Annotated in this window: 54 protein-coding genes and 2 pseudogenes (2 of these 56 running past the window's edge); 30 read left to right on the forward strand and 26 right to left on the reverse strand. The window is 62.8% G+C overall.

Annotated features, from left to right (window positions below; all coding sequences use genetic code 11):
- The 4 genes from ACFQO4_RS05015 to map all read left to right on the forward strand — a co-directional run.
- Nucleotides 1-213, forward strand: partial view of a DEAD/DEAH box helicase gene (locus ACFQO4_RS05015; RefSeq protein WP_500259863.1) — the end only. It extends 2,310 nt beyond the left edge of the window; 213 of the gene's 2,523 nt are visible here — the last part of the coding sequence; its start codon lies beyond the left edge, outside the window; the stop codon is at nt 211-213.
- A 172-nt stretch (nt 214-385) separates the two neighbouring features.
- Nucleotides 386-1,345, forward strand: coding sequence for a DUF368 domain-containing protein (locus ACFQO4_RS05020; protein WP_500259864.1), 960 nt, complete (start codon nt 386-388; stop codon nt 1,343-1,345).
- A gap of 61 nt (nt 1,346-1,406) precedes the next feature.
- Nucleotides 1,407-1,619 (forward strand): hypothetical protein, encoded by a 213-nt coding sequence (locus tag ACFQO4_RS05025; protein ID WP_500259865.1) that lies wholly within the window; start codon nt 1,407-1,409, stop codon nt 1,617-1,619.
- 118 nt (nt 1,620-1,737) lie between these two features.
- Nucleotides 1,738-2,640: a type II methionyl aminopeptidase gene (gene map / locus ACFQO4_RS05030; RefSeq protein WP_500259866.1), complete on the forward strand. Its 903-nt coding sequence runs from the start codon at nt 1,738-1,740 to the stop codon at nt 2,638-2,640.
- A 129-nt stretch (nt 2,641-2,769) separates the two neighbouring features.
- Here map and ACFQO4_RS05035 read toward each other — a convergent pair whose 3' ends face one another.
- Nucleotides 2,770-2,970, reverse strand: a complete 201-nt coding sequence (locus ACFQO4_RS05035) for a DUF7835 family putative zinc beta-ribbon protein (protein ID WP_254159655.1) — start codon at nt 2,968-2,970, stop codon at nt 2,770-2,772.
- 315 nt (nt 2,971-3,285) lie between these two features.
- Between ACFQO4_RS05035 and ACFQO4_RS05040 the strand changes: the two genes are divergently transcribed.
- On the forward strand, nt 3,286-3,831 hold the full coding sequence (locus ACFQO4_RS05040; RefSeq protein WP_500259867.1) for an HIT family protein: 546 nt from the start codon (nt 3,286-3,288) through the stop codon (nt 3,829-3,831).
- Nucleotides 3,832-3,867: 36 nt separating this feature from the next.
- On the opposite strand, the gene ACFQO4_RS05045 is transcribed toward ACFQO4_RS05040, so the two are convergent.
- The 3 genes from ACFQO4_RS05045 to ACFQO4_RS05055 all read right to left on the reverse strand — a co-directional run bounded on the left by ACFQO4_RS05045 (nt 3,868) and on the right by ACFQO4_RS05055 (nt 7,936).
- Nucleotides 3,868-5,463, reverse strand: a complete 1,596-nt coding sequence (locus tag ACFQO4_RS05045) for an acetolactate synthase large subunit (RefSeq protein WP_500259868.1) — start codon at nt 5,461-5,463, stop codon at nt 3,868-3,870.
- A gap of 6 nt (nt 5,464-5,469) precedes the next feature.
- A complete protein-coding gene (locus tag ACFQO4_RS05050) occupies nt 5,470-6,867 on the reverse strand; it encodes an NAD-dependent succinate-semialdehyde dehydrogenase (protein ID WP_500259869.1) in 1,398 nt (465 codons plus the stop codon).
- Nucleotides 6,868-6,964: 97 nt separating this feature from the next.
- On the reverse strand, nt 6,965-7,936 hold the full coding sequence (locus tag ACFQO4_RS05055; RefSeq protein ID WP_500259870.1) for a winged helix-turn-helix domain-containing protein: 972 nt from the start codon (nt 7,934-7,936) through the stop codon (nt 6,965-6,967).
- Nucleotides 7,937-8,172: 236 nt separating this feature from the next.
- On the opposite strand from ACFQO4_RS05055, the gene ACFQO4_RS05060 reads away from it, so the two are divergent.
- Nucleotides 8,173-8,346, forward strand: coding sequence for a DUF1059 domain-containing protein (locus ACFQO4_RS05060; RefSeq protein WP_500259871.1), 174 nt, complete (start codon nt 8,173-8,175; stop codon nt 8,344-8,346).
- Nucleotides 8,347-8,360: 14 nt separating this feature from the next.
- Nucleotides 8,361-9,443: a class I SAM-dependent methyltransferase gene (locus ACFQO4_RS05065; RefSeq protein WP_500259872.1), complete on the forward strand. Its 1,083-nt coding sequence runs from the start codon at nt 8,361-8,363 to the stop codon at nt 9,441-9,443.
- Nucleotides 9,444-9,474: 31 nt separating this feature from the next.
- On the opposite strand, the gene ACFQO4_RS05070 is transcribed toward ACFQO4_RS05065, so the two are convergent.
- On the reverse strand, nt 9,475-10,722 hold the full coding sequence (locus tag ACFQO4_RS05070; RefSeq protein ID WP_500259873.1) for a tRNA (N(6)-L-threonylcarbamoyladenosine(37)-C(2))-methylthiotransferase: 1,248 nt from the start codon (nt 10,720-10,722) through the stop codon (nt 9,475-9,477).
- Between the two features lie 139 nt (nt 10,723-10,861).
- Here ACFQO4_RS05070 and ACFQO4_RS05075 point away from each other — a divergent pair, with 139 nt between their 5' ends.
- A complete protein-coding gene (locus tag ACFQO4_RS05075) occupies nt 10,862-12,799 on the forward strand; it encodes a hypothetical protein (protein ID WP_500259874.1) in 1,938 nt (645 codons plus the stop codon).
- 295 nt (nt 12,800-13,094) lie between these two features.
- On the opposite strand, the gene ACFQO4_RS05080 is transcribed toward ACFQO4_RS05075, so the two are convergent.
- Together ACFQO4_RS05080 and ACFQO4_RS05085 are read right to left on the reverse strand one after the other, a co-directional pair.
- Nucleotides 13,095-13,706 carry a translation initiation factor IF-2 subunit beta gene (locus ACFQO4_RS05080; protein ID WP_312911860.1) on the reverse strand — a complete coding sequence of 204 codons (612 nt, stop codon included), beginning with the start codon at nt 13,704-13,706 and terminating at the stop codon, nt 13,095-13,097.
- 45 nt (nt 13,707-13,751) lie between these two features.
- Complete coding sequence (locus tag ACFQO4_RS05085) at nt 13,752-14,498, reverse strand: hypothetical protein (protein WP_500259875.1); 747 nt, start codon at nt 14,496-14,498, stop codon at nt 13,752-13,754.
- Nucleotides 14,499-14,796: 298 nt separating this feature from the next.
- Here ACFQO4_RS05085 and tnpA point away from each other — a divergent pair, with 298 nt between their 5' ends.
- From tnpA to ACFQO4_RS05100, 3 genes are all read left to right on the forward strand, one after another.
- On the forward strand, nt 14,797-15,192 hold the full coding sequence (tnpA, locus tag ACFQO4_RS05090) for an IS200/IS605 family transposase (RefSeq protein ID WP_254159641.1): 396 nt from the start codon (nt 14,797-14,799) through the stop codon (nt 15,190-15,192).
- Nucleotides 15,189-16,478 (forward strand): RNA-guided endonuclease InsQ/TnpB family protein, encoded by a 1,290-nt coding sequence (locus ACFQO4_RS05095; RefSeq protein WP_500259876.1) that lies wholly within the window; start codon nt 15,189-15,191, stop codon nt 16,476-16,478. The genes tnpA and ACFQO4_RS05095 overlap by 4 nt, the downstream gene beginning before the upstream one ends.
- Nucleotides 16,479-16,565: 87 nt before the next feature.
- Nucleotides 16,566-17,810, forward strand: coding sequence for an ornithine cyclodeaminase, nickel-pincer nucleotide-dependent (locus ACFQO4_RS05100; protein ID WP_500259877.1), 1,245 nt, complete (start codon nt 16,566-16,568; stop codon nt 17,808-17,810).
- A gap of 54 nt (nt 17,811-17,864) precedes the next feature.
- Here ACFQO4_RS05100 and ACFQO4_RS05105 read toward each other — a convergent pair whose 3' ends face one another.
- Nucleotides 17,865-18,860, reverse strand: a complete 996-nt coding sequence (locus ACFQO4_RS05105; protein ID WP_500259878.1) for a hypothetical protein — start codon at nt 18,858-18,860, stop codon at nt 17,865-17,867.
- A gap of 136 nt (nt 18,861-18,996) precedes the next feature.
- On the opposite strand from ACFQO4_RS05105, the gene ACFQO4_RS05110 reads away from it, so the two are divergent.
- Entirely contained in the window at nt 18,997-19,956 is a 960-nt protein-coding gene (locus tag ACFQO4_RS05110; RefSeq protein ID WP_500259879.1) for a phytoene/squalene synthase family protein, read from the forward strand.
- Between the two features lie 119 nt (nt 19,957-20,075).
- Here the strand turns inward: ACFQO4_RS05110 and ACFQO4_RS05115 are convergent, their stop codons facing one another.
- Nucleotides 20,076-20,333 (reverse strand): hypothetical protein, encoded by a 258-nt coding sequence (locus ACFQO4_RS05115; RefSeq protein WP_500259880.1) that lies wholly within the window; start codon nt 20,331-20,333, stop codon nt 20,076-20,078.
- A gap of 327 nt (nt 20,334-20,660) precedes the next feature.
- On the opposite strand from ACFQO4_RS05115, the gene ACFQO4_RS05120 reads away from it, so the two are divergent.
- Nucleotides 20,661-20,954: an acylphosphatase gene (locus ACFQO4_RS05120; RefSeq protein WP_500259881.1), complete on the forward strand. Its 294-nt coding sequence runs from the start codon at nt 20,661-20,663 to the stop codon at nt 20,952-20,954.
- Nucleotides 20,955-20,957: 3 nt separating this feature from the next.
- Here ACFQO4_RS05120 and ACFQO4_RS05125 read toward each other — a convergent pair whose 3' ends face one another.
- Nucleotides 20,958-21,458: a hypothetical protein gene (locus tag ACFQO4_RS05125; protein WP_500259882.1), complete on the reverse strand. Its 501-nt coding sequence runs from the start codon at nt 21,456-21,458 to the stop codon at nt 20,958-20,960.
- Nucleotides 21,459-21,658: 200 nt separating this feature from the next.
- Between ACFQO4_RS05125 and ACFQO4_RS05130 the strand changes: the two genes are divergently transcribed.
- The 4 genes from ACFQO4_RS05130 (at nt 21,659) to ACFQO4_RS05145 (ending at nt 26,106) form a co-directional block, all read left to right on the forward strand.
- Nucleotides 21,659-23,086 (forward strand): NAD(P)H-hydrate dehydratase, encoded by a 1,428-nt coding sequence (locus ACFQO4_RS05130; RefSeq protein WP_500259883.1) that lies wholly within the window; start codon nt 21,659-21,661, stop codon nt 23,084-23,086.
- Complete coding sequence (locus ACFQO4_RS05135; RefSeq protein ID WP_500259884.1) at nt 23,079-23,705, forward strand: cyclic pyranopterin monophosphate synthase MoaC; 627 nt, start codon at nt 23,079-23,081, stop codon at nt 23,703-23,705. Before ACFQO4_RS05130 ends, ACFQO4_RS05135 begins: the two co-directional genes overlap by 8 nt.
- A gap of 183 nt (nt 23,706-23,888) precedes the next feature.
- Entirely contained in the window at nt 23,889-25,175 is a 1,287-nt protein-coding gene (locus ACFQO4_RS05140) for a polysaccharide deacetylase family protein (protein ID WP_500259885.1), read from the forward strand.
- A gap of 226 nt (nt 25,176-25,401) precedes the next feature.
- Nucleotides 25,402-26,106: a DUF7847 domain-containing protein gene (locus ACFQO4_RS05145; protein WP_500259886.1), complete on the forward strand. Its 705-nt coding sequence runs from the start codon at nt 25,402-25,404 to the stop codon at nt 26,104-26,106.
- A 77-nt stretch (nt 26,107-26,183) separates the two neighbouring features.
- Here ACFQO4_RS05145 and ACFQO4_RS05150 read toward each other — a convergent pair whose 3' ends face one another.
- The 6 genes from ACFQO4_RS05150 to ACFQO4_RS05175 form a co-directional block, all read right to left on the reverse strand.
- Nucleotides 26,184-26,681, reverse strand: a complete 498-nt coding sequence (locus ACFQO4_RS05150) for a type II toxin-antitoxin system VapC family toxin (RefSeq protein WP_500259887.1) — start codon at nt 26,679-26,681, stop codon at nt 26,184-26,186.
- A gap of 6 nt (nt 26,682-26,687) precedes the next feature.
- Entirely contained in the window at nt 26,688-26,999 is a 312-nt protein-coding gene (locus ACFQO4_RS05155; RefSeq protein ID WP_497902716.1) for a hypothetical protein, read from the reverse strand.
- A gap of 380 nt (nt 27,000-27,379) precedes the next feature.
- Nucleotides 27,380-27,889 carry a PadR family transcriptional regulator gene (locus tag ACFQO4_RS05160; RefSeq protein ID WP_500259888.1) on the reverse strand — a complete coding sequence of 170 codons (510 nt, stop codon included), beginning with the start codon at nt 27,887-27,889 and terminating at the stop codon, nt 27,380-27,382.
- A gap of 382 nt (nt 27,890-28,271) precedes the next feature.
- Nucleotides 28,272-29,927, reverse strand: a complete 1,656-nt coding sequence (locus ACFQO4_RS05165; protein WP_500260461.1) for a bifunctional N(6)-L-threonylcarbamoyladenine synthase/serine/threonine protein kinase — start codon at nt 29,925-29,927, stop codon at nt 28,272-28,274.
- A 178-nt stretch (nt 29,928-30,105) separates the two neighbouring features.
- The gene (locus ACFQO4_RS05170; protein ID WP_253433020.1) at nt 30,106-30,240 is read right to left on the reverse strand and encodes a 30S ribosomal protein S27ae; all 135 of its coding nucleotides are present in this window, start codon (nt 30,238-30,240) and stop codon (nt 30,106-30,108) included.
- Between the two features lies 1 nt (nt 30,241).
- Complete coding sequence (locus tag ACFQO4_RS05175) at nt 30,242-30,553, reverse strand: 30S ribosomal protein S24e (protein ID WP_500259889.1); 312 nt, start codon at nt 30,551-30,553, stop codon at nt 30,242-30,244.
- 639 nt (nt 30,554-31,192) lie between these two features.
- Here ACFQO4_RS05175 and ACFQO4_RS05180 point away from each other — a divergent pair.
- Nucleotides 31,193-31,549, forward strand: coding sequence for an SHOCT domain-containing protein (locus tag ACFQO4_RS05180; protein ID WP_500259890.1), 357 nt, complete (start codon nt 31,193-31,195; stop codon nt 31,547-31,549).
- Between the two features lie 43 nt (nt 31,550-31,592).
- Here the strand turns inward: ACFQO4_RS05180 and ACFQO4_RS05185 are convergent, their stop codons facing one another.
- The gene (locus ACFQO4_RS05185) at nt 31,593-32,591 is read right to left on the reverse strand and encodes a WD40/YVTN/BNR-like repeat-containing protein (protein ID WP_500259891.1); all 999 of its coding nucleotides are present in this window, start codon (nt 32,589-32,591) and stop codon (nt 31,593-31,595) included.
- A 330-nt stretch (nt 32,592-32,921) separates the two neighbouring features.
- Here ACFQO4_RS05185 and ACFQO4_RS05190 point away from each other — a divergent pair, with 330 nt between their 5' ends.
- The 7 genes from ACFQO4_RS05190 to ACFQO4_RS05220 all read left to right on the forward strand — a co-directional run bounded on the left by ACFQO4_RS05190 (nt 32,922) and on the right by ACFQO4_RS05220 (nt 38,146).
- Nucleotides 32,922-33,266, forward strand: coding sequence for a hypothetical protein (locus ACFQO4_RS05190; protein ID WP_500259892.1), 345 nt, complete (start codon nt 32,922-32,924; stop codon nt 33,264-33,266).
- Nucleotides 33,253-34,011 carry a hypothetical protein gene (locus ACFQO4_RS05195; RefSeq protein WP_500259893.1) on the forward strand — a complete coding sequence of 253 codons (759 nt, stop codon included), beginning with the start codon at nt 33,253-33,255 and terminating at the stop codon, nt 34,009-34,011. Before ACFQO4_RS05190 ends, ACFQO4_RS05195 begins: the two co-directional genes overlap by 14 nt.
- A gap of 76 nt (nt 34,012-34,087) precedes the next feature.
- Complete coding sequence (locus ACFQO4_RS05200) at nt 34,088-34,942, forward strand: undecaprenyl-diphosphate phosphatase (RefSeq protein WP_500259894.1); 855 nt, start codon at nt 34,088-34,090, stop codon at nt 34,940-34,942.
- Nucleotides 34,943-35,041: 99 nt separating this feature from the next.
- Entirely contained in the window at nt 35,042-35,557 is a 516-nt protein-coding gene (locus ACFQO4_RS05205) for a winged helix-turn-helix domain-containing protein (protein WP_500259895.1), read from the forward strand.
- Nucleotides 35,554-36,000, forward strand: a complete 447-nt coding sequence (locus tag ACFQO4_RS05210) for a toxin-antitoxin system TumE family protein (RefSeq protein WP_500259896.1) — start codon at nt 35,554-35,556, stop codon at nt 35,998-36,000. Before ACFQO4_RS05205 ends, ACFQO4_RS05210 begins: the two co-directional genes overlap by 4 nt.
- 148 nt (nt 36,001-36,148) lie before the next feature.
- On the forward strand, nt 36,149-36,475 hold the full coding sequence (locus ACFQO4_RS05215; RefSeq protein WP_253432978.1) for a TRAM domain-containing protein: 327 nt from the start codon (nt 36,149-36,151) through the stop codon (nt 36,473-36,475).
- 144 nt (nt 36,476-36,619) lie between these two features.
- The gene (locus ACFQO4_RS05220) at nt 36,620-38,146 is read left to right on the forward strand and encodes a DUF7289 family protein (RefSeq protein ID WP_500259897.1); all 1,527 of its coding nucleotides are present in this window, start codon (nt 36,620-36,622) and stop codon (nt 38,144-38,146) included.
- A 34-nt stretch (nt 38,147-38,180) separates the two neighbouring features.
- Here the strand turns inward: ACFQO4_RS05220 and ACFQO4_RS05225 are convergent.
- Nucleotides 38,181-38,410: pseudogene (locus ACFQO4_RS05225) on the reverse strand (UTP--glucose-1-phosphate uridylyltransferase); the annotation flags it as partial.
- A 353-nt stretch (nt 38,411-38,763) separates the two neighbouring features.
- Here ACFQO4_RS05225 and ACFQO4_RS05230 point away from each other — a divergent pair.
- Nucleotides 38,764-41,286, forward strand: coding sequence for a lamin tail domain-containing protein (locus ACFQO4_RS05230; protein ID WP_500259898.1), 2,523 nt, complete (start codon nt 38,764-38,766; stop codon nt 41,284-41,286).
- A 47-nt stretch (nt 41,287-41,333) separates the two neighbouring features.
- Here ACFQO4_RS05230 and ACFQO4_RS05235 read toward each other — a convergent pair.
- Nucleotides 41,334-41,563: pseudogene (locus tag ACFQO4_RS05235) on the reverse strand (sugar phosphate nucleotidyltransferase); the annotation flags it as partial.
- Between the two features lie 449 nt (nt 41,564-42,012).
- Between ACFQO4_RS05235 and ACFQO4_RS05240 the strand changes: the two are divergent.
- Together ACFQO4_RS05240 and ACFQO4_RS05245 are read left to right on the forward strand one after the other, a co-directional pair.
- Nucleotides 42,013-45,957 carry a S8 family serine peptidase gene (locus tag ACFQO4_RS05240; RefSeq protein WP_500259899.1) on the forward strand — a complete coding sequence of 1,315 codons (3,945 nt, stop codon included), beginning with the start codon at nt 42,013-42,015 and terminating at the stop codon, nt 45,955-45,957.
- A complete protein-coding gene (locus ACFQO4_RS05245) occupies nt 45,950-47,530 on the forward strand; it encodes a CARDB domain-containing protein (protein WP_500259900.1) in 1,581 nt (526 codons plus the stop codon). The genes ACFQO4_RS05240 and ACFQO4_RS05245 overlap by 8 nt, the downstream gene beginning before the upstream one ends.
- Nucleotides 47,531-47,749: 219 nt before the next feature.
- Here the strand turns inward: ACFQO4_RS05245 and ACFQO4_RS05250 are convergent, their stop codons facing one another.
- The 5 genes from ACFQO4_RS05250 to ACFQO4_RS05270 form a co-directional block, all read right to left on the reverse strand.
- A complete protein-coding gene (locus ACFQO4_RS05250; protein ID WP_500259901.1) occupies nt 47,750-48,592 on the reverse strand; it encodes a hypothetical protein in 843 nt (280 codons plus the stop codon).
- Between the two features lie 12 nt (nt 48,593-48,604).
- Nucleotides 48,605-49,735: a DUF4330 family protein gene (locus ACFQO4_RS05255; RefSeq protein WP_500259902.1), complete on the reverse strand. Its 1,131-nt coding sequence runs from the start codon at nt 49,733-49,735 to the stop codon at nt 48,605-48,607.
- Nucleotides 49,736-49,922: 187 nt separating this feature from the next.
- Nucleotides 49,923-50,660: a UTP--glucose-1-phosphate uridylyltransferase AglF gene (gene aglF / locus ACFQO4_RS05260; RefSeq protein WP_500259903.1), complete on the reverse strand. Its 738-nt coding sequence runs from the start codon at nt 50,658-50,660 to the stop codon at nt 49,923-49,925.
- A gap of 67 nt (nt 50,661-50,727) precedes the next feature.
- Nucleotides 50,728-51,225, reverse strand: coding sequence for a metal-dependent hydrolase (locus tag ACFQO4_RS05265; protein WP_500259904.1), 498 nt, complete (start codon nt 51,223-51,225; stop codon nt 50,728-50,730).
- A complete protein-coding gene (locus ACFQO4_RS05270; RefSeq protein ID WP_500259905.1) occupies nt 51,218-51,727 on the reverse strand; it encodes an OB-like fold-containing membrane protein in 510 nt (169 codons plus the stop codon). The genes ACFQO4_RS05265 and ACFQO4_RS05270 overlap by 8 nt, the downstream gene beginning before the upstream one ends.
- A gap of 448 nt (nt 51,728-52,175) precedes the next feature.
- Between ACFQO4_RS05270 and ACFQO4_RS05275 the strand changes: the two genes are divergently transcribed.
- Entirely contained in the window at nt 52,176-53,633 is a 1,458-nt protein-coding gene (locus ACFQO4_RS05275) for a sugar transferase (protein WP_500259906.1), read from the forward strand.
- A 24-nt stretch (nt 53,634-53,657) separates the two neighbouring features.
- On the opposite strand, the gene ACFQO4_RS05280 is transcribed toward ACFQO4_RS05275, so the two are convergent.
- A complete protein-coding gene (locus tag ACFQO4_RS05280) occupies nt 53,658-53,963 on the reverse strand; it encodes a DUF5615 family PIN-like protein (RefSeq protein ID WP_500260462.1) in 306 nt (101 codons plus the stop codon).
- A 530-nt stretch (nt 53,964-54,493) separates the two neighbouring features.
- Here ACFQO4_RS05280 and ACFQO4_RS05285 point away from each other — a divergent pair.
- Nucleotides 54,494-55,660, forward strand: a complete 1,167-nt coding sequence (locus tag ACFQO4_RS05285; protein WP_500259907.1) for a glycosyltransferase family 2 protein — start codon at nt 54,494-54,496, stop codon at nt 55,658-55,660.
- A gap of 84 nt (nt 55,661-55,744) precedes the next feature.
- Here the strand turns inward: ACFQO4_RS05285 and ACFQO4_RS05290 are convergent, their stop codons facing one another.
- A protein-coding gene (locus tag ACFQO4_RS05290; RefSeq protein ID WP_500259908.1) for a nucleotide sugar dehydrogenase crosses the window boundary here: on the reverse strand, nt 55,745-56,412 show its 3' portion. 721 nt of this gene lie beyond the right edge of the window; only the last 668 of its 1,389 coding nucleotides appear in the window; its start codon lies beyond the right edge, outside the window; the stop codon is at nt 55,745-55,747.

Consider the following 56,412-nt stretch of genomic DNA (forward strand, 5'->3'; position numbering starts at 1 on the left):
TACGTCGTCTCCTCGATCGCCGACGTCGGTCCGGTGACCGCTCGCTCGCTGCTCGAGACCTTCGGGACCGTCGAGGCGGTGATGATCGCGAGCGAGGACGAGTTGCGGGAGGCCGACGGGGTCGGCGAGGTGACCGCCGAGCGCTTACGCGAGGTCATCGGGAGCGAGTATACGGGGACCGGAAGCGCAGCGAGTTTGGGCGCCAACGAGTGACGGCCGTCGAAGCCCGAGTGGTGGCCGATCGCAGCCCGCAGGAACCGTGGCGAGTAGAACCGTTTTAGGGGCTCCCCGCGGTACGGACGTGTAATGGACGCCAATCGGCCCCGCGAATCGTCAGCCGCGACGAACGTCCGGCGAGCGCCACGCGCCCTCGAGGTGACGCGGCGTGGGCTATAGCGTCGACGAGCGCCTCGTCGAGCGTCTGTCGATGTTCCGAATCTACGCCTACGGGCTCTGCATGGGAACGGCGGACGCCCTCCCCGGCGTCTCCGGCGGAACGATCGCCCTCCTCCTCGGGTTCTACGGTCGGTTGATCGCGGCGATCACGTCGATCACCCCGAGTCGCATCTGGACCGTGCTCAACGGCGTTCGTCCGGGAAACCGCAACTCGGCCAGGGAGGCGCTCCTCGAGATGGACATCGGCTTCCTCCTCCCACTCGGAATCGGCGCGGTGACCGCCGTTGCGCTCATCGCCAGCGCGGTGTCGTCGCTCGCGGAATCACATCCCGTCGCCCTCTTTGGGTTTTTCACGGGGCTCATCGGGGCGTCCGCGATCGTCCTCTACCGTGAACTCCGGGTTCGGACGCGGAAGGACGTACTCGTGGCTATCGCGGGCGCATCGCTCGCGTTACTCATCGCGGCGAACGTCCTCGAGTTGCCGGGGAGCGGTGCGATCACGGTCGTCCTCGCCGGCGCCCTCGCGCTCAGCGCGATGATCCTGCCGGGCGTCTCCGGGTCGCTCATCCTGATCCTGCTCGGCCAGTACGTCTTCCTCTCGGGCGAGCTGAGTGCGTTCCTCTCGGCGATCGGCGACCTCCTCGGGAACGGCTCGCTCGAGGCCGTCTTCGACCCCGGGACCACGGTCGCTCTCTTCGTCGCCGGCGGGCTGATCGGGCTCTTGACCGTCGCTCGAGTGGTTCGGGCGGCGCTCGACCGACACCGAAATACGACGCTCCTCTTCCTCGTGAGCCTCATTGCCGGCTCGACGCCCGCCCCGCTGCACAACATCGGCGAGACGCACACCTGGACGACCGATACGATCGTCCTGGCCGCCGTCTGGACCCTCGTCGGTGCCGGCGTCCTCTTCGCGCTCGACCGACTCGTGGGCGGCTTCGACCCGGAGTGATCCCGCGATAGCTTGCACATCCTGGCACGCGAGGTAACCTCCTTCGAGGGCTATACCGAGTATGGTACTCAAACGACTCCTCGGCTCGAAAGCGGCTCGATCGCTGACGGTCCTCTCGGTCGCCGCGGAGGCGAAACGGGCGTTCAAGAACGGACGCCGACTCAGGGGAGCAGGGCTGCTCGTCCTCGCGGCGCTCGCCTGGAAGTGGACGATGCTCGGGATGATCGCCCAGGGCGTGCTCAAGCTGGTCCGGGGCGGGCGAACGCCGGCTTAGGGTTCCGTCGATAGGGACGTAACCGGCGCACGCCAAGATCGGAATCGAGTCCATCGGTGACGGACTCGCATCGAGTCGTGACGCAATCTCTTTTTATCGACCCGCACAAGCACACGGCATGAGCGACAGCGCGGTCGACCTCGAGGCCGAACAGTACGAGAAGCATCGCGAAGCCGGGGAAATCCTCGCCCAGGTCCGCCAAGAAGCCGCCGACCGCGTCGAAGTCGGCGTGAGCCACCTCGAGGTCGCCGAGTACGCCGAGGACCGCATCAGGGAACTCGGCGGTCAGCCGGCGTTTCCCGTCAACATCTCCATCGACGAGGAGGCGGCCCACCGCACGCCGACCATCGACGACGAGTCGACTTTCGGCGAGGAGATGATCAACCTCGACATCGGCGTCCACGTCGACGGCTGGCTCGCCGACACCGCCATCACGGTCGACCTCTCCGGGAACCCCGAGCTCGCGGAAGCCTCGGAGCAGGCCCTCGAGGCCGCCCTCGACCTCGTCGAACCTGGCGTGAACACCGGCGACATCGGCGCCGAAATCGAGGAGGTCATCGACGGCTACGGCTACAACCCCGTGGTCAACCTCACCGGCCACGGCCTGGGCCACTGGGAACAACACACCAGCCCCAACATCCCCAACCGGGCCGTCTCCCAGGGGACGACGCTCGAGGTGGGCGACGTCGTCGCCATCGAACCGTTCGCGACCGACGGCGGCGGGAAGGTGACCGAGGGCTCGAGCGAGGAGATTTACTCGCTCGAGCGGGAGGCGTCGGTTCGCAACCGGCAGGCGCGAGACGCGCTCGCACAGATCACCGAGGAGTTCCGCACCCTGCCGTTTGCGACCCGTTGGCTCGAGACCGACCGCCCCGAGATGGCGCTTCGCCGGCTCAAACGCCGGAACGTGATTCACGGTTACCCCGTGCTCAAGGAGGACGAGGGCTGTCTGGTCAGTCAGAAAGAACACACCGTCATCGTCACCGAAGGCGGGTGTGAGGTCACGACGGCTGATCAGTGAACCGCCTCGGGGTCAAGCCCCGAGACACTCGCCTCGAACCGCCTGTTGACCGACCGGTAAGCGGTCGTACGCAGAACACAACGAGAGGGAAAAGGAAATGGGGACCAGGGGGTCACCGGACGCCAATGTTTAGGCGTTGTTCATCCGTTGGCTCGAGCGCGTTCCACAGCGCTGGCACTCGGTGACGCGGTAGGGTTCGCGGGAGAACTGCGCGTTCTCTTTCTTCAGGCTCTCGGTGCGGATCTGCACGTTGACTTCGTGTAGCGTGTCCAGGTCGCACTCCTTGCAGTATTCGGTCAATCCGTTAAATGAGCTGTCAGTCGTTGCCATTGAGAAATTCTTCCGTTAGAGTAGTATTAAAACCCTGTTTCATTTCGAATCCTGAGTTGAGAAAATCGCAAGCAGGGGGTTATACAGCCCATAAGCGGCCCCGAGATCGTTTTATACCGTTCAAACTCATAGCTTATCGATTATTTCACGAATTCTTGAATTTCGTGGCAGAAAAGTAAGTTTGGATTACCGATAAAAGGGCGTGAGAACGGCCAACACGCCACAGTAGCGGAATCGAGCCCGTTTGACCTCGTAGCGCTGACCGTTCGCACCGCCTCTCGACACCTCTTTCAGTTCGTCCCGAGTGGAACCCGTATGGACCGGATCTTTGCGCCGTGGCGAATCGAGTGGATCAGGCGCGAGGAGAAAAATCCGAACGTCGAGGAGTGCGTCTTCTGTGAACTTCCCGAGTGGGAAGACGAACGAGAGAACCGTCTCGTCGCCCGGAGCGACCACACATTCGTGTTGCTGAACAACGCCCCGTACAACCCCGGACACGTCATGGTGATCCCTCACCGCCACACCGGCGACTATACCGAACTCACGGACGAGGAACTGCTCGACCACGCCCGCCTGAAACAGCGCACGTTCGACGCCCTCGAGACCGCCCTCGAGCCGGATGGATTCAACGCCGGGCTGAACCTGGGAGAGGGCGCAGGCGGCTCGATCGGCGACCACCTGCACACCCACGTCGTCCCGCGGTGGCAGGGCGACACGAACTTCATGCCCGTCCTGAGCGACACCACCGTCATCGTCGAGGCACTCGAGGAGACGTACGCCCTCGTCCACGAGGCCTTCGCCGCCCAGGAGGGCGCGCAGGATCCGGACGACTCGAGTGCGGTTCGATTTGCGGTCGAGTAGCCGCCTCGGGCGGTTTCGCAGGCGACGATTACTTGCTCAGTCCGGACGTGACGCGTCCAGACGCACCTCGATCAGGGTCAGGTCGTCAGAGGGGACCGCTTCCGCGAACGCCAGTTCGATCTCGTCCCACGTCTCGGGGCGACGGGCGTCGATCCCGAAGCTCTCGGCAAAGGTGACAAAGTCGGGGTTGGAGAGCGTCGTACCGGTCGACTCCCCCCGATGGTCGACCTGTTGTGCGGAGATGAGTCCGTAATCGTCGTCGGTGAACACGACGATGGTGAACCCACAGCCGAGACGCGTCGCGGTCTCGATCTCTGCCGCGTTCATCAGGAAGCCGCCGTCGCCAGTCGCGGCGACCACGTTCGCGTCCACGGCGAGATCGGCCGCGAGCGCGCCCGGTACGGCGATACCCATGCTCGCCAAGCCGTTGGAGATGACGCAGGTATTGGGTTCGTAGGTCGGGTAATTCTGTGCAATCGCGAGCTTGTGGTTCCCCACGTCCGAGACCAGTACGTCTTCGTCGGCCATCGCCTCGCGAAGCAGGGGGAGTGCATTCCTGACGGTAACGGGGTCGTCCGCCTCCGGCGCCGCGGAAACGTGCTCGATGATCCGGTCGTGTCGGTCGGCACACCACAGCGAGCAGGCGTTCGCAGAAAGGTGCTCGCCGATTGCCTCGAGGGACGCGCCGACGTCGGCGACGATCTCCACCTCGGGGTTGTAGTGACGGTACACCTCCGCGGGTTCGTGATCGACGTGGACGACAGCCGTCTCGAGGTCGGGGTTCCACGCCGCCGGGTCGTGTTCGGCGATGTCGTACCCGACGGCGACGACGCAGTCGGCCAGTTCGATGGCACGGGCGGCCTCCTCGTCCGGGCCGGAGTCGAGCGTCAGGAGCGACGCTGGGTCGCGGTCGGAGATCGCTCCCTTCCCCATGTACGTCGCGACGACTGGAATGTCGAGGCGATCGACGAACGCACGCAGTCGGTCGGATGCACGGGTCCGCACCGCACCGTTACCGGCGAGGAGGATCGGCCGTTCGGCCGCCTCGATCGTCCGGGCCGCTCGTGCCGCCGATTCGGTATCCGGGTCGGGTCGACGCACCTGATCGTGCTGGGGGATCGGACTGGCGTCGATGGGTTCACCGGCGACGTCCTCGGGGAACTCGAGGTGGGTCGCCCCCGGCTTCTCGTACTCGGCGAGTTTGAACGCCTTGCGGATAGATTCGGGGACGATCTCCGGGGCAGTCAGCTGAGCGTTCCACTTGACGATCGGCTCGAAGATGTCGACCACCTCGAGCGCCTGATGGCTCTCCTTGTGGAGCCGTTCCAGGCCGCCCTGGCCAGTGATCGCGACGACCGGGCTCTTGTCGAGGTGAGCGTCCGCGACCCCGGTGACGAGGTTGGTCGCACCGGGCCCGAGCGTCGACAGGCAGACGCCCGCCTCGCCGGTCAATCGACCGTGTACGTCGGCCATAAACGCCGCGCCCTGTTCGTGGCGGGTCGGGACGAACGTGATCGACGACTCCCGGAGCGAGAACAGGAGGTCCTCGATTTCTTCACCGGGAAGGCCGAAGACGTGCTCGACACCCTCTTCCTCGAGGCAGGCGACGAGCAGATTTGATGCAGTAGACACGGGGACTCACTCCGTGGGAACCACATCGTCTTCGTCACCAGGCGACTGGACCCACACGGTCTTTCGATTGACGAACTCGTGGATTCCTTCCTTCCCGAGTTCCCGGCCGTATCCCGACGCCTTCACGCCGCCGAAGGGCACCCGCGGATCGGATTTGACGAGTTCGTTGACGAACACGCAGCCGGCGTCGATCTCGCGGGCGAGTCCCTCGCCGCGCTCGAGGTCGGCCGTCCATATCGAGGCGCCGAGTCCGTAGTGGATGTCGTTGGCCATCTCGATCGCGTCGGCCTCGTCCTCAGCGTGGAAGACCGCCGCGACCGGTCCGAACACCTCCTCGGTCGCTGCGGGACTGTCCGCGGGCGGTTCCGCGAGCACCGTCGGCGGGTAGTACCAGCCCTCACGGTCCATCGGGTCGCCGCCACAGGCGAGGTCGGCGCCGGCGTCGACGCTCGCTTCGACCTGCTCTTGGAGGTCCTCCACGAGGTCCTCACGGGCCTGCGGGCCAACCTGGGTGTCCGAGTCCGTCGGGTCACCCACCTCGAGAGCCTCCATCTCCTGGACGAACCGGTCGAGGAAGTCCTCGAAGACGGCGTCGACGACGATGAACCGCTTTGCCGCGATACAGGACTGGCCAGAGTTGATCGTCCGCGCGGCGACACCGGTTTCGGCCGCCGCGTCGAGGTCGGCGTCTTCGCACACGACGAACGGATCGCTCCCGCCGAGTTCGAGGACGTGCTTTTTCAACTCGTTTCCCGCCTGCTCGGCGACGGTCCGCCCCGCGCCCTCGCTCCCCGTGAGCGTCACTGCGTCGAGACGGTCGTCCCGGATCACGTCCTCCATCTTCTCGGAGTCGACCAGCAGCGTCGAGAAGACGCCCTCCGGGTAGCCCGCCTCCCGGAAGACCTCCTCGATCGCCAGCGCGCAGCCCGGTACGTTCGAGGCGTGCTTGAGCAGGCCGACGTTGCCCGCCGTGAGGTGGGGCGCGGCGAACCGGAACACCTGCCAGAACGGGAAGTTCCAGGGCATCACCGCGAGCACAGCTCCGAGCGGTTCGTATGAGACGAACGTCCGCGCGTGGGGTTCGCTCCCGATAACCCGATCCGCGAGGAACTCGCCTGCCCGTTCGGCGTAGTACTCACAGACCCAGGCGCACTTCTCGACTTCCGCCCGGGACTCCGAGGTCGGTTTCCCCATCTCGCGGGTGATCAACTCGGCGTACTCGTCCTCGCGCTCGCGCAGGATCTCGGCCGCGCGCTCGAGCAACTGCTGTCGATCGGTGATGGGCGCCTCCGCCCAACCGTCCATAGCGTCCGCCGACTCCTCGAGGATGGAATCGACGTCGTCCACAGTGTGATCGTCGTACGTTTCAATCACCTCGCCCGTCGCCGGATTGATACTGTCCATTATCGTGACCCTCCTGCTGCACGGTCAGGCGTTCTAGCAGCGCAGGTACCATAGAGCCCCACCCAGCGAATGTACCGTCGAAAGGACAACCGTCGGTTCAGTGATTTCGGCCCCGCCGATTTACATCCACCACCTCCATCCGTTCATCGTACGTCACCTGCAGTGCTTCGTCCTCTAACGGAATCGAGATGCCGATACGAAGCGGATCCTTCGAGAGGAGTTCCTCCTCAAAATCGAGGAGGAGCGCGCGCTGTTCGTACGTGGCGAGGTCGAACTCGATGCCGTGCTCGTAATAGAACGCGATCACCGCCGGCTGTCTCGACGGGTAGAACAACGTCGGCATCCGCCACCGATATTTACACCCCTCGCAGACGTGCGAGACGAGCATCCAGAAGAGCGACCCGCAGCCCTCGCAGAACTGGTACTCGGTCCAATCGGGGTGATGATCGTCGCAAATATCGACCGCGGTGACGGACATATCGCTCGCACACTCCGGACAGACGCCGTCCATTACGGACGCTCGACGATGCGTGCCCCAGATCCGGTCGGCTTCGTTGATTTCGTTCGGCGTGCGATCCCGTAACCCCGACGGTGGGAACTCGTTTTTGCTGATGACGCCGGGCGGGAAGGTATCGACACACCGGGCGTCGCAGTCGGTACATTCCAGGTATCGCCACCCATCCCGGTAGCTCCACTGGGGTTGTCCACCGCAGTACCAACACGAGATATCCACCGCCACGGGTTCGATCTCCGGATCGTCGATCGCGGTGCCGGAAAGGAGCATTCTGACGATCCGCTTTCCCGAATCTCTGAGTTCGTATCCATCTTCGGTTCGCCGGACGAAGTAACCCGTGAGCTTGTTCAGGTGGTAGTTGAGACGGCCGGGATCCTCGACGCCGATGCGTTGGCGAAGTTCGGCGAACCGCAATGGCGTCTCGTCTGTAGGATCGTGTGCGTCCCAGAGGACCTGTAATACTGCCAGTCTGGTCTCGTCCGAGAGGAGGTGGAACGCCTCATCTCCGGTGGATTGAGCTGACCCCGCTGTTTCGCTCGGAATTGAGGAGTCCATACAGAAACCACGCGAACGACGGTAAAGACGTTTCCTCACGTTAGCACATAACACCGTCTCGGGGGTCGTCGAAGGGCGTCGAGAGTTTCCGAGGGGATCGTACCCGTGCTGCATCGAGTTCGGAGCAAAACATCGTTTTATTTATAGAATCGACGTTCGGTCGGTATTCCAATAGAAATATCGTTCTAATTACAGTTATTCCGATCGCAGTCGATGGTGTATCTGGGGGTACAGAAATGGCGCAAGCCCACAGGCTGGATTGTGAATCGGCAGCAGCCGATTGCCGGTTCATTATTCAATCGGAAAACGAGAAAGAAGCGATCGAATTGGCGAAAGCTCACATGCGCGACGTCCACGGGAAGGGCTACACGGATGAGGAGCTCCGAAGTAATCACCTGAAAATCGTGTAGTGACGGATGAGACAATGACAACGGAAACCCAAGCGGAAGCGGACCAAATCAACGAACAGCAACTGAACGAACTCGTGGAGACGTCGCTCGTCGATCTCGGCGCGACAGTCCACGCCGCGCTGGCCATTATCGGCGACGAACTCGGCCTCTATACGGTACTGGACGACCGTGGGCCGCTCACGTCCGCCGAGGTGGCAGCGGAGACGGATACGGCAGAACGCTACGTCCGCGAATGGCTACGCTCGCAAGCCGCCGGGGGGTACGTGACCTACGATCCCGAGACGGACCGCTATAGTCTCTCCCCCGAGCAGGCGTACGTGTTGGCCAACAGGGAGAGCCCGGTGTTCATGCCCGGCGCGTTCCAGTTAGTCGCCTCAGCGGCCAAGATCGAACCCGACCTCCGCGAGGCGTTTCAAACGGGCGAGGGCATCGGGTGGCACAAACACGACGACGACGTATTTCACGGCACCGAACGCTTCTTCGGCCCGTCCTACGGCGCCTACCTGCTCGACTGGATCGAGGCGCTCGACGGGGTAGATGCCGCGCTAAAAGCGGGCGGGCGGATCGCCGACGTGGGTTGTGGCCACGGCGCACCGACGATCCGCATGGCCGAAGCGTATCCCGACTCGACGGTCGTCGGCATCGACTACCACGAAGCCTCGATAGCGGTCGCACGCGAGCGGGCGGAAGCCGCGGGCGTCGCCGATCGCGTCGGTTTCGAGGTGGCGACCGCGCGAGAGTACAACGGAACGGACTACGACCTCGTAACGATGTTCAACTGCTTCCACGACATGGGCGATCCCGTCGGCGTGGCGGCCCACGTCCGGGAGACGCTCACCGACGACGGTGCGTGGATGATCGTCGAGCCCTACGCCGAGGACCGCGTCGAAGATAACCTCACGCCGTTCGGCCGCCTCGCGTACGCGATCTCGACGGTGGCCTGTACGCCGAACTCGCTCAGTCAGGACGTCGGCTACGGTCTCGGCGCCCAGGCGGGTGAGGAGCAGACTCGCGACGTCGTCACCGAGGGTGGATTAACGCGCTTTCGCCGCGCGGCGGAGACGCCGACCAGTCTGGTCTTCGAAGCGAAGCCCTAGGATTGCCGAAAAGTGAGCCTACGCGTACGACTCAGACCGGCTCGGCGAACGCGTACACCGTGTTCGCGCTCGTCACCTCGAGGTCGACGAACTGCCCGGGTTCGAGGCCGTGCTCGTTGGCGTTGCGGACGATGAGCTGTCGGTACGCGGAATCGCGACACTTCACCGAGTCGCCCGTCCCCTCCTCGACGACCAGGACGTCCTCGCGAGTGTCGCCGACCATCTCCTCGTAGGCGGCGCCGACGATCTCGAGTTTGAGTTCGGACATCGCCTTCGAGCGTTCCTTCTTGATCGTGCCGCCGAGGCCCTTCATGTCGGCGGCGTCGGTGCCGGGTCGCTTCGAGAACCGGGTGACGTTGATCTTCTCGGGCCGAGTCTCCCGCAGGAGGGCCATCGACTGCTCGTGATCGTGGTCGGTCTCGGTCGGGAAGCCGACGATGAAGTCCGTCGAGAGCGTCCAGTAGCCGAGCGCCTCCTCGAACGTCTCGACGACCTCGAGGTACTCGCTGACCTGGTGTTGGCGGCGCATGTCCCCGAGGACGTCGTCGCTGCCCGACTGCACGGGCGCGTGCAGGAAGTCGTAGAGTTCGTCGTTCGCCGCGAAGACGTCGGCGAGTTCCTCGCGAATGCCGTGGACGCCTTTCGGATTGGCCATCCCGACGCGCACGCGAAAGTCTCCGTCGATGGCGCAGATTCGCTCGAGGAGTTCGTGCAGTTTGCGTTCGCCGGTGTCCCAGCCGTAGACGCCGGTGTCCTGGCCGGTGATCCGGATCTCTTTCGCCCCCGCGTGGACGAGCGCGCGCGCCTTCTCGACGTTCTCCTCGATCGGTGGCGACTCGATTTTGCCCGTCGCCTGCTTCGTGATGCAGTACGAGCAGTCGGACATACAGCCGCGCGCGATGGGGAGGATGCCGATAACGCCGTCGAGGATCGGCTCGGCGTCGGGCGTCGTCGTCGGGCACTCGCCGTTGGTGACCGCGGTCGGAACCTCGTCCCAGTGGAGGACCTGGGCGTCGAGGCCGGCGAACTCCTCGCCCTGGGCGAGGGCCATACAGCCGGTGACGAACAGGTCGGCGGTCTCCTCGCTCAGTTCCGTGGCTCGCTCGAGCATGTTTCGCTCGGTCTTCTCGACGACGGTACAGGTGTTGAGGATGGCGACGTCGGCCGTCTCGGGGCCGTCGACGCGATAGTGGCCCGCATCACGGAGACGCCGCTCGATCTCGCGGCTCTCGCCGCGATTGGACGTACAGCCGTAGGTCTCGATGTGATAGCGGGCCACGGGTGGTACTCGCGAATGGGGCGTCAGCGGCCAAAAGCCCGACGAATCATCGTCGGTCTTCGCTGGCAAATATTGTTATCTGCTAACAAGCAGACACAGAAACTATTATGCGTATGAAGTGTCCACCTTACCAGTAGGTATGATGCGCAAGAAACAAATTGGTGCACTGGTGCTGTCGCTCTTTCTCGTCGCGAGTCTGGGAGCGACGGCGATCGCGGCGACGCAGACCTCGGGTGCGTCGACGCAAGAAGAATTCGACGCAAACCCCGACGAAGCAGACGAGGTTTACGTCTCCGAGAACGGCGACGCCGTGCTCGTCTACGAGGAGGCCTCCGACGATCCCGACGCGGAGGCCGTCTCCGGCACGTTCGGTATCGAGACCCAGACGGGACTCATGCACGCCCTCTACGGCGCCGACTTCACCGAGATGGACGAGAACGTCAGCGAGGAACTCGGCGTGGTCGGGGACGCCTCGTTCGGGATGTCCCCCGAGTCGGTCACGAGTGCGGCCGACCTCACGTTCCGAGACGTCGACGCCTATGAGGAGTTCAGTGCCGACGTCAACCTCGAGCAGTCCCGAACGACCTACTCGGCGAACGCCAACCTCGCGATGGTGATCAACGAGAGTAACTACGTCGAAACGGAGGAATCGGTCGACATCTCCGCACAGACCAGAACCACCGCGACGACGTTCGAGTCCTCGGGGACGATGACCGTCGACAGTGGGACCCCCGCTGGAGAGGGTGACTTCACCATCGACATGGCGCTTACCCAGAGCGACGACCAGTACGACCTCTCAGTGAGCGAAACGCGAGCGCTCAGCGACTACGAGCAGGACAACTGGGCCACCGAGGAGGACGCACGCGCCGCCCTCGACCGCCAGTTCCAGTCCGTCGCGATGAACTTCGGCGGGCAGTACGACCTCACGCTCGAGTCTTACAGCTACGACGACAGCGGCGAGTCGGCGACGGTCGACCTCGAGTATTCGGTTACTTTCACCGGCATCAGCGACCAGGTTGCCGACATGATCGCGATGGAACTCCAGAACGATCCCGAACTCGACCTCGACGAAACCGAGGCACGAGCGATCGCCGACCGCCTCGCCGAGTTGCACATCGAAGAAATCCAGTTCTCCGCCGAGGAGGACGGCTCGACGGTCGTCATCGACTGGAATACCGAGATCCACAACTACGACCAGGTCGTCCTGGGTGTCATCGAAATCGCCGAGTCCCTCGACGACGTCGACGACGAGCTCGCCGACCAGTTCGACGAGGCCCGGCAGATGATCGAGGCTCAGAAGGAAGCGGACCTCGTACAGACGACCGAGTACGACCTCTTCGTGAGCGAGGCGCCTAACGAGACGACTCTGGAGTTCAGTTCCTCGGCTGACGCCGAGAACTGGGGCGACTACGTCGACGAACTCGAGGAACGCGATGTCGAGCAGTTCATCGCGGAGACCTCGCTTTCCTTCGAGGCCGAGACGGTCGACGGCGACATCAACATCGTCTACGACTACGCTGCCAAAGACGACGCTCTGCTCGAGCGCATCCTCGACGAGTACGAGCAAATGGCAGAACAGGATCCGATGATCGGCGAGGAAGTCACCGCCGCCATCGAGAACTTCCGCGCTGCCGAGTTCGAGACGGCGAAGGCGACGATGTCGATCACCGAGGAGGAAGCCGAGTTCGAGACGGCCGCGGCGTTCGGCAACATGACCGAACTCGAGGGCGTCCCCTTCGAGACCGAAGACGGCCTCACGGTCACGGCGGTCCACGGCGAGACCGAGAACGCGACGACGACGATGTACGTCACCGTCGAGGGATTCGTCGGCGAGGACGCCGACGAGGCCGAAGTTCGCGAACAGCGCCAGGTCGGCGAGGACACCGACGTCCACCTGCCCGGCGAGTGGGACCGCGAGTTCCCCTCGATCGACGAAGACCAGGTCCGCTCGTTCCTCGAGGAGGGTGAGGACGACGACTCGCTGCTCCCAATTTCGACGACCGCCGCTGCCGCAGCAGGCGTTGCCGGCGTCGCTGTCGTCGGTGGGCTGTTCGTGGCCTACCGGCGGTTCTACTGAACAGGGAGTCGATTTTCGTTTTTGCTGGTGGTTCAACGTTCACGTCCGCCTCGCGCCTCTCGAACAGGAGCGAGCGGTACCGACTAGACGCGGCAGGAACGAGTCCCCGTCTTCGACGATGACGACGTTTCCGAGTGGACTGACGTCTCGGCTGCGCAGTTCCCCGTCGAACAAGCTAGTCGCCTGCCACACGTCGGTTAACGGGCTAACAAGCTCTCCCACCAGGTACTGTCGGCACAAGGCCCGAGTCCAATCACAAAGAGTAACATCTGACCGAACCGAGCGGACTCGAGGGTCAGTCGATGCGAGCGAACGCCAGGTTGCCCGAGATGTTCTTGATGTAGATGTCGACGACGTCGCCCTCGCTCGCGCCGGGAACGAAGATGGTGTACTCGCCTTTCTCCGCGACTCCGTCGCCTTTGCGACCCGTTCCCGTAATCTCGACCGTGTAGGTCTGGCCTTCCTCGACGGCCTCGCGCTGGGTCTGTTGCTGGGCGCTCGAGGAGCGCTTCGTGACCGGGCGGAACGCCCCGCAGGCGTCACACCGGAGCATCGGGGTGCGGTCCTCGCGGACGAGTCGGGTGTCGGGCAGGCCACACTCCGAACAGCGGACGTACTCTTCGACGTAGGCGTCGATCGCAGCGTCGAAGTCCTGGCCGGAGAACGAGCCGTTGTACCGGCCGCGACCGTCGGCCAGTTTCCCGTTCGTCCCGAGTTCGCGCTGGACGAACCGGTGCAAGTGGTCGGTCTCCCGCGAGAGGACGTCCGCGATCTCGCCGAGGTTGGTAAACCGGGTGAAGGCGCCGTCCTTCTGGGTCTGGGCGTCGGGAATCTGCAGTCGGTCGTCGTCCCCGCCGATGTCGGGGACGTTCTCCATCGCGCGCTCGAGGCTCGCTTCGTAATCCATACTCGAGCCAAGTGGCCCGCGACGTAAATCCGTTCTGCTCTCGCGTTAGGGCGCTAGCGCCGGGTTTTCGCCCTCGTTGTCGGCGCTCATCGCCTCGAGTTCGAGCGTGCCGGTCGTCGTCTCGCCGTCGAGTCGCGCCCTGGGGATGGCGACGAGTTCGATTTCCTCACCGATCGAGAAGGCGTCGACGAGATCGTGTTCGAGTTCCACGGCGAGCGTCCGATCGTCGTCGCTGATGGCGATAGTCTGGGCGTCGACGCAGGTTGCCCGATCCGGCTCGAGCGTGAACGGCCCGTTGGCGTTGCAGTGACGACAGCGCCCCGGTCGACGCAGGAATCGTCCCGGCTGGCGAACCGAGACGAGTTCCTCGCAGTAGTCACAGCGGAAGCCGGCGACGGCGACCCGCGGACCGGGTGCGTCCACGTCGGCGACGGTCCCCTCGACGGTCACGAGTCGGTTGAGGTGCTCCGTGCCGAGTTCCGACAGCGAGTGGCGAACGCTCGTCGGCGCCCCGGTCACCCGCAGGTAGACCCGATCGTCCGGGTGAATCCGCCCCTCTCGCGCCCCGAGTTCCTCGGCGAACTCGCCGAGGGCCGCCCGTCCGGCCTCGAGGGTTCGGTCGGGTTGTTCGAGCAGCGGCGCCGAAAAGCGGTAGTCGGTCCCGCAGCGGTCGAACGGGACGGTAAGCGACCGGCGGTCGGGGAACCGCTCGAGGAGCGACCTGACCTCGTCTGCTGCGGGTCGAAACACGTGCGTTCGCCACTTGTCGACCAGTTCGCGGTCCGAGACCATGGCCAACCTTCGCTCTCCCGGGACTTTGGTAGTCGTCGGCTAACAGCCTTCAGCGCGGCGGGAAGGGGTCGCTCGAGTTCGAGTCGGTGACGGAAGGTCCCGGAATCGGGTCTGCGTGGACGGCGAGTGAATCATCCGGGTTAGCATGCACAGCAAGTGAATGACATGGTTTTCGAGTGCAAGCCTTGCCCTTCTGGGTGGGGTCAGCCGGACACTCCGGCCACACAGTCCACCAACGATGGCAGGGCTGGGGTTCGACCGGAGCACTTACCGCCCATGCTAACTATGGTATACATGCATGGTGAAGAGCACCCGTCACGCTGTCTATGACCTTTACTACCACGTAGTATTCATCCCGAAGTACCGGGAGCAGCGTCTCACGGGTGCCGCCGCCGACCGGCTTCACTCCATCTTCGAAGAAATCTGCGACGACAAAGACCTCGAACTGGTCGAAGCCGAAATCATGCCTGACCACGTCCACCTCTTCATCGGCAGTCCGCCGAAGAACGCCCCGTCACTCATCGTCAACTGGGTGAAGGGAATTTCCGCCCGGTGGTACAATGAGCGGTCCAACGACCGTATCAAGTGGACGCGCTCGTACTATGTCGGGACTGCCGGCAGCGTCTCGAAAGACGCCGTCAAGCAGTACATCCGCGAGCAGAAGGACAAGCAAGACGGGAGGTGGACTGCATGAGGCGCGTTAACTCCTTTACCGTCGTCCCGCGCTCCGACGCCGACGAAGAACTGCTTCACAGGCTGTTGGACGCCTCTGCCTCGCTGTGGAACCAAATCACCTACCAGCGCCGGCAGAACTTCACCGACCCCGACATCGACAAGTCGGTGTGGGATACCGAGGACTACCGCAAACAGTACGTCGGTGTCCTCGGAAGTGCCACCGCCCAACAGGTGATTCGCAAGAACACCGAAGCGTGGCGGTCGTTCTTTGCCCTGAAAGAGAAGGGGGAAGCCAACGGCCTGCCGGGGTACTGGGGCAACGAGGAAGAAGGGCGGGAGTTGCGGACGTATATTCGCAACGACCAGTACACGCTCCGGTGGGGCGACCGCTCGACCATCGAAATCACGGTCGGCAGCGACCTCAAGGATGAGTACGACATGGGCTACCGCGAACGCCTCACACTCGGCGTTCGTGGGAAGCCGAAGTGGTCGGACGACCAAGGCCGGCTGGAACTGTACTACGACGAGTTGAGCGGCCAATTCAGGGCCATTCAACCTGTCACCACGAATGTTTCTCGACAGGACTCACCATTAGCCGACGAGACGGCTGCTCTGGATATTGGCGCAAACAACATCGTCGCCTGTACAACCACGACCGGCCAGCAGTATCTTTACGAGGGGCGCAACCTGTTCGAGCGGTTCCGCGAGACGACCCGCCGAATCGCGGACCACCAATCGAAGGTGAAGCGCGAAGAGGGCCGGTACACGTCGAAGCGGATTCGACGGCTGTACCGCCGACGGACGCGACGACGCGACCACGCCATGGACGCACTTGCCCGCGACCTCTTCGATCGGTTGTACGGGGAAGGTGTTTCCACCGTGTACGTCGGCGACCTCACCGACGTACTGGAAACGCACTGGTCGGTGCGGGCGAACCAGAAGACGCACAACTTCTGGGCGTTCCGCGCGTTTATCGACCGGCTGGCGTGTACCGCCGAGGAGTACGGCATCGTCGTCGAAGTCCGCCCCGAAGCGTGGACCTCGCAGACGTGTCCCCAGTGCGGCTCAACGGAGGACACGACTCGACACAACGACACGCTCACCTGTCCGTGTGGCTTCGAGAGCCACGCGGACCTCACGGCGTCGGAGACGTTCCTCCGACGGCACGAAGGAAACGTACCACGGCCGATGGCACGGCCCGTATGCCTCAAGTGGGACGACCACCGATGGTCGGCGTCACCACGCGCTCACCGTCCCAACGAGGAGCATACACACCCGCAAGTTACCGCCGGGGAATCGGCGTAGCCGAACCCCCACGGTGGAATTCTTGCGCTTAAGCGCGGGGAGGATGTCAAACACAGATTCACGGTCCCCCGGAACCAAGACCGACCAATGACCGTCAGTCGTACCGTCGAACTCGAGGGGCACATCATCGACTCCGGGACGATGGCCCGGTGTTTCGGGGCCGTGATGGACCTCGGTGGCGAGTTCGACGTCGAGGCGTTCGAAGTGGGTCGACACAAACACGCGGAGTCCTATTGCCGGATGGCCGTCAGCGCCGAAAGCGAGGCCGACCTCCGGGCGATCCTCCACGAACTCAACCAGAACGGCGCGACCGTGGCCGATCCGCGCGACGCGACGCTCGAACCGGCGCCCGCCGACCAGGTGGTGCCGATCGACTTCTACTCGACGACGAACCACCCGACCGAGGTCCGCGTCGACGGTGAGTGGATCCCCGTCGAGAACGTCGAGATGGACTGTGCGCTGGTCGTCACCCGCGCCGAGGACGAGGCCGACGAGGTGCGAGTGCGGACGCGCGTCCTCAACGCCATCGAGGAGAGCGACCTCGTCGTCACGGGGGAAACCGGCATTCGCGTCGACCCCCCGGAACGCCCACGCGGGAAGGGGAGCGCGTTCGGCTTCATGCAGGGCGGCGTCTCGAGCGAGCGCCCCTCGAAGTCCCTGATCGAGGAGATCGCCGACGAGATGCGCGACGTGGCCAAGAGCGACGGCAACGTCCTGGTCGTCTGTGGCCCCGCCATCGTCCACGCAGGCGGGCGGGAGGCCCTCGCAGACCTCGTACGCGAGGGATACGTCGACGCGCTGAGCGCGGGCAACGGGTTCGCGGTTCACGACCTCGAGCGCGACCTGTACGGGACCTCCCTCGGCGTCGACACCGAGACGCTCGAGCACCCACGGAAGGGGCACAAGCATCACATCTACACGATCAGCGAGATCGGCCGCGCCGGGGGGATCGAGGCGGCCGTCGACGCGGGCATCGTCGACAGCGGCGTCATGTACGAGTGCGTGGCCAACGACGTCCCCTACGTGCTCGCGGGGTCGATCCGGGACGACGGGCCGCTCCCGGACACGATCACGGACTCGATCGAGGCCCAGGACGCGATCCGCGAGCAGGCCCAGCAGGCCGACCTCGTCCTGATGCTCTCGACGCTGCTCCACTCGGTGGCCGTCGGCAACTGTCTGCCGTCGACGACGAAGACCGTCTGCGTCGACATCAACCCCGCAACCGTGACCCAGTTGCTCGACCGCGGGAGCGCCCAGGCGATCGGGATGGTCACCGACATCGGGACGTTCCTGCCGATGCTGGCCGAGGAGTTGCTCGAGGACGAGGCGTAGACGCGCCACGCAAGCGTCAGTCGTCAGTGCTGTGCGATCGGCGCTCTGTTCGAGCTAGTCGTCAGTACTATTCTCAGAAGAATCGTCGCCGTCCCGTTCTGCCGATTCGCTTTCAGTGTCGACGGGGTCGGGCCCGTCATCCCGTTCGGGGGCCTTCTCCCGCGCCGTCTCGACCCAGTCGGGTTCCTCGAGGTCCGTCTTGTTGACGTCCGTCGTGGTAGCGACTTGCTGGACGGTGATCGTCCGACCGTCGCGTTCTCCCTCGTCGAACCGCTGGCCGATCGGCGAATCCTCGAGGGGCATCGTTCCCTCGAGACTGGCGTAGACGATGACGCCCTCGCTATTCACGTAGGCTTCGAATTCGAAGGGTTCGTCATCGAGGTAGTCGTTGTTCCGGGGCGTCTGCGAAGAGAGCCGGTAGTAGCGATCGCCGTCGGCCTCGAGTCGCTCCACTGAAACGTTCTCGACGGATTGAATCATGGATCGCTGGGTGGAGTAGTAGCCGACGAACCCGGCCACCGTCCGGGCGTATCGCGTCGACCCGTTCTCGTACTCGTACACGCCGACCTGTTCCGATTCGGAGTGGTTGATCCACTGTTCGGCCGCCGTCAACCCGTCGACCGGGACATTGGCGCGAGTTCTCGATGGTGGGTGCTGCGTCGGAAATCGGCCTTCGAAGCGCTCCGTGGCGTGGAAGGTACCCGCTTCGGGGTCGGCCGCCAGCGACGCGCGATTGTCGAGCAGCGTCGTCCCGTTATCGAGGGTAACGACGCTCCGGATGTGTTGTCGATACGTACTTTGCAGGGTCGCCTCCATGTGACCCCTGGCCAGGTCTCCCGTGTCGACCGACCCGGACTCGTCGGTCGGAATGCCGGGAGGGACGTCCTGGTCGGACTCGGTTTCGATTTCGTCGGGGTCCAGCGACTCGTCGACGCCGTAGGCCTCGCGATCGGGACTCGAGTCCTCGAACGGGGCGGCGGCGAAACCGTTACACCCTGCGAGGGCGATCAGGGCGACCACGAAGATGACCTGGAGGGCGCGTCGCGTCACAGTGTCGTCGTTACTGGCCAGCCCCCAAATACTTTCTCGAGCGAAACTTAACCTAGTGAGGGATTCCCTTTTTGTACGTTTCTGCCGGACAGGATAGTATCGGATCGGTGTCGAATCGGTCGACGAGGGGATTCACATGGATCGAGAACACGTACACGCCGGCAAGGAAATCCAGCGACGAACCGGGAAGACGTTCTACCTCGCGACGCGCTTCCTGCCGCAGCGCGTCCGGGAGCCGACGCACGTCCTCTACGGCTTCTTCCGGATCGCCGACGAAGTCGTCGACGACGCCTCGGGCGTCCCATCCGAGCGGCAAGCCGCCCGCCTCGAGACGCTTCGCGCGCAGGCGCTGGGCGAACAGCCCACCGACGATCCGGTCCTCATCGCTTTTAGCGACCTCCGGGAGCGATACGGGATCAGCGACGCCGAGGTCGACGCGTTCGTCGACGCGATGAAGTCCGACATCCACACCAGTCGATACGACACCTACGCCGACCTCGAGGCGTACATGCGCGGGTCGGCGGCCGCCGTCGGCGTGATGATGACGGCGATCATGGACCCCGACGATCCGGAGGCAGCCCTCCCCTACGCGATCAAACTCGGCGAGGCGTTCCAGATGACGAACTTCCTGCGGGACGTTCGCGAGGACGTCCTCGAGCGCGACCGCATCTACCTGCCCCTCGAAACGCTCGCGGTCCACGGGGTCACCGAAGAGCAGGTTGAGCGCCTCGAGATGACCGACGCGTTCGCGACGGCGATGGCCGAGGAACTTCGTCGGACGGAGTCGCTGTACCGGGAGGGCGTCGCGGGCATCCAGTATCTCCCCGAGGACTGTCAGCTTCCGGTCTTGCTCGCGGCCGTGCTGTACGCCGAACATCACGCGCTCATCCGCGCTCGAGGGTACGACGTGTTGAACGCCGAGCTGTCACTGTCGACGGCCCGCAAACTGTGGTGTGTCCTGAAGACGCGCTGGCACTGGCAGTGGAACCCCGACCCGGAAGCCGTCTTCCGGCGGGTGTCGGCCGTCCCCGGACGCGAGACGGGGACGGCAGGCGGGCCGGACCCGCGTCCCGAAGACGGGGTTCCGACCCGGTGACGTCGCCGAGGGTGGCGCTCAGCGGTCGTCGTTGAAGGCTGTGTTTGGCCTCGTTACCGAAGACGACGTTCGCAGTCGCCGCTGAGGGTGGCGTTCGGCGTCGTTGCCAGGTAGTGGCGTCAGCCGTCGTCCTCGCGATAATCCGACCGTCCGGTGAGTCCCCAGTAGGCCTGCGACAGAATCGTGATGGTGAAGATGATCCCGAGAATCACCGCGACGCCCAGTGCGGCCGCGTCGCCGACGAACGTGGAGACGAACAGCCAGGCGAGCGCGACGAAGACCACCGACCCGACCACGAGTTCGACGATGTCGCGCGCGGTCGCACGGCTACTCGAGACGTCGAGGTACTCGGTTTCGAAGCGGTCGATGATACCCATGGGTCGATTTCGACGGACGCGCAGATATAGGTTGGTCGAACCGTCCTGGACGGATCGGCGTGCACGCTGGCGAGGACGGCGACCGACTATCCGTGGTGAGTCGGAGACTCCAGACAGTGGCCCCTCGTCCCGTGTTCACGCGACCCAAACAATTTTGGAAGAACCCACATGTAGCTGTTCGTTGACCACTGTAGTACGCGGGTCACCCTACCCGGGCGTTGACGTTCGCCCGTCGGGTGTCCCGCGAGTCACCCCTCGCCCCCCCCCCCTTTCCAACAAGCCCCTTTCGGGAGTGCCTTTTTGCTCGTCGCGAGCCACTGCTCGCGTATGACGAACGAACGCACCGACGACGGCACGCGAGCCCACGTCTTCGTCTCCGGGACGGTGCAGGGCGTCTACTATCGAGCGACGACCCGAGAGACCGCTCGAGAGGCGGGCGTCGACGGCTGGGTCAAAAATCTCGACGATGGCCGCGTCGAGGCGGTCTTCGAAGGCCCCGAGGCGGCCGTCGAGTCGATGGTCGAGTGGTGTCACGAGGGGAGTCCGGCGGCCGACGTCAGCGACGTCGACGTCGAGTACGAGGAGCCACAGGGCGAGAACGGGTTCGATATTCGGTACTGACGATCACGCGTCCCCGTCGCCCGACTCGAGTTCGGCGAGCCAGGGCGGGCGCTCGGTGTGAGCCCAGGTGGCCCAGGGGGCCTTCTCGGCCGCGTAGTACGCCCGGTAGGCGGCGACGGGGTCGTCGCGTCTGTACGCCTCGGGCATCGCCTGTGGTCGCGGGGTCGGCTCCGCGCTCGGGAAGTCGATCAGGTCGGGATCGATTCGGTCGACGACGGTCCAGCTAGCGTGATCGTCGGCGTGCCCGTAGCGCTCGCGAAACTCCGTGTTGAGTGCTGCGGCGTGGTCGCGGAGGCGCAGCCAGTTGGCTTCCGACTCGGTCGCCCACCGCGTGACCGGGTGGTTCGCGTGCGTCGAGGCGTACAGAAAATCCGCCTCGTAGCCGTTCTCCCTGGCCGCCGTGCACAGTACCTGCGCGGCCTCGAGCAACAGCTTGTTGACGTGCTCGTCGCAGTGATAGCGAGCCGCCAGGCGCGGGTCCTCGTCGAGCCAGAAGACGTTCACGGGTGACGGTAGGGCTCGAGAGACCTAAGCGTCTCGCAGGCCGCGTCACGCCTCCTCCATCGACCCGATGACTCGCCGCTCGAAGCCCATTCCCTCCGGCGACCGGCGGTTCATCAGCCGAACCCCGCTTTCTCCGGCGACCGACGACTCCTCACCCGAACCCCGCAATCTTCAACGGGCAGGCCGGCGAAGGCTCGAGCATGATCACTGGCGAACGGATGGCCGCCGTCGACGAGAACGCCGCCGCGCTGGGCGTCCCACGCCGACAGCTCATGGAATCCAGTGGAAACGCCGTCGCTCGAGCCGTCGAGCGCGTCGCCGACCCCGGCGCACGGGTCGTCGTGGTCGCCGGCCGCGGGAACAACGGCGGGGACGCCCTCGTGGCCGTCCGCTTCCTCGAGGAGTACGACGTGACGACGCTGTTGCTCGGCCGCCCGGAGGCCATCGGCACCGACATCGCGCGAGCGAACTGGGAGGCGCTCGGGCGAGGCGAGTACGACGTGCGGGCAGTCACCGACTCCCGCTCGTTTTCCCTCCCCAAGTGCGACGTGATCGTCGACGCGATGCTCGGTACCGGGATCAGCGGCGACCTCCGCGAACCCGCGGCCTCGGCCGCCCGAGCGATCAACGCGGCCGACGCGACGGTGGTGAGCGTCGACGTCCCCTCCGGGTTCGACGCCGACGCGGGCAAGCACGCCGACAACGGCGTCGTGGCCGACCACGTCGTCACCTTCCACGACACCAAGCCGGGCCTCGAGGGCCTCGAGGCGACGGTCGAGGTCGCCGACATCGGCATTCCGGCGGCCGCGGAGCGATTCGCGGGCCCCGGCGACGTCGACCTCGCTCGGCCCGCCGAGCGAACGGGTCGGGCGTTCGTCATCGGTGGTGGCCCCTACACCGGCGCGCCGGCGCTCGCCGCCCAGGCCGCGCTCCGGGCGGGCATGGAACTCGCGTTCGTCGCCGCGCCCGACACGGTCGCCGGAGAGATTCAGGGGTACGCCGAGGACCTGATCGTCCAGCCCTACGAGGGCGAGGTGCTGACGCCCGACCAGGTCGAGGGACTCGTCGAGACGGCCGAGCGCCACGACGACGTGGTCGTCCTCGGGCCCGGTCTGGGCACCGCCGAGGAGACCCTCGAGGCCGCACGGCGATTCCTCGAGTCTTACACCGGCCCGGCCGTCGTCGACGCGGACGCCCTCGAGGTCGTCCCCGGCCTCGAGACCGAGGCAACGCTGGTCTGTACGCCCAACCGGCGCGAACTCGCGGGGATGGGCGGTCCCGAGGCCGACGCCCTCCGGGCGGTCACGGACGAGATCGAGACCTTCGCGGCGGAATTGGGCCACGTCGTCCTCGCGAAGGGGGCGGCGGACGTAATCTCCGACGGCGAGACGACCCGCATCAGCCGCGTGGGAACGCCGGCAATGGCCGTCGGTGGCACCGGCGACCTCCTGTCGGGGATTACGGCGGGATTACTCGAACACGCCGACCCCTTCGAGGCCGCGACGGCGGCGGCGTACGTCAACGGCCGCGCCGGCGAGCGTGTCGCGCGTCGTCACGACCTTGGACTGGTGGCATCGGACCTGCTCGAGGCGATTCCGGCGGCGATCTGGGGTGAGGACGATGAGTGAGGATCGACCGAATGCCGTGGACGCCGACCAGCACGAATCGACGGCGAGCGACCTCACCCACACGACCGATGACGGCGACGTCCAGATGGTTGACGTGGGGGCCAAACCCGACACCCGACGCCGGGCCGTCGCCGTCGGCGAGATCCGGCTTCGGGAATCGACGCTCGAGGCGATCCGCGAAGACGAGGTGAGCAAGGGCGACGTGCTCGCGACCGCGCGCGTCGGGGCGATCCAGGCGGTCAAACACACCTGGGAGACGATCCCGATGTGTCACCAGATCCCGATCACGAACGTCGAGACGGTGTTTCGGTTCCTCGAGGATGGGGCGGACGAGCAGGGCGGATCGAACGGGGAAGACGACGTGGACGGGAGAGACGAGAGGAACGGGCCAGCCGACGGCGAACCCGCATCGGCCGCACTCGAACTCGAGGTCACCGTCGAGACGACGGGAAAAACCGGCTGCGAGATGGAGGCCCTCGAGGGCGTTACGACGGGGCTGAACGTCGTCTGGGATATGGTCAAGGCCGTCGAGAAGGACGCCGACGGCCAGTACCCTGCCACGCGAATCGAGCACGTTCGCGTGCTCGAAAAGGAGAAGCGCTCGACGGACTCCGAGTAGGGAGTCAGAGCGCGACCGGCCACCGGTAACGCCCTCCTACCCTCGTTACCGGGTGATTTCTCCGGATAGAGGTTCGATTCGAGCGGTCGTCTTCGCCGTGAAACTGTTCGGAAGTGGTGACCTACGGGGGCGCCAACCGGTTCATAACAATCCCCATCTCCCGTCGTACCCCCTGTCGGCGCAATGAAGCGACGTACCTATCTCGCAACGGCAGGCGCACTGACCCTCGGCGGTTGTATGGGCTTTGGTGAGACCGATGAACCGCGAGGAAACGACAGCAACTCGAACGACCCGGACGGAAACGAAACCGGGAACGGCGATGGCAACGGCAACGGGAATGGCGACGGCAACGGCGACGGCAACGGAGAAGGCAACGGCGACGGCGACGTGCCGACGGAAGCCGAAACCTTCGACGACTTCGAAGACCTCTCCGACTGGCAGGTCGTCTCCGGGTCGGCAACCCCCTACACCGACTACTCGGTCGTCGGCTCCCAGTCCGTCCTCCTCGAGGCGAGCGAAGAAGAGTCCCAGGTTCGCATCGCGCGCGAACTCGACGAACCCCTCGACGTGACCGAGATTACGCCCGGACTGGCCGTGGCCTCCCACTCGACGGTCAACGTCGGCATCCAGCTCTACGACGAGACCCGCGACAAGGTGGTCTACCGCCAGCGGACCCACGGCATGTCCATCCGCCACGTGAACTTCGGCGTCGAGTACATCAACGGCGACCCCGACCTGAGCGCGATCTCGGAGATTCACATCTCGATCTGGGTCGGCGACGGCACGGCCGAGGCCTGGATCGACGACCTCCACTTCGTTCCCAAGCCCGACCCGACGGTTCTCCTCCAGTTCGACGGCGGCTACGAGTCTCACCTCACCGAAGCCATGCCTCTCCTCGAGGAGTACGGCTACTCGGCGACGGCGTTCGTCCCCCCATCCCGTCTCCGTGCCTCCGAGGACGACGAGGGCGACCGCCTCACCGCAGACCAGGTCGCCGAGCTCGCCGACGCCGGCTGGACCATCGGAAGCTACGGCGCCCACGGCAACGACCTGACGGCCCTCGAGGGCGATCGAACGCCCGCGAGCGAAATCGAGGAGGCCGCCACCTGGCTCGAAGACGAAGGCTACGACGCCGAGTACGTCGCCTACCCGGGCGGTGCGTACAACGACGAGGCAATCGAGGCCGTCGAGGCGAACCACGAACTCGGCTTCACGGGCGGCTACCCCGTCAACGGCTACCTCACGAACGCCGCGCTGTGCCCGCGTCTCGTCCACCCCGACGGCGACGAGGCCCGCGAGGCCCTCGAGACGACGGCCGAACTCGGCGGCATTACCGCCATCTCGTTCGTCCGATTCGACGGCGGCGTCGGCGAACTCGAGGCGACCCTGGGACACGTCCAGGAATTCGAAGAGGCCGGCGAGATTGAGGTCGTCACACCCCAGGACGTCGCCGGCGAGTACGTGCTCTAGGCCGGATTCGGTTGCGTTTCTTTTGTGAACGACTCGAGCGCCGAGTTCGATCGGTCGAACAACGCTCCGTTATTTTGACTGAATTCTCCCGAGCGGGAGCACCATCCAGTGTTCCGGAGGGGATCCGAACCACCGAGAATTGTCCGGCTTTCAGACACATGTCTGTGTACTAGTATTTGCTGCTGGGGCGCCTACTAGTGGTATGGGAATCCCTATTATTGACACGATGACTGATGGATTCGAGCGCACCACGACTCGAAACGGGCTGCGGTTCGTCGCCGTCTTCGCCATTCTCTCGATCGCGAGCGTCCTTCTATCGCCGATGCGACTCGACACTGGCGAGCCAGTAGCGCCGACCATCGGGATCGCCAGCGCGTTCGCCGGATTGCTCTCGATCGTCGTCGCTATCGCCACCGTCGTCGCCGCGATCGTCGCTCTGCGCACGTTCGCCGCGGGCGAAACGGAGACGATCCCCGACGCGTTCGTGCGTCGGAACGTCGGCTGGGCGACGCTCAACGTGATCCTCGGCGGGGTCGCGTTCGGACTGATCGTCGCCTTCGGCACCGTCCTGTTCGTCGTTCCGGGACTGTTCTTGCTCGTCAGCCTCTACTACTGGGCCGTCTTCGTCGCCGTCGAGGACCAGAACGCGCTCGAGGGCTTTCGCAGCAGCTGGCAGCTCACCCGCGGCAACCGACTTCGACTGTTCGGCCTCGGCATCGCCGTCTTCGTGACCGGTGCCGTCGTCACGGCGGCGTTCGCTCTGCCGGTCGCTTTGCTCGGTATCGTCGGGGGCGTGCTGGCCCAGGTCGTCAGCGCGGCCATCACGGTGTACGTGCTCGCGACGACCGTCAGCGCCTACGAGCAGCTTCGTGACGGAGAAACTGGCGAGCGTCCTGATACCCAGCCCACCGTCCCGGGAACACCGGCCTGAGCGATTCGTCGACGCCCTCCCTTCAGAAACACTGGCCGTGTTCAAAAGGTGTCGATGGATTGGCCGCGTAGTGCTACTCACTTCTGATTTCGATATGGGAGCGTCGTCACATCGAACGCATCGTAGTGCTGGTCGTACGTGAGAATGTGATCGACCTCCAGCGCGTCCATGTGTGCTGCAACGACGAAATCGGTGAATGACGCATCTAGATTCGTCCACTCGACGAACGTTGCTTTGGCGGCATCGAAGACGGCCTCGGAGACATCTTCGAACTGGTAGAGCGTACTCTCGTCAAGCGTCGTGAGGAACGAGACCGCGTTCCGCATCGATGACTGCTTTTTCAACCGCGTTGCCGCCTCGTCAACGATGTGGTCGTTGACGATGAGCCGACGATAGGGGAGGTCACCATCGCGAACGAACGCCATGAACGCCCGCGAGACCGGATGCATCCGATCGCGGGGGTTGAACAGTGCATAGAGGAACTTCGGGCCAACGACGACCTGGTGTCGAACGTGGCCAGGTCGAAAATGCTCGGCCGTGACCGTCCCAATCGGTGTGTCGACTGGCTCTGCCATGTGACGTCAGGATTGCGCGGATGGATCGTCGGCAAGCGTGAACGATTCCTCGCTACCGTCCCACTCCTCAAGGAGATCATTTTCGTCGCGAGCGTCAGTTTCCGCCGACGTTGGAAGTGAGTCTTCCTCGAGTTCGTCGAGGACGGTGAACGCTCGGTCGTTTGGATCCGCTCGCTGTTGTCGTTCGACCCACTCGATGAGCGCTTCGTGCCCGGCCTCTTTGAGCGACAGCCCGTGTTCTCGAGCGAACTCACGAAACTGTTCGTATTCGTCCCCGGTCAACTCCGTCTGGACGTGCTTAGTGTCGTTGCTGCTCATAGGGATCACAGTTGTTACTCATCTCTACTTGCCCATGGAATAAAAGATGTTCGCATGTCCGGTCTCATGAGACCGGCTACAGATGGAAGGCAAGATAGCGCACTATCCACTAGAAGTTGAAATACGAAGCCAGAACAGGCCACGAGTCGATCGATGAGTGCTCGATATCTGGACCTCGAGGTGCTGTGCATAACTGGGGAAACGTCACAGTTCCCAGACGAACGCCGCAGCGAGTGCAGTGACGGCAACACAACGGTAACGCATTGTAACGAGAACATGCGGCAACCAGATAAGCGATGGGAGCTCCCTAAAAACGTCGTCCCTGTGGCGTGTCGACGATAATCGGCAGATCGCTGTCGCAGTAGCAGCGGTTGTGGGAGTTACGTTGAGGTGAGTCGGGGGAGGAACGCAGAGAGCAGTAAACCGAACGCGAGGTGCTGGACCATCGTCGCCTCGAGCGTCGCACGTACGTGATCCTCGTTCGAAATCGAATATTCCTTCGTGCGGACCATCGGGTGCATCTCCAGGAAGGCCTCGTCCTCGAGGTCGTGAAGTGCTGGATACACGATGCCGGGACTCAACTGGACGTCGAAGTAAGTGGCTAACGTCGAGAGGAGTTCCTTGCCGTTAGCCCCGTCGTGGAGGGCGACGAGCATCAGGAGGACCTCGTCGAGATTTTCTTTGAGAAGCGCGTCCTCGAACCGAACATCGTCGGCAGGGAGGACGCTAACGACCTGCGCCATCATCTCCTCGAGGTCATGGTCAACCGCGGACTGGTAGTTTTCGTTCCGTTCGACAGAGAGGGTGTTCGGTTCTGCCGCGGTATTCATCGACCCTTCGTTCGCTAATTTGTTGAGAATCGCGCCCGTGTGCTTCGTGTTATTACTCATGGGTGATCGCTCCTCGAGACTCGTGACCAGAAATCCGGCAGTCGTTCGTTAATTGATTCATGAAATACAAGAATACATATGCGTGCTACGCCAAAAGACAGACTAGCTTGTCTTGAAGGTATGCGAAACGTACTCAATGGCTAGCATGTGAAAATCGACCTGGCACAGCCACTGTTGGTGACAGACGATTTAGGGCGTATTCGCTGTACGGTACGGTGATGGTCAGCAGTGCGGGGTACGGTTCTTCTCAGGTCGTTGGAAGACTGACTCATCTCGAGTACGGAAAAGGACAATCTCGCCGGTCGTGAACTACCCAGTCCGCCTCAGTCTCGACTTCGGACTTGCGGCCCTGCTGTGGCCAGGGACCCCAGAACAATCTGAATCACTCCTTTTCGACGTACCGACCCCGGCGCTCGATCTCGCCGAGACGCTCGAGAACTGCTCTGTCCCCGGCCTCGCGGTAGCCTGCCCGAAGCGCCTCCCTGAGCGGTTCGGGCTCGTCGGCAGTCCCGACGAGGCTCTGGTCGAAGACGTGGAGATCCATCGCGTAGTCCTCGAGGTGGTCGGAGTGATAGCCCAGCCCGAAGTCGATCAGGTAGGTTCGGTCGGCGTCGACGCGCACGTTTCGCGTCGTCGGGTCGCCGTGGACGAACCCCGCCTCGTGGATGGTTGCGAGCGACCGCCCAACGGATTCGACGCGGTCGATCGTCAGCGCTTTCTGTAAATCCTCGTCGCCGACGTACTCGAACTCGAGGGTCGCTTCCTGGCGGTCGACGTCGCGAACCACCGGCGTCGGGACGCCCGCTCGTCGAGCGTGGCTCGTCAGGCGTGCCTCGAGGGTGGTCCGCTCGCGTCGCAGGCGTGCATCGAGATCGGGGTGGCGGTAGCGTTTAGGGCGGCGACGCTTGCGGACGCGACCGGCCTCGGGCTCGAGGGTGACGACCGCTTCGGCGCCGCGAATCGTCTCGTTCTCTTTTTCGTCGTCACGTTCGCTTCCGGCTTCGCCTTCACACTCGCCGGCGTCGACTCCCTGGCCCCCGACGACGGCCCGATCCGGTTCGTCGCTTCGCCAGGTGACCGGCACCTGATCGGGCCGAAAGTCGGGGTCAACGCGGGAGTCCGGAATCTCGAGCGTGTCGCCGGCAGCGTACATCTTCGCACCGAGGACGGCGATCATCCCCGCGTTGTCGCCCAGGAATCGGGGCTCGGGGGCGTAGAACTCGGCACCTCGGTCGGCACACATCGTCTCGAGCATCTCGCGGAGGCGAGCATTGTGGCCGACGCCGCCCCCGAGGACGAGTTCGTCGCTGCCAGTGAGCGAGAGCGCGCGTTCGGCGACCTCGGTGAGCATCGCGAAGATGTGCTCCTGGAGGGAAAAGCAGACGTCCTCGACGGCGTGGCCCTCGTCGACGGCGGCCTTCGCCGCGGACATGATCCCCGAAAACGAGAAGTCCATCCCCTTGACGACGTACGGCAAATCGACGTACTCGCCGTCTTTGGCGGCCTGCTCGACCTTCGGGCCGCCGGGGTGAGACCAGCCGACGTGACGGGTGAACTTATCGATCGCGTTGCCGACGCCAGTGTCCATCGTCTCGCCCAGGACGCGATAGCGCCCGTTGCGATAGGCGAGCAGGTGGGCGTTGGCCCCGCTGGCGTTCAGACAGACGGGGTCGTTGAATTCGGCCGCGTGGCGCCCGATCTCGAGGTGGGCGACCATGTGGTTGACGCCGACCAGGGGCACCTCGAGGGTGCCCGCGAGCGCCCGTGCGGCGGTGCCGACGACGCGCAGGCAGGGGCCGAGTCCGGGGCCGCGGGAGAAGGCAACGGCGTCGGTCGGCGTCCGTTCGTCCGTCGATTGGGCTGCGTGCTCAAGCACCGTCTCGACGACTCGCGGGATCGCGTCGTGCATGTGCTCGGCCGCCTCTCGAGGGTGGATACCGCCGCTGTCGGGTTCGTAGGCGTCGGTCTCGATCACCACCTCGTCGCCGTCGTACAGGGCCGCACTCGCCGCCCACGCGGTGCCCTCGATGCCGAGGATACGCGGCGGCCGGTCGCCGTCGGAGGCAGAGGCAGGGTTCGCGTGTGTGCTCGAGTGGGCCTCGGGTTCATCGTCACTATGGGTGTTCCGGGTCACAGCCGACGCTCCTCACGTGTGAAAAATCGTACTCGTGGTCGAGTTCGGTTCGACACGGCAACGAAACGGGTCTCGAGCCGGCTTACGCCCACTCGGTGTAGCCGCACTTGCCGCAGTGCTGGCGGTCGCCGTGGTCGGCGAGGAACGAGTCCCCACATCGTGGGCACTGTTCGCGCTCGACTTCGCCCTCGTCGTTGTAGAGTTCGTAGTGTGCCATCTCAGGCCTCCTCCGCCTCGACGTCGCTCTCGTCGGTGACGATCTTGTTGCGCTCGAGCATGTGCTCCTGTTCGACATCGGTGGCGTGGGCGGAGGTCTCGTAGACCTTCGCGTGGCCGACGGTCTTGCGCATGCCGAACTTGGTGTCGAGTTTACGGATGACGACCTCGTCGGCGTCCTTGTTCATTTTCGCGGCGAGGCTGTCACGGACCTGCAGACGCGAGGGCGTCGCCTCGTCGTGGGTCAGTTCGAACGTGACGTTCGTGCGGTGCAACATGGGATTTTCCTCCTCGGAGATGATGTCGACGTCCATGATATCACTCAGTTACTCTACTATGCCCGGGTAGCGCCTAAAAGGATTTCGAACCCGGGGGCGTGTCGGGCGGGCACATACTCGGCTCGAGCGACCACCCTCGGCGAATCCATTCCCAGACCCCGAAGTATCCTGTCGACCAGTTCAACGAGGTCACTGGCTGCTTCGACGGTGATCGGATGAAGCCCCGCCAGCTGTCCTTAGGTGATCGCAAAGAATTCGAAAATAGCCAATTTCAGGATAGGCTATTCCAGAATCTACTCGAGCGACGTCAACCGAACGATCGGTAACCTACGTCGTGGAAGCTAGTGCTCGTGTGGATGAGGATGGCGTGGGCGTATTCGTCCTCAAGTAGTGCACCGATCGTCCGAACGTCGCTCTCCTCGCTCGTTCGTATCGAGGGCCGTCCGAGGCGGACCGACGGACACTCGAGACACCCGGTACAGTATGCGTGAGCGTGGGTAGCGAGAGTACTCAAAAGAACGAACACAGTCGCTGGACGAGCGACTGTCGGCTACCACCGACGGCATCGCCTGTCGATTCGATCAGGCCGACGGCGCGGCTGTATTCGAACGACGTTTCCTGTTTCGCGGAAATCTGGGTGGAGGAATAACGTACCTGGGCGCCGTATCCTGGAGTATGGCAACCGATGATTCGTTCACTCGAACGCTCCTGATCGTCATCGCTGCAATCGTGCTCGTGCCGGTCGTCATGATGGTCGTGATGATGCCGATGATGGGTCTGTGGGGATGGGGACATATGTGGGGTGGGGGTGTCTGGAACGGCACCGGAGGAACCTGGATGTGGGCGCTCATGTTTCTGGTGCCCGTGCTCGTGATCCTCGGTATCGGATACCTGCTGTACAGCGCGATTCGCCGATCAGGCACTCGACAAAGCGATGCGGCTTTCGAAGAGTTACGATTGGCCTACGCTCGTGGCGATCTCTCGGATGAAGAATTCGAGGAACGTCGCGAGCGCCTCCAGAGGGATAGATAGGCGCTATTGCTTTCGGTTCGACGGCAAAATCGGCTGCTGTTGGTTACGCGACGACCGCCAGCCCCCGCGGCGTTTTGGACTCCGGACCCTCCCAGTCCGCCTCGAGCACCGACCACGAGTCCCCGAAGTCCTGTGAGACGAAACAGCCCAGGTTGTTGACGGCGTACACCGTTCCTTCAGACTCGGCGAAGATCGTCCGGACGACGCCCTCGCCCATCGGGAGCCCCCGGTCGTCGAGGCGCTCCCAGTCGGCGTCCGGTCCCGGTTTGCGGTAGGCGTAGGCCGTCGCCCGCGAGGCCGTGTGTGCGCTCGAGGCGCCGCTGGCACTCGAGAGGAGAACTCTTTCTGGATCGTCAGGATGGGGGACGACCGACCAGCAGTAGCGGTGCTCGAGGCCCGCCTGCGGGTGACTCCAGGTCTCGCCGCCGTCGTCGCTCTGGGCGTAGCCGTCACCTGCCGCGGTGTACACTCGGCCCTCCATATCGGGGTGGGTCGCGAGGCTGTGGTTGTCGACTCTGGATCCCTCGGGGCGTTCCTGCCAGCTGTCCTGGGCTTCGTCACGGATGACGAACGCCCCCGCCTCGATCCCCACGTAGAGGCGGTCGGAATCGTGAGGGTCGACCTCGAGCCAGCGCACGTGGTGGGTGTGCGGTCGCGGCGGGAAGTACCACTCCTCCTCGGAGGGGAGGTCGACCAGCCCTTCGAGGTGCGTCCAGGTGTCGCCGGCGTCGTCGGAGCGATAGACGCGGCTGGGTTCGGTGCCGACGTAGACGACGTCGGGGTCGTGGGGGCTGACCGTCGCCGCCATGACGGCCTCGCTCACGAACGCCGTCTCGAGTGCATCGAAGGTCTCGCCGCCGTCGGTCGAGCGAAAGAGGCCGTCCTCGAACGTACCGACGAAGACCCGGTCGGGGTCGTCTGGTGAGACGGCGACGCACTCGAGGTCGTAGCCCTCGAGGCGAGTCGACTGTGACCACTCGCCGTCGCCGTCGTCTCGGGAGACCAGCAACCGATTCGGGAGCGCCGTGTAGACGGTCGTCATGGGGTGGGATACGCCCTCGAGGGACACAAGCGTTCCCCGTGCCACGCGGGGCGGACACGGACGGCGCAAACCACGAGTCGCCAGGCGCTCGAGCGGACGGGGTGGCCGTCACCGCTCTGACAGCGGTCCGGCGCCTCTTTCGCGGGGCCCACCCGCGTCTGGGCTCCTCGAGGCGCGTTCAAGCAGACACAATAGACGTTGTGAAGGCCTCGGTAGATTCGGGCAACAGTTCAAGAGAGGGGTAAATATGTATTATATAGGCGGTTGACCTTACTGATTCAGGGTAATGGGTATGGCCGCGGTGAAGATCATAGCCACCCTGGAGACAGTATGACCACGACGAAGGAAACGAAACACGTAGCCGTTGAATCGACGGTAGCTGACGAGCAGGTGTCTCACGTGAGTGCCATCGTGGCCGTGCTGGGTGTCGTCACTTTGCTCGTCGGGCAACCCTCGACGCGGAGTCCACCGATAAGCGACCCCGGAGAGACGCCGGAAGCTGCGGCGGACATGGATGCAACCGCTGTCGCATCTGCGGCCGCTCCGCTTCTCACAGGGTGGCTCTTCCTCGTGGTACAGCGCTTGTTTCAGAGTCGTCGCCAGTACCCCCTGCTGACGGCTCTGAGTATCGAAGGAAACGGAGCCCAGACGGTGGAGGCCCATGGCGCCGTCTGAACGGTACTTCTCGAAGGTTGGTGCCGTTGCGGCGATTGCGGGAATCGGCGTCTATGCCGTGTCAAAAGGCATCCACTCGTGGGTACCGCCGCACCACACCCGGGACGCGTTCGCAGACTACGCCACTGATCCAAACTGGGCGATCATACACCTCGGTGAGCTTCTGGGAATCCTGTTGATGTGTGCCGCAGTACTCGCTCTCACCTGGCGGCTCCGCAGAGACGTCGCGGGCGTGTGGGCTGCCCTCGGTGGGGCGGCAATGATCGTGTGTACAGGCGTCTATGCCATCTTCATCGCGGTTGACGGCGTCGCCCTCGGAATCATGGTCGATCGGTGGGCGGCGGCCGACCCCGACCAACAGGAACTGCTGTACGAGACGGCTTTCGTCGTTCGCCAAATCGAAGGCGGCCTCTTCAGCATCCAGTGGGTCATGTTCGGGCTCGCCGCCGGGCTCTTTGCGGGCGCGTTTTTCGCCAGCGCCGCGTCGCCCGTTCGGCTCGGCTGGTTCAGCGCCATGGGCTGGCTGAGCGTCGTCGCCAGTCTCGGCGCACTCGCGTTCGGGATCGTCCAGGCCCAGACCGGATACACCGATCTCTCGATGGCCTTCCAGACCGGATTGTTCCCGGGCGTGGTCTGGGTCATCGCCGTCGGAGTCTTCCTCTACCGGAACCCGATCCACGACGGTACACTCGATCGGGACGCCCAGCGAGCGGACGACCGGCCGCGTCACGAGCCCGCCGACTGAGTGGTCTCGAGCGACGGTGAACTTCGAGGGCCGAATGTAAACGGTCTTGTGCATCCACCCGAGAGTCAGCCACGACATGGGGGCGTTCGTCGTTGCCGTCGCGGAGTCGGACCTCGAGTTGCTCGTCGCGATCCTCGCCGGGATCGTCCAGGGGATCGTCGAGTGGCTGCCGGTCTCGAGCCAGGGCAACCTCTCGCTGTTTCTGACGCTCGTCGGTACCGACCCCGGCGTGGCGCTCCAGTTGGCGCTGTTCTTGCAAGTCGGGACGACCCTCTCGGCGGCGACGTACTATCGCGAGGAGATACGGGCGGCCCTCGAGTCCGTTCCCGAGTGGCGCCCGAGTCGGGCCTACGAGGGCGAGAACGCGATTACGTCCTACATCGTCCTCGCATCTGCGATGACCGGCCTGGTGGGAATTCCACTGTACATCTTCGCCGTCGACTTCGCTGGCCAGCTAACGGGCGGGGTGTTCATCGGCCTGATCGGCGTCCTCCTGATTCTCACTGGGGTAATTCAGTTGCGCCTCGAGTCCGTCTCGATGGGCACCCGCGAGAAGCCGACGCTGGTGGACTCGATCCTGGTCGGCGCGGTCCAGGGCCTCGCCATCCTGCCCGGCATCTCACGCTCGGGGATGACCACGAGCGCCCTCTTGTTCCGGAGCTACGAGCCACCCGCGGCGTTTCGCCTGTCGTTCCTACTGTCGATTCCGGCGAGTCTCGGCGCGGCGGCGCTGACGATGGCCGGCGCCGGCGGGCTGCCCGGGATTGCGCCCGTGCCAGCTGTGGTCGCGCTGCTGGTGAGTGGGGTCGTGGGGTACCTGACCATCGACGCCCTCATGCGGATCGTCGAGCGGGTGCCCTTCTGGGCGGTGTGTTTCGGTCTCGGTGGGCTGGCGATCGTCGGCGGGACGGTCGTTTCCGTGGTCGTCTAGATACGCTCCCGCGATCGCGTGAACGTAGCTGCTCGAGGCCACAGGAAAAGAATTATTTTCTGAGGAAACTATTTGTCCTCTCGAGTCGTACGTGAGACTATGACTGAGGAGACGTGGGACGACCTCAACGAGCACGTCAAAGCGGAGTGGAAGGCTGAGACGACGCCGTTCGAACGCGTCTACGAGGTCGTCGAACAGACCCACGATGGACAGTCAGCGGCCGACATCGCCGAGCGAGCGCTCGTCAGCGAGCCGACGGCGCGTCGCCACTGTAAGGCGCTCGTCAACACTGGCTTTGCCGAAGCCGAGCAGGAGGGGCGATCGACGATCTACAAACGGAACGCCGACCGCGTGCTCATGACCCGAATTCGCGAGCTTCGGCGCGAGACGACTCGCGAGGAGTTGCTCGACGGGATCAAACGAATGAAACGGGAGATTCGCCGGTACGAAGACCAGTACGACGTCGTTTCGCCCGAGGAACTCTCACGTGAACTCGACGCCGACGATGGACAGGGGTGGGAGGACCTGAGTACGTGGCGCACCACTCGGCAGAACCTCGCTATCGCGCAGGCGGCCCTTGCATACAGCGAGGCGAGCCAGCAGCTCACTGCATGACAGGGGCTGATCGTGCTGGCGAGTTCGGTCCGATTTACCTTCCCGCACTTCGACGAATTCGCGACCTCTGGCGCACGCTCGAGCCGCTCGTCGACGAGACGTCCTACGACGATCCCATCGCTCCGACCGAACTCCACATCGAACTTGGTGACGGGATCGGAGCAGCTGACGGCGCGCGTCTCGACGTCCAGTGGAGCGAGCGCGGAATGTATTCGTTCCACTACGTCGACACCGATGAAGTCAACTGGCGATTCGATCGCCATCCCAATACCCACTCTCCCGAGAAACACTTCCATCCACCTGTTCAGGCTGTGACCGCAGAGCCCTCGTGTATTACCGTCGAGGAGGTGTCACTCGTCACACGGGCAGTTCACGCGATGTGGCGAGCCGCCTACGATCATGGTGACGTAAGTCGATTGAACTCGTTCACCAATCCGCCGTGAGCGTAGCGGTGGGATCCGATGTGGTCTCGATTTGCTCGAGCACCTGGCCGAGAACAGCGATTGGCTGGAAGCACCGATCCACAGGCGGGCACAGCAACGCTTCGAGGAATGAACGACCTTTTTGCTCCTGGCTCTCGACAGTGGTGGCGTGGGACGTTATCTACCAGGCGAACACGAGACGTTTATCAAATGCGATACGCCGAGGTGCGGCGCCAACAACGCGCCTGAAGGCACGCCAGCGTACGATACGGAGTGCTGGCGATGCGGCGAGCCTCTCGGCGGGAAACCCGAACCGGGCGACGAACTGACTGTCGACATCGTCGACGAGAAGCCCGACGGGACGCTCGTGTGCAAGACCGACGGCGGATTCGTTCTCTTTCTCGAGGAAGAAGTGATGGGCATCCAGGCGACCGTCCGCGTGACCGAGGTCGAGGGGACCGCCGGGCAGGCCGAGCTCGTCGATCCGGACTCGTAGTTAGGCAAGTGTGTCGCTCGAGCGTCCTGGACACTCTATTCGGCCGCCTACCCGTGTTGCCCCCTCGGTTAGGCAACCCATTCGATTTGCAGAATGTTAAACTCGGCATAATGTGTATGTATACCACCGTTGGGCTGACACGCCATGGGGCGTGCACAGACGGAGGTTCTCGGGGTCGTCCTCCTCTTCGGGATGGTACTGGTGGGAGCCACAGCGATTGCGACGGTGGGAGTGAGTGGACTAGAGCTAGTGCAAGACGAAGCCGAGACGGAGCGGGATCGCCTCGAGATGCAGACGGTCGCCCACGAGATTGCCTCGCTGGGGGACGGCGATCGCCAGGCAGTCGGTGTCGAAGAGTCGTACGACCGGGTCGAGGGAGGTCGGCTCGTGATCAGCGTCGACGGTCAGGAGGTGTACAACGAGTCGATGGGGCGACTCGTGACCGACGGCCTAGTGTACGAAGGCGGCCTCGTGGTGCAGGACGGTCGGGCGATCCGCGATCCGGCCGTCGAGACGCGGGGGCGGGCGACACAGATTACGGTGCCGCGACTCGCCGGTGAGACGTTTTCTGGCGACCTCGAGCGGACAGGGACGACGGCGATCCGGGTCGAGGATCCGACCGCGAACGTGACCCTCACCGTTCACAGCGCGTACGCGCCAGCCTGGTACGAGGCGTTCGAAGCACACGGTGACGCGCGGCTGGTCGACGGCGAGACCGTCGAGGTGGTCTTCGAAGGGGGCACCGCGCCGCGGCCGCCGACCGGATCGTCGGCGATCACCTTCGGGGAGACAGGGGGCGTGACGGTCGGCGAGATCGATCGACTGTGGGTCGACAGCTACGCCTCCTCGGCGGGGGCCTATGGCGGGGACAATCGCGGGGCCAACGCGACGATTCGCTCGCCGAACGCACTGCACTTCGCGGCCGGTGGCGGGGGGACGGTCGACCTCCGCGTCGAGCGTGTCGTCTCCGGCGAATCGATCACCCCCGGCCCCTGGCTCGAAGACGACCAGATCGTCGAGTACGCCGACAACGTCTCCGTGCCGGTGCCCACGGGCGACGTCATCGCCGCACAAGACTCGACCCAGGGGGCCCAGATCGGCGCATCGAACCTGACCGCCGTCGAAACTGGTGGAGCATATCACACGAGCGGCGACCTTGAGGTCAAGAATGAGACCCTCCGCCTGGCCGACGACACCTCGTTGTTCGTGGATGGCGATCTCACGCTCGCGAACGCGACGATCATCGCCGATGACGACCTGCAGATCTACGTGACGGGCGACCTCGAGCTTGGCGATGACGTCCAGATCGAAACCGCCGGCAACCCTCATCGGGCGTCCGCCGTGCGGGTCTTCGTCGCCGGTGATATCCGGGCGGGCGAAGAACGACGCGGCGAACGCGCCGAGCCCGATACGATCTCACTGACGGGGTACGTCCACGCCTCCGAATCGACCCTGTACATGCACGGCGAACTCGAACTGTACGGCGCGCTGGCCATCGGCGACATCCAGAATATGGGGTCGGCCCAGACGGGCGATCTGATCGTACACTACGACGAGGAACTCGTCACGACGGAGATCTATACCCAGAAAAGCGCTCCGCCGATGGACGCCGCGTACACCCGCGAGGCGTACTACCTCCGGTTCGTGCTCCCCGAGATCGACATGGCGTGAACGAACCGGTAGTAATGGATGCGGATTCTTCAGCTCACGCCGGAGGTGCCTCGAGTTCCTCGTCCCCGGTTCGTTCCTCGGCGGCGTCGCGGTCCTCCGGGTAGCCGATGTCGGCTCGCCGGCCGTTGATACCGATCGCGTCGATGGTCCGCCTTGAATCAGCAGGTCGGTCGCCTCGCTGAGCTCGTACTCGCCGCGATTGGACTGTTGGACCAGATGGCAAGCGTGGAAAATCGCGGGCAAACCGTAAAAACCGGTCATTACTGGAACCCTGATCACTTTCCCCTCGGTCTGCAAACTCGCTCGTACATCCGTCGCGATCGCAATCGGATTCGGAATTCCAAGCGCTCGCTGGACACCGGTAAATCGAGTTCCTCACCGTCACAGCACACGAGTCCCTCGAGAGCCAAAAGGGGGGTGTCGAGGCGCACGAGAGACCGCTCACGCGACCGTCACCTCGATTGATCCGCCCGCAATGAGCCTGTTGAATCCATACGCTTATCTGGTGTCGATCTACCAACCGAACGAAAAGTGCCGTCTATAAATGAGTCAACTGAATAACACCATCATGCGTGTCGTGAATACGTTATATGTGGTAGTTAGTAACACACTCATATATGCGGCGCAGACAACTCATGGAAGCGGGGGCCAGTATGTTGGCTGCGACCGTCACGGCACGCCAGCACCGACCGCCCGCTTCCAGGGTCCAGACCGAAGTCGCTATCGAACAACTCGTTACGGCCACGTATGACGAACCGGGACTCGCAACCGGGCTCTCGGCATCGGGGGATGTCGTGGTGTATGGGTTCGACGACGGAAACGTGATGATCCACGATGAGGAGCGCGACGGCGACGTACTCCCGCTTGCTGTCGATCAAGCCGTCAGCCACGTGCTCGTGCGTGAATCCCGGACGGCAATCGTCGCCTGGATGGACGCCGACCTGTTCGGGCCTCTGGATCTCGAGGACGGGGACGGCGCGCTCGTCGAACACCGGGGGCTGTGGGATGTCGACGCGACGGCTGATGGCGAGCGAATCGCATCCGTCTCCCAGCCCGTCGATACCGTCGGCAGCGTCGGCGTCGCGGACAACCAGGGAACGGTGATGTGGTCGTCGACGCTCGAGGAGGCAACCGGGTACGCGGTCGCGATGGCGGAGAACGGTGAGTACGTCGCGGTCGGGGCCGCCCACTACGGGGAGAACGGAAGCGAGCCTACCGGTCGTCCAGGCATCCGACTGTACGACGATACCGGTGACGAACTGTGGCGCTACGACCACGATAACGACGTGCTCTCGGTCGGCATCTCCACGGCACACGAGGTGGTAACGGCCGGGACGGACGACGGCCGGACGACAGTCCTCGACCTCGAAGGGAACCTGATCTGGGAGAGCCACGAGTATGGCGGGTGGATCGCCCTATCTGGTGATGGAGAGACGATTCTTACGTCGGAACCTGACGGGACGCTTGTTGCGCTCGAGTCAACCACGGGTGAGGAACGCTGGCGCGCCGACGTCGACAGGTGGGCCGGGGAGGATCTCAGCGTTTCCGACGACGGGTCACGATGCCTGCTTGCCGATCGCGGCGAGGGCGAGTTTACCCTCGTCGACGAGGGGGAGACGATCTGGACGGAATCACACGACGTTGGCCCCGGCCGTGGCACACTCGCCAGCGATGGCAGCGCGTGGAGTACGATCGTGACCGATCTCGAGGCCGAGTCGAGTCTGCTGGAGGCCTATCGTGATCCGGAGGCGATATCGGAATATGAACCCACGACCGGAGACGAACCGGCAAGCGAGGAGGAAGACGAATCGCCTGGAGGTGAGGTGTCCGTCTCGCTCGAACTCGTCGATTACTACATCCTCGGCAGCGATCCCGACGAGGAATACATCACGCTACAGAACACTGGCGAGGAGACACTAGAGATGGAGGGGTGGATCCTTCGCGACCGCGAAGACGGCGGTCGGGTAAACGTGAATCTCTCACCGTTCGTGTTTCCGAGAGGGTTCACGCTCGAACCAAGCGCGGAGGTAACCATCGTAAGTGGACAGGGAGGGGATACAGACGAGATTCTCTACTGGGGCCAAGACCAGCAACAGGTCTGGAACGAAGACAGCGATATTGTCATTGTACAGAACGCCGTTGAGGAAGAAGTTTTCAGAGAGGAGATCGCCGCCAACCACGAGAATAATGAAGACGGAAATGATACGCCAGTCTCGCTCGAGCTCATCGAGTATTATATCGATGGCGATGATCCACAAGAGGAGGAAATAACGATACGGAACACTGGTAATGCAGCGCTTGATCTAACCGGCTGGCGGATTGAAGATGCCCACGGGATCCCGGCTGGGAATATCTCTCCGTTCGAATTCCCGGCTGGATTTACACTCGATGCTGGTGCGGACGTGACCCTCGTCACTGGCCAGGGTACCAATACAGCCGACACCCTTTACTGGGGATATCGGCGACACGTGTGGAACGAAGACGGTGATGTTGTCTTTGTGTTCGATGCAGAGGGGACTCTCCAGCTCAAAGAACAGATCGCTTCAGACGGAGCCAGTAACGGAGAGCCATCCGGCGGTGCGCTCACCGTCGTAATCGACCACACGAACGCACCGATCGAAGGCGGCGAGCACCTGCAGGTAGTGGCGAACGTAGAGAACACCGAGACCGCGGACAGAAGCGATACGGTCGAACTGGTCGTCGGCGGTGAGGTGGTCGACTCCCAGTCGGTGACGGTAGCCGGGGAGGCGACCCAACGCATCGATCTGGGATATACCACTTATCCAGTCGACCAAGATGTCTCGTTTGAGGTCACGGTACGAACGAGCGACGACAGCGCCTCGAGGACGGTTGACGTGGTCGCTGCCACCGATGTGACTGGCGAGAACGGTGACGACTCCGAGGCTGCAGCCGGTGAATCCGGCCAAGACGACTCTAGCGAGCCAGCCACGGAGTCCGACGACCAGGACGAATCGGGATCGGCGGATCCGGCCGACCCAGAGGACGAACCAGGAGGACCCGATGAGCCGGACGAACCTCCCGAGGAACCCGATCCAGACCCAGAAGGGGGCGATGAAACACCTGCGGAAGAATCGTCGGACGCTGGCGATAATGATACGAGCGGTGGCAATGATGAGTGAGACCTCCGCTGCCGACAGAGAGCGAGGGTGGCGCCCGAGCGTTAGTCGGTGATGGGAACGTCCTGGAAGTCGTCGCCGTAGTGTTCGATGATCTTTTCTTTCTCGTAGCCGACGACGATGATGAGTTCGTCGGCCCCGAGGTCGACGACCTGTTCGAGACAGTGGGTCAAGAGTGGTTTCCCGGCGGCCTCGACCAGTCCTTTCGGTTTGTCGCGGTCAGCGGCCGCAATCGCGTCCCCTTCCCCGCGGCGAGCACTACTGCTTGACTGTCATCTATGAGTGATTTCCATTCACAAATACATTCTTGCTTGGGTGCTCAACGGGGCTGGTCACCGCTCCGTTCCAGTAATTGTAATCGTAGGACGGTCAAATATCGCGGGTGTGAGCCCTATTCGAACTATTCAGGCGTCTGGTCGGGACAGATCACGAAGAAGGGAGGGAATCGGACTACAGTCGATCTCGGCTGGTTCCACCGGTTTGAGGCTTGCCCACTGACAGCAACTGCTTCTTCGACCTTACTGGGCCGATTGTCGTTCACGCCCGATAAAAACACTCTGGCTGTCCGCTTCCAGGATTGAAAATCGGCTCAAGGCACCGATCGGGCGTGGTGAACAGACCATCACTGAACGACGCTTCCTGTCATAGCCCTATAAATGATTGTTGGCCAATCTGTACCGCTGAATGACATGGTTTATATCCTGGTGGTTTTCAGTCTCTACACATCCAATGGTGGATGGACCACGCGATGGCTGGTCGGTGTTCGCTGTCTTGATGGCTGCGGTCATGGTGCTGGTGGTGTTCACGCCAGTGGGGGCGGCTGGCTCGCCCCAGACCCAGGTGACTGACGCAGCCACCGAGACGAACGACACTGTCCAACGAGCCACGTTCACGACGGGTGTTGCACCGATCGAAAACGACCTCGAGAGTGCGGAGGGGACGGTGGACGTCATTTTGCGACTCGAGGAACTCGAGACCAGGACGGTTGCCCAGAGCGGAAACGCTCAGACCGCGCTCAAGACGCATGCCAGGAATACCCAGGTGCCTGTCGAACGCACGCTCGATGCGACCGCTGGGGTCGAGGTTGAGGAGTCCTTCTGGATCACCAATGCGATGCTCGTTACGGTCGACACCGACGAGATGCCCATCGAACGCCTGGCTCGTCTCGAAGGTGTAACGCGGGTGCATGCGAACTACGAGGTTCATCAGCCAGAACCAGTACGCGAGCGATCGGTATCAGCCGACGAGTTGGGTACTGAGGCGACCACGGCAGAGATTCAGAGCACGTACGGTCTGGATCAGATTAATGCGACCGAAGTCTGGGCGGAGTATGGAACGCGAGGCGAGGGGGTGAAAGTCGCCGTTCTCGATACGGGTGTCGATCCCGACCACCCAGATATCGAGATCGCTCCCGAAAACTGGGCAGAATTCGATATCTACGGAAACCCGGTCGAAGGTAGCGAGCCCTACGATTCCGGTAGTCACGGTACGCACGTCTCAGGAACTATCGTTGGAGGTGACGCCTCCGGAGAGCACATCGGTGTCGCCCCGAATGCCACCCTAATGCACGGCCTCGTCCTTTCTGGGGGAAGTGGGTCACTTGCTCAAATCATCGGCGGAATGGAGTGGGCCGTTCAGGAGGATGCCGATATCATCAGTATGAGCTTGGGCTCACAAAGGTATGAATCCGAGTATATCGACCCTATTCGAAACGCCGAAGCAGCAGGGACGATCGTCATCTCGGCTGCTGGCAACGATGGACCCGGAACGAGCGGTTCGCCGGCGAACGTCTACGATGGAATGGCGATCGGTGCCTCAGACGCGAACGAGGATATTACTTACTTCTCGGGGGGCGAAACCATCGTCACCGCCGACGCCTGGGCCAATCCGCCGAGTGACTGGCCCGACGAGTACGTCGTCCCGGACGTCGCCGCGCCCGGGGCGAGTGTCACAAGCGCAGTCCCCGGCGGGGGCTATAGCTCCAAAAGTGGGACCAGCATGGCCACGCCGCACGTTTCGGGGGTTGTTGCCCTGATGCTCAGTTCCGGCGGCGATCTCGACCCGGCGACGATCTCCGAGACCCTCGAGACGACAGCCTGGAAGCCCGATGGCGAACCCGCAGGCCAGGATACCCGCTACGGGCACGGTATCGTCGATGCGAACGCCGCTACGGCCGCGGTTGCGCTCGAAAGCGGCGTCACCGGCACTGTTACCGACGCTGCTGGTGAGCCGGTTGCAGAGGCAACCGTGGCGATCGAGGGCGGCCTCGAGACGACAACCAATGCGATGGGCGAGTACGAACTACGGGCGAACCCCGGTGCACACACCCTCACCGTCGAGAAGTTCGGCTACCAGACGGTGGCTGACAGCGTCACCGTCGACGATGGCGCGTTCACCGAACGCTCTCTCACGCTCGACCCAGCGCTCGAGGCGACACTCCTCGACGGGCAACCCGACAAGCTCGAGGGTGGTGAATCCATCTCGACCGTGGTAACGGTCGCGAACGCTGAGGACGTTGTCGTTGATCTCGACGGTGGGTACGACGCCACAGCGGCCACGCTCGAAATCAACGGTGGTGAACACGACTTCGGACAGCCGGCCGAACTCGCTGACGACGGGGAGGTGACGGTCACCGTCAGCACCGCTGCTGGAACGGCTGGGGAGCTCTCCCTCGTCCAGACGTACAGTAACAGCACGGACGAGACCACGATTACGACCGGGCCCACAACCGTCTACGAGGAGCTGCAACGCGTTGCGGTGGTTGCTGAGGGGGTCTACGGCTCAGCTGTTGGGGACGTGCTCGAGACCCGTCTAACGAAACCGACGGCCGCGACCGTCGTGACCGTCGATGAGGTCGTCGATGAGGTCGAGACCTACGATGCGATCGTCGTCCAGAGCGTCGGTGATCAGAACCTCTGGGACTTTGCCACCGCGACCAACACCGCAGACGTCGGCGTCGTATATCTCGATCAGTGGGGGTCCGATGCCAATGGCATTCCGAAGTATGCTGCCCTGACGGGCGATCCAGGCCACACGGCCGAGTCGTACGACAACGGGGTCCCGGTGTACTACGATGTCCAGAACGACCACACCATCCTCGACGGATGGACTGTGGGCGACCAGATCGATGTGCATGCCAATCCGATCGGCGATTTCACCTGGTTCGACGAGACGTCCTTTACGATCCTAGCAGAGGTTCGCGCCCAGGATGGGACGGGCGGGCCGGCACTCGCCATCGACGAAGAGACCAACACCGTCTTCGCCTCCTCGCTCGGGCGTAACCAGTATATCGGGAACGACGACTATACTGCCGAGGCCGATGAGGTGCTCGCCAACGCGGTGAGCTACGCTGCTGCGGAGGCAGCATCGCCCAACGAGACGGCGTTTTACGGGAGCGCTACGATCGCTGGCGAACCCGCGCCCGAGGGCACACCAGTTACCGCCGCCGTTGACGGCAACGTCCTCGCCAGCACCGAGGTCGGCCCCAATGGCGTCTATGCCACTCACGCGAACCCACTCACCCTCGAAAGCAGCGACGCTGGCGACGGATCGGCGGTCACGTTCACCGTTGGCTACTGGGACGCCGAGGAAACGGCTGTCTGGCAGAATCAGGCGGTGCAAGAACAGTCGCTGGCCGTTCCCGGTGGCGAGCTGACGGGGACGATCACCGACGCCACTCACGAGGCGGTGGTTTCAGATGCGACCGTCGAACTCGTCCGCGATGGCACGGTGGTGGCATCGACGACGACGGCGACAGACGGGACCTACGCCTTCACCGAGGTAACCCCTCAGGCGTACACACTCTCGGTCTCGGCACCGGGCTTCGAGACCGCCACGACTGACGTCACCCTCGAGAGTGGGGGCGCTCAAACAGCGAACGTCTCGCTTGCCGGCGACGCCTCGCTTTCGGGAACGGTCATCGAGAACGGAACCGAGGCACCACTCGAAAGCGCCTCACTCACCCTCGAGGGGCCGTCCGGGACCTACGAGACCACGTCGAACGCCACGGGGTGGTACGCGTTCGAGGAAGTCCCGGGTACCGGTGAGTATACCCTCACCGCCGAGACCGCCAACCACACTCAGACGACGACGTCGGTCACCCTCGCAGAGGGCGACGACGGCACCGCAGACGTCGCCCTGACCCACGCGGACGCGCTGTTCTTGATCACCGACGTCGACGCGCCGACGTACGTCGAGACCGACTCGTCCCTCGAGGTAGCCACGACCATCGAGAACGTGGGGGCGACGGGCGCCACTGAATCCGTTACGCTCGTGATCAGCGACACGCTCGTTGAATCCACTGAACTGTCGCTCGAGGCGGGTTCGAACGCGACGACGACGCTGACGTGGGACACCACCGACGTCGACCCCGCGAGCTACGCTGGCTCCGTCGAGACCGACGACGACCAGCACACGTTCGAGTTCCGGGTGGTCGCGGCGGAGGCACCGCCACCGATCGTCGGTGATTCACCGCCACAGGATCTGACCGGCGATGGTCGCTACGAGGATCTGACGGGCGACGGGGCGCTGACGATCACTGACGTCCAGACGCTGTACCATCACCGCGACAGCGACGTCGTACAGGACCACGCTAACGCGTTCGACTTCACCGACAGTGGGGCCGTCGGGATCGCCGACGTTCAGGCACTGTACACCCTGGTGACCGATGAGTGAGCACGCTATGGGGCGATCGGATGAGAGCCTCGGTTCCGCCCGCCTGACGCGAGGCGCCCTGCTCGTGGCCATTGTCGTCGTGGCTCTGGTCGGCGGGATGGCTGGCACACCGCTCGCCACCGCAGACGCAGGCGTCAGCGCCGACCCAGGCGTCAACGTCACGGTGAACGCCGCAGACGACGTTTCAGCCGGCGACACCGGCCAGGCGACGGTCGTGGCAACGGGCGCCGACAACGGCGTCAGCGCGTACGAGATCACCCTCGCGGTGAACGACACCGACGTGGCGACCCTCGAGGAGGTAGCGGTCAACGCCGACGGCGACGACGGCCCGCTCGTCTCCGTCGAACGGTCGGCCGATGGCTCGACGGTGACGGTGACCGCCGCCTTGCTGGATGCAACCCACGAGCCAGCGGCGGAGATCGAACTGTTCGACGTCACCGTTGCGGGACACGCCGAAGGTACGGCCGCACTTGAGGTCGTGGCCGTCGAGGAGATATCCGATCTCGACATCACTGCCTACCCCGTCGATCAGCTGTCTGGGACGACGCTATCGGTCGTGGATCAGCCAGCGCCGGCCGCGACTATCGAACTCAGCACCCTCGAGGAACTCGAGACGGGGACGGCGAATACGACGACGGTCACGGTGACGAACGCAACCGCGGGTGTCAGTGCGTATGATATCACACTCGCGGTCGAGGATCCCGATGTCGTCTCCCTCGAAAACGCCACCGTCCATGCCACCGGGACGGAAGGGCCACTCGTCGACACCGAACGCGCTGCCAACGGATCGGAGCTCACGGTCACGGCGGCCCTACTCGATGCCGATCACGATCCGGCAGAGACCGTCGACCTGTTTGAGGTGACGCTAGAGGGCCAGACGGCGGGCTCGAGTAACCTCTCGGTCGCAGAGGTTACTGATTTGGCAACGGCTGACCTCGATCAGTACCGGATCGAAACGACCAATATGACGACCATTTCGGTCGCGGATCCAAATACGGGCGGCGGCGGTGCGCCACCGTTTCCAATGCCTACTGCTCCCGGTGATGACGAGCCTGAGCCAGCAGCCTTCGAACTGGGCACTGTTGACGTAGAGCCCGAGACGACCACCGAGGCAGAGCTGCCGATCACCGTCCCCGTCACGAACGTGGGCGAGGCGGTGGGCAACGCCACGGTGGCCGTCTCGCTCGCCGACCAGACGGTGAACGAGACAATCCCGGAACTCGACGGTGGCGAGAACGCGTCAGCGACGTTCAACCTGACGGCACCCGACGAGCCGGGAACGTACGAGCTGGTCGTCGAAACGACCGATGACAACCAGACGGTCGCCATCACGGTGGCCGAACCAGAGGCTCCGTCGGACGACCCCGCGACGGATGCCGAAGATGGGAGCGATGAGCCCGACGAGGATCGGGACAGTGAGCCCGACGACGATGGCAGCGATGATGATCAGGACGACGGTCAACCTAGTGAGGAAAGCGCTGGCTTACTTGATAGGATGCCCGGGTTTGGGATTGAGGTCGCTCTCGTCGCCCTCCTCATTGGAGTAGGGCTTCGGCGACGGGCTCCCCGATAACTGCACGGTCGGTCGCACGCTCATATCGGGGATCCGAACGAATCGAAGTCGCGGCTTGAGGAGATACCACCCGAGGCTGGTGGCGACGGCCGTGGCGTTGGTCAGGACATCCGCGGCCGTCATGTGTCGTGCGGGGACCATACCCTGGCCGAGTTCGATCAGGATGCCAAACCCAGTCGCGACGAGAAAGACGAGTTCGAGTTGCTCGAGTTGACACCCTCACCGTCGGTCGGACTCGGACAACGACTCATCATCTACTCGTTCGGGCGGTTCCGGTGGCTCTAGTATCGCGCTGAGAAGGGCAGCAGCCCGCGACGAGCGCAGATCCTCGAGGGTCGCGTTCGAACGCGTTCCGGCGGCCGCCACGAGGGCCAGCAGGCCGTGGACGACGGCGAGAGGCACAGTGATCGCATCGGTTACCGTCAACAGGAGGAAGCTCGAGATGAGCGCTGAAAGAAGACACACCCCCAGAACCCGGATCGGACGGGCGCTGACCCGATCGGCGATCGAACGCCCGGTCCTGGCGACACGCGAGGTCGTGAGGCTGGCGGTCACGAACGCGATTACTCGATCGAGGATGGCGAAGATGGGCCCGACAGTTCTCGTCTCACGCAGGTCGATGACGATCACCTCCGGTTCGGGTTCGGCCGTGAACCAGCGATAGACCGCCGACGACGTCACGTACCGAGCGAGAACGGTCGCGGCTCCCACGAGTCGAGAGGAGCGGCCAGCGCGAGTTACAGAGCGCTGGATCGCCCGGCCGTGCGAAGCCGCGACCGACGACTCAGTCTTTCGTGCGACGAACGATCGGGAGTTGTGATCCGTCGTGGAGTCGTCAGCTCCGAGAGCCCCGGCTCCGGCCGCCTCTGCAGGCGTAACGCGTTCGTCCTCGACGCCAGTGGATTCATCGGGCGAATCCCGATCATCTCGGCTCGAGGGACCGGGAACGATCGGCGAGGCGAGCCACGATCGTGCGAATGCCGTTGCAAGCCTCCGGCGAACCCGCTCAACGACGGTGACGACGGTCGAACGTTCGTAGGCCGCGCGGAGTGAATCGGTCATCAGTGTAGTAAGTTATCGATCGATATCTGTTACTTCGACGGTGACGATGACGGTCCCGAAGTCGAGGATGATCGTCTCACCCTCTCGAAGTGGTTCCCCGTGGAATCGGAGCCCAGATTCGGTCTCTCGACCCTCGAGTTCGAGTTCGAGCGTGAGGTCGAGGTTCCGTGGATGGTCGCGCTCGTAGATGTTGCCGTCCTCGCTTTCGAGGATGACCGACGCGGGTTCCGTTTCGACGGTGTCGATGGTCGCGACCGTCTCGCCGCGTTCGGTTTCGGTCATGCCAGCCTCGAGGCCGTCGGCGACGTCTGGTTTCACGTTATCGAGGGTCGCCGTGACGCTCACGGTGGTTTCCTCGCCGGACTCCTCGAGTGCTCCGCGTCGCGTGACGTTCCCTGTGAGTTCGTAGGCGTCGGTCCGAACGGGAATCGTCGACCCGAGCACGACTGGCTGATCGCCGATCGCCGGCCCGGAGCCGGTGTCGATCGTCCTGGCGGTGAGTCCGACGACGACGCGACGACGATTGTCGCCGGCGACGTGCGTCCGTACCGACTCGACAGTCGCGACGGTGTCACCGGCGATACGGTAGGTATCCCCTTCGGCGATCTCGTCGGCCGTCGCGGTCGGAACGGTCGTCTCTAGGACCAGTTCCGTCTCGTTTACCGGCAGCGTCGTCTCCTCGCCACCCACCGATCGGACTTCGCCCTCGGTCGTGTACTCGAGCGTATCGATCGTCACGGTCTGGCCCACGTGCAGGCGTTCGCCATCGAACTGGAAGACGCGGTCGTCCCGCTGGTCGTCCTCGACGAGTTGCCCGTTGAGCTCAGCCCGGATCACGACGGACGCGCCGCCGGCGCGGTCCTCATCGTCACCTGGCGCCGACCGGTAGACGTCGGTCACGGTGAGGTTGTCGCTACTCCCTTCGAGGTACATGACGTCACCTTCCGAGATCTGTTCGGCGACGTGTTCGGACTGGGTTCCCAGGTCGATCGTCGCATAGCGGGTTTCCGATTCGGCATCGCCCGTGAGTACGCCGACGACGGCGAGGCCGGCGACGACGACGGCCAGCAAGACCAGGACGACGAGTGCGTCGACGACGTTGACGCGGCCAAAGAGGTTGCCCTCGTCGTCGATCAACTCCATACGACAGCCACCACGATCATATCTCTGGCAAGGCCGACGCTGGACTATAGCTGTTGTCATGTATCGTTAGAGGCAGGACGTGGGGCCGCGTTCTCGACGCAGCGGTGGTCAGCGTCTCGAAACGGGGTCGAACAAATACAGATTTCAGGCGGCCAACGACTCGAAACGGGTTCGAGGAACGCCGAACTCAGGCCGCCGGTGTCTCGAGATTGTCCTCTTCACGAATCCGTTCTTCGGCGGCGTCCCGGTCTTCGGGGTAGCCGATGTCAGCCCGCCAGCCGTCTAGACGGATGGCGTCAATGGTCCGTCCGGACTGGATCAACAGGTCGATGGCCTCGCTGATCTCGTATTCGTCGCGGGCCGAGGGCTGAACCAGATGGCAGGCGTGGAAGATTGCCGGCGTAAATGTATAGAAGCCCGTCATCACGAGGTTCGACGGCGGTTCCTCTGGTTTTTCGATCACATCGGTGATCTCGCCGTACTTGTTGGTGTCACAGACCCCGTAGCGGGAGGCCTCCTCCCAGGGAACCTCCTCGACGAGGAACGCGGCATCGGCTCGCTGTTCGCGCTGTCGATTGACGACGTCGCTGAGGTTCGCCCGGAAGATGTTGTCCCCGAGAATTAGCATGAAGTCGCTGTCGACGTGTTCCTCGACAGTGAGGAGGGCGTGGGCCAGTCCCTTCTGTTCGCGCTGGTGGGTGTAGGTGATCGGAACACCCTGGAAGTCGTCGCCGTAGTGTTCGATGATCTTTTCTTTCTCGTAACCGACGACGACGATGAGCTCGTCGGCGCCGAGGTCGACGACCTGCTCGAGGCAGTGGGTGAGGATCGGCTTGCCGGCGACCTCGACCATGCCCTTCGGTTTGTCGTCGGTCAGTGGGCGCAACCGGGTGCCTTTCCCGGCCGCAAGGACGACTGCTTGCATGACATTAACGAATTAGGTCCGGTCACAAATACTTTCTTGCTCGAGTTTACGCTCGAGCGACTGGGAATTATTCCCGCGTGGACGGTTCGAGCGAGCGATCGACCCACCTAACAACTACGGCAACGATGAGCGCCGAGGCGAGCACGACGGGATCCGAGGAGACGTACAGGTTCGGCGACGGGTGACGGAACCAGGTGAGCGGGTACAGCCAGACCCCTGACTGTGCGTCGGCGTACACTTTCAGCGCATCGAGCGTGAGATGAGAGAGCGCCCCCACGAACAGCATACCGAACGCTCGCTGGCGGCAGGTTCGAAAGCAGAGCGCGCCGATAGCAGCGAGGACGGCGATGCCGCCGAGCGTGTGGATTGCGTCGAAGTCGAAGGGAACACCTGTCGTGGCTTCTACTGTGGTGTTGGAAATGACCAGTTCGATGCGGTTGAGGTCGGGCAGGAGTGAGCCAACGAGACCGACGGCGAGCCAGCGCGACGTGAGCCACTCGAGGCGCCAGCGCAGAATTGTAAAACAGGCGTAAGCCACGAGGACGTGTGTGAGGAGGTCAGCCATCGTCGGGCACCTCTCGCGTATCGCTTGTAGCCTGAGGTTCGAAGCCAATTCCAGTAACGTCGATTCGCCACTGCCGAAGGAAGTACGCGGCGGCGAGGAGCCCGCCAACGAGGGAAGCGAGGTGCTTGTACCTGGTAGCCGTCGGACTCTCGTTCACAACGACGAACTCGTCGGGTGTCATGGTTCGATCGGTCTCTAGGACTCCATAGACCTGGACCACACCGCCGGGTTCGACTGACTCGGTAGGACCGTAGACCGTCAGCTCGAGGACGACCTCGTCGGCGTCGTTGGTCACGTGGATCGTCAGTGCGTCGTTCTCGACCGCGTGGACCTCGCCGAAGAGGAGTACCCGCTCGCCGGTGTAGGCCTCGACGTTCCCCTCGAACTGGTCGCCCGTCGGGTGGGGCCAGTGTTCGTCGTAGGTCGCCCCATAGTGGACCGCGAGTCCGACGGCCCCGAGGAGACAGATGGCGAGCAGTCCGAGACGGACCGCGGTGTGCATCGTCTCTGCCGACTCACGGTCAGCACTTCGGCGTTTCGTTCTGCACTACTGGTGCTTCGACGGGATTTCTAGGTGTCTGTGGAGTATCCTGTTACACTGGGGAGTTATGCGCCACAATTCCCGGCTGGCGACCCGACCAGACCCTCCACTTCGAGAACGCCATACGTATTGGCGAGCGAGCGCTCTTTCGGGCGGTCTGTTTCGTCGATGAGGAGCCGATCGTTATCGCGCAGTCGCCTCCATAGTTGTGTGGCTGTGGACGACACTCCACGAGACTTCCTCACTTGCGTGAAAATATACAGGAGCAAACTAATGTGTGCCAACGTGATTCTCGCCTCACGTGATCGGAGTGAAACGACCGAACGGCCACAACCGTTATGTGGATTGGTGTAAGCAATCCTGTAATTTCCAAAGACATATATCTTCAGAACACGGGTGCCTTACGTAGATGCTGAAGGGGTGGCAGTACCGAATCGTCAGCGCTAGTGGGGTATGTGCGCTAGCGATTACTGCCGTCCTCGTCGCGAACCATCCGATCCCACAGCGCCTGTTCACGACGTACGTGCCGGTGTTCGACCGCCTCGAGCCGACGATCCTCTCGGGGGCGTCGTTGCGCTGGGCGGTGGCACTAAGTGCGATTACGGTGGTCGGGGCGCTGTTGCCCCTGTACAAGCCACAGCCTCGACGGGCCCTCGATACGATCTTCATCGCCGAGAAACGCGTGCTCGTAGCCGGATTGGCGATGGCGACGCTGGGGTACTTCAAGTGGTCCCACCGGTTGCCCCGCCAGACGCTCACGATGACCGTCGCGATTCTGGCCGTCGCGGTGCCGGTCTGGTTCTTCCAGGTGCGGCGACGGCCGGCCGGCGAGACGGGTCGAACGCTGATCGTCGGCGACGACCTCCACCAGATCGAACGGGTCGCGCCCGTCATCGATGCACCCGTGATCGGCTACCTATGCCCGACCCGGCCTACGGTAGCCGGGAAATCCGAGGCAGAAGTCGACGGCATTTTGACCGACGGTGGGACGGTCGAGGAGCACCAGCTCGCGGACCTCGAAGCGGCCATCGACGAGTACGGTCGCCTGGGCGCGATGACCAGACTCGGCGGGCTGTCTCGGCTGGAAGACGTCCTGGTCGAGTACGACGTCGACACCGTCGTCCTGGCCTTCTTCCGGGCCGACCGCGCGGAGTTCTTCGGCGCGCTGGATGCGTGCCACGAACATGGTGTTGAGGCGAAGGTCCACCGGGAGTACGCCTCGAGCGTGCTCGTGAACACCGGCGACGTCGGGGAGCTGGTGGACGTCGACCTCGAGCCGTGGGACCCGCTCGATCACGTGTTCAAGCGGCTGTTCGACGTGGTGTTCACTGCTGTAGGTCTGATGATCTTCGGGCCGTTAATGGTGGTGATTGCGGTGGCCGTCAAACTCGACAGCCCGGGACCAGTGCTGTACAAACAGCATCGAACCGCCGGCTTCGGCGAGACGTTCCCCGTCTACAAGTTCCGGTCGATGGTCCCCGAAGGGGACTCCGCTGAGCCCGTCGACGACGAGTCGAACGACCGGATCACACGTGTTGGGCGCGTGTTACGGAAGACGCACCTGGACGAACTCCCGCAGCTGTGGTCGATCCTCGTCGGGAAGATGAGCGTCGTCGGCCCACGGGCCGCCTGGACCGAAGAGGAGATCCTCCTTGAGGAAGACACCCCCGCTTGGCGCAAGCGCTGGTTCGTGAAACCCGGGCTGACGGGACTGGCACAAATTAACGACGCGAAGAGCACCAATCCCGGGATGAAGTTGCGCTACGACCTCGAGTACATTCGTCAGCAGTCGTTCTGGTTCGACGTGAAGATCGTTATTCGACAAGTGTGGAAGGTCGTTGAGGACACGTGGGAGACAGTACGGTGAAATCGATACCGGGAATCATCGCACTTACGCAAAGACGATTTCACCGGACAGATCACGATTACTGTGGTGGACGAGAGTCCGGTCGATTCGTTGCACGAGTTCACCAACGTCACGACCGTGTTGTGAAACGAAGATGAAACCCGCGTGTTCGACGTCCGAGAACCGTGCCTCGACCAGCGAAAGAAAATCGTCGTCGAACGTCAATAGACACCAGCCACGCTCGATGGCGTATCTGAGATGTTCCTCGTCGCTGCATCCGAACGTGTCTTCCTCGACCGGTGTCGTAACGTCCCATCCATGACGGCGGAGCCATTTGGGACGGGTTTCCAGACGTTTTCACCGGCGTAGATCATGCCGGAGAGTGTGTATTTTCGACACCCATCGTGTCCCGGAATTCCTCGATGTTGGCGTAGTAGTACGATAGTGCCGCTTTGGACGTCGGCGAGTGAGAGCGGCGGGTACAGTTCGATGATCTCGTCCGGCGAGTAGCCGCTGTGCTCATACGCACTCGCGACGTTCCCGACCCCGATTCTCGAGGCATGAGACGATCGGCGAGTATTGAGACGGGCGCCGCTGTCACAATGGACGACAATCACCACCTTCTTGCCTCGTTTCGGGAAAGCATCGGTCCATGCGTATTCTACGAGTCGCACAGAAGGTCTACCCGGACGTGAAAGAGGCTCTTAAGTCATTAAAACTAGAAGAGACAACAGACACTATAAAAAAGCTACTTTAGAAGCGAAATCGATGTTAGATGGACATATTCTTGAAGGAGGATTGTGATTATGAGATATGGAAATGAGACAGATTTCTCAGTATCTATCCAGTATTGATTGCCACAAGTATTCTTAATATAAACAATGGTCTGGGAATTATTACTGAAAATTCTGTTCTGGGGAACTGTTCTGGGATTAGTCCATACATTCTTCTTGTATCCAATATCTCTCAAGCTCTGGACTCTGTTTCGAGGAGAAACTCGGTCAAATGAAGCAACTAGTTTGCCAAGCGTTGCGCTGATTATCGCAGCATACAATGAAGAGGATGTCATTGCCGAAAAAATTGAAAATAGTCTTCAACTGGACTACCCATCAGATCTACTCGATATTATAGTATTCTCTGACGAATCGAACGATAGGACGGACGAAATAGTAGTGGGATATGAAGAGCAAGGGGTTTCTCTAATTCGAATTGAAGGACGGGTTGGGAAAACCGAATGTCAAAACCGCGTTGCAAGCAAATCTGATGCAGATTTACTCGTCTTTTCAGACGCCAATAGTATCTATGAATCTGACGCAATAACTGAACTCGCTCAAGGGTTTTCCTCAAATGTCGGTTGTGTTGTAGGCGAATTACGATATCGAGACTCGAGTGCCGTCCAAGGCGAATCATTCTACTGGAAATACGAGTCCTGGATTAAGCGGCTTGAATCGCGTGTTCATTCGCCTGTCAGCGGGAACGGTTCGATTTATGCGGTTAAATCGGAATCGTACGTGCCTCAACCGACCGCTGCAATAAGTGATTTCACTGAACCACTTTCAATTATCCAAAACGGAGAATTCGTCAAATATGCTCCAGATGCCGTCGCCTGGGAAGAAACAAGTGATTCAACAGCAACAGAACTTCAGCGCCGAATACGAATTGTTACTAGAAGTTGGAACAGCATAGCTAGTTTTCCCGAATTGTTGAATCCATTTCGTGACCTGCAATTCGCATACCAACTTTGGTCACACAAGATATTACGATGGCTCTCTCCCATACTGTTGATCATAGTTTTCATCACAAACATCGGTTTAGCAGCAACAGTAGATTCGATTATGTATCAATTGTTACTAGGTGGGCAGTTTTTGTTCTATCTGCTTGCCGCAATTGGTTGGCTTACAGATCGGTTCGATATTGAAAGCCCATTAGCTATTCACGTCCCGTATTATTTCCTTCAGGCAAACTATGGTATGTTTCTCGGGTTAATGAATTTCCTACGTGGAAGGAACATCGTCGTCTGGGAAACAGCTGATCGTTCCGGAGAATGAATTGTTAGTATATTCTCAAAGATAATCTTTAACTTTGAACAATCCGACTTAGCAAGTGATACTCACCATATTATTGGCTACTTACTAATTATTCGCTCCTGACCCAATTGTGTAGCGCCAAGTATTCATATCACCAAGCGTTGCCCGTCCATCAATGATGACGGGAGGTCCATTTTCGCAGGAGTCTAATTCCTTCCATCGAATCGATTTAAACTCATCATGCGGTGTAACGAGTACGACAGCATCAACATCTAGTTGATAGATGTCTTCAGTTGTAATTGGTTCAACATTGAATTCCTCAAACGTTTCAAGGAGGGGATCAGCTCCATAGACTTCTGCCCCGAGTTGCGTTAGTTCTCGTGAAATTGGAATCGACGGAGAAGCTCGGATCTCCTCGACACCGGGTCGGTATGTCAATCCAAGAATCACTACAGTGGCATTTTCAACGTCAATGCCCTCTGTCTTTAGTCCTTCACATACTTTCGAGACGGTGAATTCCGGCATCGAATCGTTCACCTCTCGGGCAGTGGAGAGAAGCGGCGAAGGAGCGTCAAACGGTTTGATCAGGAAGTATGGATAGTACGGAATGCAATGACCACCCACCCCTGGACCAGGGTCGTGGATATTACAGAACGGTTGGGTATTTGCGACCTCTATTGCTTCACGGACATCAATTCCAAGTTCGTCGGTAAATCGTGCCAATTCGTTCGCTAAAGCGATGTTGACGTCTCGATATACTCCTTCGAACACTT

It is taken from the genome of Saliphagus sp. GCM10025334, assembly GCF_042663485.1.
Taxonomy (GTDB): domain Archaea; phylum Halobacteriota; class Halobacteria; order Halobacteriales; family Natrialbaceae; genus Natronosalvus.

Bases quoted from the DNA above. Each gene is read 5' to 3' on its own strand.
- ACFQO4_RS05025 (WP_500259865.1), top strand. From the start codon at position 1,407: ATGGTACTCAAACGACTCCTCGGCTCGAAAGCGGCTCGATCGCTGACG.
- map (WP_500259866.1), top strand. From the start codon at position 1,738: ATGAGCGACAGCGCGGTCGACCTCGAGGCCGAACAGTACGAGAAGCAT.
- ACFQO4_RS05035 (WP_254159655.1), bottom strand. From the start codon at position 2,970: ATGGCAACGACTGACAGCTCATTTAACGGATTGACCGAATACTGCAAG.
- ACFQO4_RS05040 (WP_500259867.1), top strand. From the start codon at position 3,286: ATGGACCGGATCTTTGCGCCGTGGCGAATCGAGTGGATCAGGCGCGAG.
- ACFQO4_RS05050 (WP_500259869.1), bottom strand. From the start codon at position 6,867: ATGGACAGTATCAATCCGGCGACGGGCGAGGTGATTGAAACGTACGAC.
- ACFQO4_RS05055 (WP_500259870.1), bottom strand. From the start codon at position 7,936: ATGGACTCCTCAATTCCGAGCGAAACAGCGGGGTCAGCTCAATCCACC.
- ACFQO4_RS05060 (WP_500259871.1), top strand. From the start codon at position 8,173: ATGGCGCAAGCCCACAGGCTGGATTGTGAATCGGCAGCAGCCGATTGC.
- ACFQO4_RS05065 (WP_500259872.1), top strand. From the start codon at position 8,361: ATGACAACGGAAACCCAAGCGGAAGCGGACCAAATCAACGAACAGCAA.
- ACFQO4_RS05075 (WP_500259874.1), top strand. From the start codon at position 10,862: ATGATGCGCAAGAAACAAATTGGTGCACTGGTGCTGTCGCTCTTTCTC.
- ACFQO4_RS05080 (WP_312911860.1), bottom strand. From the start codon at position 13,706: ATGGATTACGAAGCGAGCCTCGAGCGCGCGATGGAGAACGTCCCCGAC.
- ACFQO4_RS05085 (WP_500259875.1), bottom strand. From the start codon at position 14,498: ATGGTCTCGGACCGCGAACTGGTCGACAAGTGGCGAACGCACGTGTTT.
- tnpA (WP_254159641.1), top strand. From the start codon at position 14,797: ATGGTGAAGAGCACCCGTCACGCTGTCTATGACCTTTACTACCACGTA.
- ACFQO4_RS05095 (WP_500259876.1), top strand. From the start codon at position 15,189: ATGAGGCGCGTTAACTCCTTTACCGTCGTCCCGCGCTCCGACGCCGAC.
- ACFQO4_RS05100 (WP_500259877.1), top strand. From the start codon at position 16,566: ATGACCGTCAGTCGTACCGTCGAACTCGAGGGGCACATCATCGACTCC.
- ACFQO4_RS05110 (WP_500259879.1), top strand. From the start codon at position 18,997: ATGGATCGAGAACACGTACACGCCGGCAAGGAAATCCAGCGACGAACC.
- ACFQO4_RS05115 (WP_500259880.1), bottom strand. From the start codon at position 20,333: ATGGGTATCATCGACCGCTTCGAAACCGAGTACCTCGACGTCTCGAGT.
- ACFQO4_RS05120 (WP_500259881.1), top strand. From the start codon at position 20,661: ATGACGAACGAACGCACCGACGACGGCACGCGAGCCCACGTCTTCGTC.
- ACFQO4_RS05130 (WP_500259883.1), top strand. From the start codon at position 21,659: ATGATCACTGGCGAACGGATGGCCGCCGTCGACGAGAACGCCGCCGCG.
- ACFQO4_RS05135 (WP_500259884.1), top strand. From the start codon at position 23,079: ATGAGTGAGGATCGACCGAATGCCGTGGACGCCGACCAGCACGAATCG.
- ACFQO4_RS05140 (WP_500259885.1), top strand. From the start codon at position 23,889: ATGAAGCGACGTACCTATCTCGCAACGGCAGGCGCACTGACCCTCGGC.
- ACFQO4_RS05145 (WP_500259886.1), top strand. From the start codon at position 25,402: ATGACTGATGGATTCGAGCGCACCACGACTCGAAACGGGCTGCGGTTC.
- ACFQO4_RS05150 (WP_500259887.1), bottom strand. From the start codon at position 26,681: ATGGCAGAGCCAGTCGACACACCGATTGGGACGGTCACGGCCGAGCAT.
- ACFQO4_RS05155 (WP_497902716.1), bottom strand. From the start codon at position 26,999: ATGAGCAGCAACGACACTAAGCACGTCCAGACGGAGTTGACCGGGGAC.
- ACFQO4_RS05160 (WP_500259888.1), bottom strand. From the start codon at position 27,889: ATGAGTAATAACACGAAGCACACGGGCGCGATTCTCAACAAATTAGCG.
- ACFQO4_RS05170 (WP_253433020.1), bottom strand. From the start codon at position 30,240: ATGGCACACTACGAACTCTACAACGACGAGGGCGAAGTCGAGCGCGAA.
- ACFQO4_RS05175 (WP_500259889.1), bottom strand. From the start codon at position 30,553: ATGGACGTCGACATCATCTCCGAGGAGGAAAATCCCATGTTGCACCGC.
- ACFQO4_RS05180 (WP_500259890.1), top strand. From the start codon at position 31,193: ATGGCAACCGATGATTCGTTCACTCGAACGCTCCTGATCGTCATCGCT.
- ACFQO4_RS05185 (WP_500259891.1), bottom strand. From the start codon at position 32,591: ATGACGACCGTCTACACGGCGCTCCCGAATCGGTTGCTGGTCTCCCGA.
- ACFQO4_RS05190 (WP_500259892.1), top strand. From the start codon at position 32,922: ATGACCACGACGAAGGAAACGAAACACGTAGCCGTTGAATCGACGGTA.
- ACFQO4_RS05195 (WP_500259893.1), top strand. From the start codon at position 33,253: ATGGCGCCGTCTGAACGGTACTTCTCGAAGGTTGGTGCCGTTGCGGCG.
- ACFQO4_RS05200 (WP_500259894.1), top strand. From the start codon at position 34,088: ATGGGGGCGTTCGTCGTTGCCGTCGCGGAGTCGGACCTCGAGTTGCTC.
- ACFQO4_RS05205 (WP_500259895.1), top strand. From the start codon at position 35,042: ATGACTGAGGAGACGTGGGACGACCTCAACGAGCACGTCAAAGCGGAG.
- ACFQO4_RS05210 (WP_500259896.1), top strand. From the start codon at position 35,554: ATGACAGGGGCTGATCGTGCTGGCGAGTTCGGTCCGATTTACCTTCCC.
- ACFQO4_RS05220 (WP_500259897.1), top strand. From the start codon at position 36,620: ATGGGGCGTGCACAGACGGAGGTTCTCGGGGTCGTCCTCCTCTTCGGG.
- ACFQO4_RS05230 (WP_500259898.1), top strand. From the start codon at position 38,764: ATGCGGCGCAGACAACTCATGGAAGCGGGGGCCAGTATGTTGGCTGCG.
- ACFQO4_RS05240 (WP_500259899.1), top strand. From the start codon at position 42,013: ATGGTGGATGGACCACGCGATGGCTGGTCGGTGTTCGCTGTCTTGATG.
- ACFQO4_RS05245 (WP_500259900.1), top strand. From the start codon at position 45,950: ATGAGTGAGCACGCTATGGGGCGATCGGATGAGAGCCTCGGTTCCGCC.
- ACFQO4_RS05250 (WP_500259901.1), bottom strand. From the start codon at position 48,592: ATGACCGATTCACTCCGCGCGGCCTACGAACGTTCGACCGTCGTCACC.
- ACFQO4_RS05255 (WP_500259902.1), bottom strand. From the start codon at position 49,735: ATGGAGTTGATCGACGACGAGGGCAACCTCTTTGGCCGCGTCAACGTC.
- aglF (WP_500259903.1), bottom strand. From the start codon at position 50,660: ATGCAAGCAGTCGTCCTTGCGGCCGGGAAAGGCACCCGGTTGCGCCCA.
- ACFQO4_RS05265 (WP_500259904.1), bottom strand. From the start codon at position 51,225: ATGGCTGACCTCCTCACACACGTCCTCGTGGCTTACGCCTGTTTTACA.
- ACFQO4_RS05270 (WP_500259905.1), bottom strand. From the start codon at position 51,727: ATGCACACCGCGGTCCGTCTCGGACTGCTCGCCATCTGTCTCCTCGGG.
- ACFQO4_RS05275 (WP_500259906.1), top strand. From the start codon at position 52,176: ATGCTGAAGGGGTGGCAGTACCGAATCGTCAGCGCTAGTGGGGTATGT.
- ACFQO4_RS05285 (WP_500259907.1), top strand. From the start codon at position 54,494: ATGGTCTGGGAATTATTACTGAAAATTCTGTTCTGGGGAACTGTTCTG.